Source organism: Roseivirga seohaensis (assembly GCF_001592945.1).
GTDB lineage: Bacteria > Bacteroidota > Bacteroidia > Cytophagales > Cyclobacteriaceae > Roseivirga > Roseivirga seohaensis.
The window spans coordinates 1-57,671 of the sequence record NZ_LRPB01000002.1; the positions used below are offsets into that span (position 1 = coordinate 1).

Here is a 57,671-nt window from a genome sequence, read left to right on the forward strand (position 1 = left end):
CTGATTCCTGATTCCTGATTCCCCTCATAACTAATAACTAATCAACCCTTAACCTTCACCGATAGATACGAGAGTACATTCCCAAAGTGATCAAGCTGTGCTAAGGTGTCGTCTAGAATTTCTTTTCCATTCATTCTGGCAATCAGTAAACCCAAAATGCCATTAAGGCAAGCTTGAATGGGGTCGTTGACTAAGCCGTTAGACTCAACAATAGAAGCACGAATAGCAGGACGCGCACGATTGAAAATTGCGCGGTAGTTTTCATCATCCACCTGAAGCTGTAAACTAAGGTCAGAAAGACGTTTTACTTCATCCTGAACAAAGCTCAGATGGCCTTCGCGCTCCAGTTTTTCTTCCTTCATTTGAGCAATGATGCCATTGTACCATTCAGTCAGTTCCGCTTTTCCTTCCGCATTTAAGCTTTCTTCAGGAATATTTTTCACCACATGGTTCTCAATCTTTTGAATATCGAACTCAAAATTCCGAACCAACATTTCGGTTTGGTACATGTAAACGATGTATTCCGATAGGTTCTGTCTCTTTTTCTTGTCTGCCAATAACATAGTGCAAAATTAATGGTTATGCCCACAAAGCAAATGCATCATAATTTTCTATTTTTGCACTTCTTTTAAAAATTATGGAGAGAATCAGGAATTTCTGCATTATCGCACACATCGACCACGGTAAGAGTACTTTGGCCGATCGTCTACTTCAGTTCACTGGAACCGTTGGCGATCGCGACATGCAGAATCAGTTGTTGGACAACATGGACTTGGAACGTGAACGTGGTATTACTATCAAGAGTCACGCTATCCAAATGAAATATATGCATAAGGGTGAGGAATATACCCTCAACCTTATCGACACCCCCGGACACGTGGATTTTTCATATGAAGTATCTCGATCAATTGCTGCCTGCGAAGGCGCATTGCTTATTGTAGATGCTTCTCAGGGTGTGGAGGCGCAAACTATTTCTAACCTTTATTTGGCTTTGAATCACGACCTGGAAATTATTCCAGTGCTCAATAAAATAGATTTACCAGGTGCTATGCCTGAAGAAATGACGGATCAGGTGGTAGAACTAATCGGCTGCGACCCCGAAGACGTTATCAGAGCCAGTGGAAAAGAAGGGTTGGGTATTGAAGATATTCTAACAGCCATTTGCGAAAAAATTCCAGCGCCAAAAGGTGATCCTACAGCACCTTTGAGAGCGATGATCTTCGATTCAGTGTTCAACTCTTTTAGAGGTATCGAAGTAATTTTCCGTGTGTTTGATGGAACCATCAAAAAAGGAGATAAGATTAAATTCGTAAATACGGATAGGGTTTATAATGCCGATGAAATTGGTATTCTGAAGCTGAAACAACAACCCGAAAAAGAAATTAGCGCAGGAAACGTGGGCTACCTCATTTCTGGAATTAAAGTGGCCAAAGAGGTGAAAGTGGGTGACACCATTACACACCCAGATCGTCCAACCACTAATATTATTAAAGGTTTTGAAGATGTAAAGCCAATGGTTTTTGCAGGTATTTACCCTGTAGAAACTTCTGAATTCGAAGAATTGAGGGCTTCTATGGAGAAACTTCAATTGAATGATGCTTCCTTAGTTTGGGAGCCTGAAACATCTGCCGCTTTGGGCTTTGGCTTCCGTTGTGGTTTCTTAGGTATGCTTCACCTAGAAATTATTCAGGAAAGGCTAGAGCGTGAATTTGACATGACGGTAATTACTACCGTTCCTTCGGTTCAGTTTCATGCGGTAAGAACAGATGGATCTATTCTTAAAATTAATGCTCCGTCTGAAATGCCTGACCCTTCTTCTATTTCGCATTTAGAAGAGCCATTTATTCGCGCTCAAATTATTTCTAAGTCGGAGTATGTAGGCGGAATTATTGGCCTGTGTATGGATAAGCGTGGAATCATTAAAAACCAAGTTTACCTCACAAGCGACAGAGTAGAACTAACTTTCGAAATGCCTTTGGCCGAAATCGTTTTCGATTTCTTTGATAAGCTAAAAACCATCTCTCGTGGTTATGCATCGCTCGATTATGAGTTGATTGGCTTCCGTCAGTCTACCATGGTGAAATTAGATATTCAATTGAATGGTGAAAAAGTAGATGCACTTTCGGCCATTGTTCACCGCGATAAAGCCTACGAATGGGGAAAGAGGCTATGCGAGAAATTGCAGGAGCTTATTCCACGTCAAATGTTTGAAATCGCAATTCAGGCTTCGATTGGGACGAAAATTATTGCCAGAGAAACCGTGAAAGCTTTGCGTAAAAACGTTTTGGCGAAATGTTATGGTGGTGATATTTCGAGAAAAAGAAAATTACTCGAAAAACAGAAAAAAGGTAAGAAAAGAATGCGTCAGGTAGGTAATGTGGAAATTCCACAAGAAGCATTTATGGCGGTTCTTAAGTTAGATTAAAGCATAAACAATGGCATATCAATTATTGGATGGAAAAGGCACAGCTCAATCCATAAAAGATGAGTTGAAAAATAAAGTAGCACAGATAAAAGCTGAAGGAGGAAAAACCCCTCATTTGGCTGCTGTTTTGGTGGGTAATGATGGCGCAAGTCAAACCTATGTGAACGCCAAAGTAAAAGCCTGCGAGCAAATCGGATTTGGCTCTACCTTGATTCATCTACCTGAAGAAACTTCTGAAGTTGAGGTGTTGGCCACTGTTCAGAAATTGAATGATGACCCTGAAATTGATGGCTTTATCGTTCAAGTGCCGCTTCCTAAACAAATTGACGAGCAAAAAGTAGTGGAGGCCATTCTTCCAAATAAAGATGTAGACGGATTCCACCCAGTGAATTTGGGTAAAATGCTTTTAGGATTGCCTACACTTTTACCTGCTACGCCAAAAGGAATGATGCTTTTGTTAGAGCGCAATGGTATTGAAACTTCTGGTAAACATTGCGTGGTTATTGGTCGAAGCAATACAGTGGGTACACCAATTAGTGTTTTAATGTCGAGAAACGGCAACCCAGGAAATGCAACGGTAACTCTTTGCCACAGCCGAACCAAAAACTTAGCTGAAATTACAAAGCAAGCCGATATTCTTATCGTTGCTATTGGTAAGGAAGGTTTCGTTTCTGCCGATATGGTAAAAGAAGGTGCAACTGTAATTGATGTTGGAATCCATAGAGTTCCGTCTGATCAAACCAAGTCGGGCTTTAAGTTAAAAGGCGATGTGAAGTTTGATGAAGTAGCACCAAAGTGTGAGTTCATTACGCCTGTACCGGGTGGTGTTGGTCCAATGACGATCGCTTCATTACTCTGGAATACTTTCCTTACTTCACAGAAATTAGTTTAACCGCTTTAAAGTCATCCTGTCCCGAGAATTCGGGATGTTTCAGGATCTGTCAAATAGAACCCGCAGTTTCAACACCCTGCTTTAAAAAATTGAGATGTCAAAAACGATGAAAACCACACAGCTTCCTGTAATGGAAGCTTTTTATACCATTCAAGGAGAAGGTCATTTCTCTGGAAATTCAGCATATTTTATTCGATTGGGCGGTTGCGATGTGGGCTGCGTTTGGTGCGATGTGAAAGATTCTTGGGATGCCAGTCAATGGCCAAAAGAATCTGTGGAGGAAATCGTTGCTAATGCTTCGGTACATCCGGGGCGTTTGGCCGTAGTGACAGGCGGTGAGCCTTTGATGTACGATATGACCGACCTAACGAACCAACTTCACGCAGCAGGGTTTCAAACGAATATTGAAACTTCTGGTGCGCATCCGCTTTCAGGCAATTGGGATTGGTTGTGTTTTTCGCCCAAGAAATTTAAAGCTCCAAAAGAAGAGTTTTATGCTGCTGCCGATGAGCTCAAAGTCATTATTTTCAATAAAAGCGACTTTAAATGGGCCGAAGCACATGCTGCAAAAATGAATGAAAACAGTTTGCTGTACATGCAGCCGGAATGGGATCAGTCGGAAAAAATGCTGCCCGAAATTATTGAGTATGTAAAAAATAACCCCAAGTGGAAAATATCCTTACAAACTCATAAGTTTATGAATATACCGTAGTTTAGCTATTTGAGGTTTTTCATTACCATATCCTTTCTCTTTTGTGTTCTTCTGGCCAACGGCCAAGAAGTAGATAAACTTCATACCCGAAATAAGAAGGCGATTGAGCTTTACAAAGAGGCACAATCGCTCGATCACGTTGGCAATTACTACAAGTCATATAACCTTTTGCTCGAAGCCTTAAAGCGTGATGATAGTTTTGATGAAGCCATTTTGCTGACACATCAGATTTTGATCAAGAGGGGAGAGCTTGAAAAAGCGCTTCAGCTTTACGATGAATATGTGGAAGAGGTGGATCAACAGTTCAAAAACAGAATGCTGGCCGATGCCGCTTATGCCTTATTTTCTGAAGGAAAATATGAGCAAGCCAAAAACCTGAAAGATCAAATCGAAGGGCGTGTTTTGGGCTTAGATGCTGCATTGTTTGAAATCGTTACTTCCTCCATTGATTATGCCCTTGAAGGAAGTGCTAACCCACGAAATATTGACTTTGAAAAACTTCCAGCCCCACTCAATAATCGATCGCAACAGTATTTCCCTTCCATTACGGCTTCGGGTCTTTTGGTTTACACCGTTCGTTATAATCAGGGCAGAGGTGATGAAAACCTATTCTTTAGCCAGAGGGATGGTGAAGCTTGGAGCCAACCGCTAGAGATTTCTGAAAAAATTAATACCGATAGAAACGAAGGAACGGCCTCTATTTCGGCTGACGGAAATACTTTGGTGTACACTGGTTGCAATGCGCCAGATGGCCTTGGAAGTTGCGATTTGTACATCAGCTATAGAGAAGGAAGTGATTGGTCGAAGCCCAGAAATTTAGGGGAGGCAGTGAACACAATTCATTGGGAATCTCAGCCTTCGCTTTCTCAAGATGGCCGTGAGCTTTACTTTGTCAGTGCCCGGCCTAATGGTGAAGGCGGACAAGACATTTATAAATCAACAAAACAGAATGGGAAATGGATGGAGGCCGTGAATTTAGGGCCAAGCATCAACACTCGTTTCGATGATTGCTCTCCGTACATTCATCCCAATGGGGTTAATTTATTCTTTGCCTCACGCGGCAGATTGGGCTTTGGAGGCTATGATTTATACGAAACAGAACAGCTTGGCCAAGGCGAATGGTCGGAGCCAAGAAACTTGGGTTATCCTATCAATAACCACAGAAATCAGGTGGGTTACACCATCAGCATTGACGGCTGGGCCTATTACAGCGACAACCATTTCGATGGCTCTTCGAGCTTGTATCGGTTTAAATTGCCAGACGATTTAATTCCGAAACAGTTGGTGGATTACAAGCAAGGCTTGGTGCTCAGTGCTGCCGATAGCACTCCGCTTTTTTCTGAAATCTATGTGGCCGATATCGCTAAAGACTCCATTCGTTCACGCACTTATTCTGACTTTGAAGGTGGCCGGTTTAATTTGGTGCTGCCCAAAGTAGAAGATGCCAACCTGTATGTAAAAAAGCGAGGTTATTTGCTGTATAAAGAAGAAGTTGATGTTTTGTGGGAAAACGGGAATGAAGCCACCATTTACCTTCAGCCCATTAAGAAAGGCGAAAAGTTGATTTTAAACGATATTCTTTTCGAATTGAATAGTGCCGAACTCAGCAAAAAGGCCACTAAGGAACTGGATATTGTGGTTGATTTTCTCAAAGATAATCCCGAACTACTCATTGAAATTGGCGGCCATACCGACACTTCTGGAGAGGAAGCCTATAACTTGAACCTCTCTACCGAAAGGGCAAAATCAGTGCTTAACTACTTTGTCAATAAAGGCTTACCAAAAGAGACTTTTGTTTATAAAGGCTATGGTGAAACTATGCCGATTGAAGAAGGCATTTCTCCAAAAAACAGAAGAATCGAAGTGTCTATTCTAGACATTAAGTAGTTCAGGCTGAGTAAGCGACTTTTCGTAAAATAAGTCCGCTATTTACTATTTTGAACCTTCAGCTTATTATTAACTTTGAACATGCAAGAATTGAAAATCGGAATCATTAAAGAAGGTAAAGTGCCGGTAGACAGGCGCGTACCGGTTACTCCAACTCAAGTTGAAACGCTGTTGAATACTTATGATAATGTGACTGTACATTGTCAGCGAAGCGATATTCGTTGTTTCGAAGATTCGGAATATCAACAAGCAGGAGCCATTTTGGTGGATGATGTATCTGATTGCGATATTATTTTGGGTGTAAAAGAAGTGCCCATTAATATGTTGGCCGATGGAAAAACCCATTTCTTTTTCTCGCATACCATAAAAAAACAAGAGTATAATCGAGGCTTGCTTCAAACCATTCTTGAAAAACAAATCCGATTGGTTGACTGGGAATGCCTGACCAATCTGCAACATCAAAGGTTAATCGCTTTTGGTCGTTACGCGGGTATTGTTGGGGCTTATAACGGAATTCTGACTTACGGAAAACGCTATAACCTTTTCCACTTGCGTCCTGCCAACAAATGCTTTGATATGGAGGATATGCAGAAGGAATACAGCAAGGTAAAACTGCCAGCCATTAAAATTGCGCTTACTGGTGGTGGCCGTGTTTCTAAAGGTGCTATGGAAGTGCTTACTGGTATGAAAATCAGAAAAGTGAGTCCTGTTGAATTCTTGACCGAATACTTCAATGAGCCTGTATATACCCAACTCAATACCAGAGATTATAACCAGCGCATTGGTGGCGGTTCTTTTAGCCGAGATGAATTCTATCAGAATCCAGCGAATTACGAATCGAGCTTTGGGCAGTATGCTAAAAAGGCTGATATACTGATTGCTGGGGCTTTTTGGGACCCAAAAGCACCTGTACTTTTTACCAAGGAAGATGCCAACAGAAGCGAATTTAAGATTCGTGTAATTGCAGATATTACCTGTGATATCGAAGGTTCAATTCCTTCTACCATTCGCCCAAGTACAATTGCAGACCCTGTTTACGATTATAACCCAAGCGATAATAAAGAAGAATCTGCCTTTGCTGATGAGGGAAATATTACCGTGATGGCGGTAGATAATTTGCCTTGCGAATTGCCTAGAAATGCTTCTGAAGATTTTGGGAAGGAATTTCTCAAACACATTTTGCCAAACCTTGTGGGCGAAGATAAAGATAGAATTATTGAAAGGGCTACCATTTGTCAGAATGGTAAACTGATGCCCGATTACGCTTACCTCCAAGATTTTGTAGATGAACATTAATCATTACCTAGAGCACACCAACCTTAAGCCAACCATTACCGCAAACGACATTGATCGATTGGTGGCTGAGGCCAAAGAACACCAGTTGTTTGGGATTTGTGTTCCTCCGTTTTGGGTGAAGAAGGCCGCTAGAGAAATTGGTACTGCCGACATTCAGTTGGTAACGGTGATTGGTTTTCCTTTAGGTTACCAAATGACAGAAACCAAAGTAACCGAGATTGAAAAAGCCATTGAAAACGGTGCCAATGAACTGGATATTGTCATGAACATTTCGGCTTTTAAAACAGGCTTGCCTTGGACGAAAATAGAACTCGCCAAGTGTGCTAAAATTATCCACGAGGCCGATTGCCTGATGAAGGTGATTATTGAAACATCTTATTTGACCAATGAAGAAATTGTATTGGCCTCTAAACTCTGTGCCGATGCTGGAACCGACTTTGTAAAAACCTCTACGGGTTTTTCTAATGCTGGCGCAAAAGTAGAACACATCAAACTGATGCGTAGAAGTTTACCCTCGAACGTAGGCTTAAAAGCTTCTGGAGGCATTAAAACCTTGGCAGATGCTCAAGCCCTTATTAATGCCGGAGCCGATAGATTAGGCGTTTCCTCCGCAGTTGCCATTATGGAAGAATACTATGCAAGCCAAAAGAATTAAGGTAACAGGTAAAGTTCAAGGTGTCTATTTTCGAGCTTCAACCCAAGAGCAAGCAAAGCAACTTGGCATCAAAGGTTGGTGTAAGAATGAATCAGACGGATCTGTTTTAATTATAGCCGAGGGTTCTGAAGAAAACTTAAATGCTTTGGTGAGCTGGTGCCATCATGGCCCCTCCAATGCCAGCGTTGAAAATGTACTCGTAGAAAGTATTGTAGTGAGTGGATTTGAGGGGTTCGAAATAAAGCGATAAACTTCCTCCGCGCACTAGTCGTGGCGCCTCATTGCGCCTCTTTGAAATTCAAACTCTTTTGTCTAGCGTTGAGGTAAGCACCAGTTACCGCAGTGGGAAGTGAGTGCTAGTGGGAAATAACTAAGTAAGCCGATTAGGCTTAGAGCCTGTTATGAGCAGATTATTTAACTCCTCTTTCAGTTTGCCTATATTCTTTCTCTTGCAAGTTCTTATTAGCGTTGATTTAGAACCAAAGTAATCAAATAAGAATTTTGATTTGTTGTAGCACTTATTGTCATTTGTTATAAAGGCATGGCACAAGGAACCGTAAGCCGAATGGTTAGCATCATTTTTTAGGTTCTCAAAATTGCCTTTCTCCTTCATCGAATCTGGATAAAAGGAAATCAGATCTAGGGCTGTGTATGCGGTATAGTAGTAATCTATATATGATAACTTATCATATCGACTACCACGTAGTTCCAATCCTTTCTTCAGGAAATTTTCTAGAGAGTCAGAGAGCTTTGCCTCCCTAATCATCTTGTCTAAATCAAGTACTTTATAGTTACATATTTTCGTCACATCTATGTTGAGGTGAGGTTGAATTACGCCATCTCTAATTTGTCCATATCTGTTCGTAACAAGTTTTCTTAACCACTCGAAGAATCCCAGAACGAATCCCGAGTTGTTTTTAAGGTTAGAATGGAAAAATTCGGTTGGATCACGATTATCCAAGATGACTTTTTCTGACCCCCAATAACTTACGATACAAATGTTATTAGTCATTCGAGACAAGTGCAGAAGATCTTTTTGCAATTCGATTCTTTTACCACTACTTGTTTCACTCAGATCATCCAAGTGAGAGGAAGAATAAACCAACTGAATTTTATCTGAGTTAGCTTGGAGAAATGAATTTAATATCAAATGCGGCTCCAACTTTGGTTGTTTAAGAATCGAGTAGAGATTCCAATCTAAATAAACCCTAATCATTCATTTAGCGGTTGAGGTGGCCCTGCATTACCTATCAAATTACCTCCATGTTTCACTAGTGAAAATAGTCGTTCAACCGTCCAGCTGAGCTCGTCTTGGTTGCAATGATATTCACTAATCACTCCGTAAACACTGTAAGTTGAAATGTTAAAGCCTTCTTCAATATCGTTGTACCAAATAATGTATTTACCACAAATAGCAACTACCCAAAATCCACTACCCTCAATTCCATAAATCGGTTCTTTCCACTTGGACGGACTTACTTTAATCAACTCCCAGAAGTTCGAAAGTTCACCGTTTAGATCAAGTTCGGTTTTCTGTATCTCATTATAAAGTTCAACTTCAGATATTGGTGTCCAATCTATATTCATTGCAGTATTTGCTCATAACGTTATGTAACGCGCACTTTTATGCACGATATATTTTCAATAGTTTATTGAAAGTGCGCGTTAGCAATTATCCTATGGACATGATAACGTGGACTCCTAAGTTACATATTCAGTTTTTATCTTGTTTATTGGTGACTGTATTTTTCAGGCGGGCGTCTCGTTGCGACTCTTTGAGATTCAAACTCTTTGTCTAGCGTTGAGGCAAACGTTAGTTAAGGTGGTGTGCAAGTTAATGCTAAGGGAAATTGTACATTGCTACTTGCGGTTATTTACTCTTAAATTTCACCAATTCTGGTCTTATTACAATTGTTTCTTTTTTTCGAGGAAATCTGCCGTGTTCAAAAATCAGTTCAACACTACTGTCGTACTTTTTCAATGATTTCACATCAACATCATAAAAGTCGGAAACCACAAATGTCTTATTTTTATAACCCAATTCTGTTGGTTGAATTAATATATGTATATCAGTTTTAGAGTTTTCTGTTTCCAGAGGCAAACGTTGTCCGTTATAAAAAGTCATTACTCTAACATAAAAGTTGTCACCATATTCTGATTCAACTTGATCAAAATCCCGAAGAATTGATTCAAATTCTGAATCTGTGGTTTGTGTGATTTCTGATGTATGTTGATAAACAAAAAAATTATCAGAGATATCTAAAGTGTCTGTAAAATCCTTTTTATCAATTAATTTTCGTTCTCCACTTTTTAATCTTTCAGCAACGTTGATCTCAGAACCTGAGCTTTCAACAAAAAGATAATAGTCTGATGATTGCTGATTTGTTGGGGTTGGTTTTAATTCTTTTTCTAGTTGTTTAACTTGGTTTTGCAATTCAACAACTTGCTTTTGTTTGTCAGCAAGTTCTTCGCTCATTTTCTCTAATTCCGATGAAGTTTGCTCTGAATTACAACTTGTGATTAAAATCAATGTTAATATGAGTAATGCAATGCTTTTCATGATTGTAGTAAACATTATGTATGCGTCATCTCGGTGGTGTATGTATCTCATGTAATTTATAAAAACTTCGATATAGAATGCATATAATAATGTTTATGAAGTTGGTTGGTGGTATATTTTCAATAATCTGCTGTCAATTGCAGAATTATAAACCGTTAAAACGGTTCTGAGCGAGCAGTCCAAAACATAGCCCACGGTTTAAACCGTGGGCTATGTGTGAGAATGTTTATCTGTAATGGTTTTAACCATTTTCCGCCAGAAGGAGGTATTAAATCCTCTATGAAATTCAAAGCCCTAAGGCTGCTAAAAGCTAATGTTAGCCACTGGTTCAGTACTTAGGAATAGTAATGGATTAAATTCAGCGAAATAAAGCGATAAGTCTTTACGCGCTTTTACTCTCGTATTTTTGAATGCCTTTGTATTTGTAAATTTTAAGGCCGAAGTGTTCGTAGATACAAACCTTCATTCTGTTTTGGGCCAGTTCCAATCTTCGCTCTGGCGAATGTAAAACGGTCAATTCTAAACCTGCTAAAATAAAGTTTTTCTTAAGGCATAGTTCAGTCAAATAAGCCTGAAAGCCTGCTTTCCAGTCATCCAAATATTTGTCGTAATGGCTTCTTCCGTCAAACAGTAACTCTAACTGATTTCCTTCAGCCTGATAGCGGTAAATACCAGCTAAGTTGGTGTATAATTCATCAAAAAAGGAAAGGTCGGAGGGTTCAAAATTCTCGACTTTTTCAGAGAGGTCGTCTATCAGCCTTAAGGGATTAAACAAGTTGAAATAACCTTGCTTAATCTGAGTCACAAGTTCTACCTGAAGGCTATGCTTCATGTCTTCTTGTACCTGTTTAAGGATGTAGTTTTTGTCGAGAAGAAAAAGTCTCTGGTTCAAAGGGAGTAATTTTGACAAAAATAATACTTTTTCTAAAATGATTGTCGGAAAACTTAAATAAGGTGGCTTTGTTGAGGCCACCTTATTTGAGTAGTATACTGGTTAATTATTTTGCCGCAGACGAGTTTACGATTCTACCAAAGAAAATAGCGTTCATCATCAGTTTGTTTGTGCCATACCAAAAAGCCCTGAAATTAGGGTTGTCTACCAATGAGACAATTCGCCCTTGACCAAAAGCGCCTACTCTAATGGTAGAAGTGCCTTTTAAAGCTTCAAGATTTGGCTTGTTAATCCAGCCACTACGTAGCGGGTCTTCCGTATATAACCCAGGGTTTGAAAATTTATCTTCAGACGCCTCAATCATTAGGTTGCCTCTTCGCATGGTGGGGAGTTCCTTATTGTAATAACCATAAGCCATTGGGTGCGATAATTCGAGTTCGCTCATGTAAACCCCTCCAGGGATAGATTGCCCACGTTGAAAGTTGGAGATTTGATCGTAAGTGATTTTTTCTCCTGTGTATTGTTCTACGTCTACAAATTTGAGTTGCGTCAGTTTGTTTCTGGCTGCCCATGCCGTGGCACTACTGTTGCTGGCTACTAATGTGCCTCCATTTCTGATCCATTGTTTGAGGTTTTCCATGCCTGATTCAGATAAATTAACCCCTCCTGTAATCACAATCGTATTGTAACGGCTAATGGCCGAAGAACCAAGTCTGTCGGCAGGTAATTTGGTAACCCTCATGTTCATTCGGGTATCTAATAAGTGCCAAATCTCACCGGCATCAGCACTGCTTCCTGACTCTACTACTAGCGCTACTTCTGGCTTATCTATATTTATAAAAGCATTGCTACCTAATGAAACACCTTCTGTGAGCCCGGTATTCATGGCATAAACGTCAATGCCGTCTGTATTGGCAATGGTTTGCATTTGGATATATAGCTCGCTTGCAGAAAGTTTTTGGTTGCTTACGGGCACTAAAATGGTTCCATAGTCAAAATTTAGATCTTTACCATCGCCAAATTTGCTGGTGGCTACTTTAATTCTAATCCCTTTTTCCAGTAAACGGTTGGCTGCTCGCGGAGCATAATAGCCATGCCATTCAAAAGCATAGGCATAATTGCTTTGTCCGCCAATAACGCTTCCCTTAGGGAACTGAGGCTTCATTACTTTATCGCCCAATTGGTTTCGGCCATAATCTCGGCTGCTCAGCTCGCTATACTCAAGGTCAAAAGCGAGCGGGTACGTCCACCCAGAAATATCATAAAAGAGGCTATCTTCAAAAGTGGTTCTTTTTTCAAACATGCCTTTAATTAGCTTGTAATTGCGCTGTTTTAAAGGAATGATGTAACTGTTTTCTGGCGTGTATTCTTCATTGTTGAATTTTAATTTTCTGGATGGTCTATAAAAATCAACTTCTTGCTGGTCTAATATATCCGCCAAATGGTACGACCGTGCAGGGTCTTTTTCTGCCTTGAAAATGTATGCTTTAATGTCATCATTATCGGCATCTCGCAACACACGTTTATAGAAATCTCTTTGATAATCAAGAAGCTCCACGCGCATGTCTACTGCGGCTTTCCAGGTGGAAAGTGCAGTGGTGAACTGGTTTTTTATGGTGAAAGGGAATTCCAAAATGCCATTGTCACTTTCTTGAGCATGGCCTCTAGAGCTTGCTTGCTCAAACAAAATACCTATTCCCCCATTGATGTCAGGAAAAGTTGAGCCTTTTCCGTAATAGAAGTCATCATAACCCTCTTTGGTAAAATAGAGGGAGCCAATATTATCTAAAGCCTCAGCATGAAACTGGCCAATTTTCTCAGTCAATTCTTGATTTCCTTTTGGAGTAAGCGGGTGTGTTCTGGCGGGAACACCCGGCTGGAAAAAAAATGTAGAATTGGTTCCCATTTCATGATGATCTGTGAATACGTTAGGTTTCCAAAGATGATATTTTGCGACTCTGTTTTGCGACTCGGGTTGTTGTACCGGAAGCCAGTCGCGGTTCAGGTCGAACCAATAGTGGTTGGTTCTAGCGCCTGGCCAAACCTCGTTGTATTCCCTGTCATTTGGGTCGGGATTAATGTTTTTTGATTTATGAATGTTAGCCCAAGTGGAAAATCGGTTTAGTCCATCGGGGTTAAGCGAAGGGTCCAGAAGAACTACGGTATTTCTAAGGGCATTTTCAATTTCTGGGCCTTGCGCTGCTGCCATATAATAGGCCACTAGCATAGCCGCATTAGAACCAGAAGACTCATTTCCATGAATACTGAAGCCCATAGAAATAACAGCGGGCATTTTTTTGATATCGAACTTGTCCGATTCGTTTGGGTAAGTAAGCCACACATGGTCCGTTCTTATCTTTTCTATCCCTGCCTGATTATTAGGATGGGTTATAGTAAGCATTAATTGCGGACGCCCCTCGTGTGTAAGGCCAATTTCTTCAATAGTAATTCGGTCTGAAGCTTCAGCGAGGGTACGCATGTATAACACCAGTTTATCATGGGTTATATGCCATTCACCTACCTCATGCCCAATTACAGATTTAGGCGTAGGAATGCTTTGGTTATAAATAACATTGGCAGGTAAATAATAACTTAAATCCTTTTGTGCATTAGCAGAAAAAGAAAGGCTCAGTAAGGCCAACAGGGAAAATAGAGGAGCAAAAACCTTCATAATTCACTTTGTAGTGTCATTTTAATCGAATATAGTGATCGGATTGTGGAAGAAAAAATAGACCAATCTTTTTTAGTTTCTTTCTGCTAGTACGCTTCATTTTTTTGAACGGTTATAAATAATTATGAAAGGAAAATTTACTTTACATTTTTTAACATTTAACTTTGTATCGCAAAACAATAAAGTATGGTTTTGGATCCTGATTTATCAAATGCAGATTTTGGTGTTTTGTATAGAATAAATGGTTGGTGTAAAAGCTTTTAACCTAATTTTGTTTGGTGAAACTGCTTAAAGGTAGAATCTAAAAATGAATATTAAGTTAACGTTAAGTATGGTTGTCATTCATAGCGAAACGTTAACATTTGTTAAAAAGCCGCAGCGTTTCTAATATGTTACTTTTGCCTTGAAAAACAAGTACGATTTCTAATATCTAATCTAATCTATATTTAAAATTTCGTTTATGAGACAATTTTTACTAAGTGTGGTGCTTATACTGGCATCTCAAGCAGCATTCGCTCAGATAACCGGAAAGGTTATTGACGCGGAATCTAAAGACCCATTACAGGGTGCTACAATAGTTATTAAGGGGACTCAAACAGGAACTATTTCTGGTTTTGATGGCTCTTTTAAATTACAAGGTGCTAAGGCAGGAGAAACCTTACAGATATCATTTATTGGCTTTGAGACCATGGAAATGGTAGCAGCAGAAGGAATGGTAGTAGCGCTTGTTCCTAAAGCTAACCTTTTAGGTGAAATTGTTATTACTTCTAACGTGATTGACGTTGCGAAAGAAAGAGAAACACCTGTAGCAATTACTACTATTGCTCCTTCTGAAATTACTTTGAAGGTAGGTAACATGGAGTTTCCTGAGATTATGAACAGAACTCCAGGTGTATATACTACAAAAGAAGGTGGAGGATACGGTGACTCAAGATTGTCTTTGAGAGGTTTTACTCAAAGCAATACTTCTTTCTTGATCAACGGTCAACCAGTAAACGACATGGAGAATGGTTGGGTTTATTGGAGTAACTGGCAAGGAATGACTGACGTTGCTTCAGGTATCCAAATCCAAAGAGGTCTTGGTGCTTCAAGATTAGCTGTCCCATCTGTAGGAGGAACGGTTTCTATCTTCACTAAAGCTGCTGAAGTTGAAGAAGGAGGAACGCTTACTCAAGGTATTGGTAATGATGGTTATGTGAAAACTTCAGTGTCTTACAACACTGGTAAAAATGATAACGGATGGGCAAGCTCATTCTTATTGAGCAGATGGTCTGGTAACGGTTATGTGAACGGAACTTCTGGTGAAGGTTGGAATTACTTTGCAGCTGTTGGTTATGCTCCAGAAGGATCTAATCATGCTCTTAACCTTTCAGTTTTAGGAGCTGGTCAGTGGCACAACCAAAGAAGCAGCTGGGTGTCTATCCGTGATTACATCAATTTTGGTGAGTCAGGTGTTGACAGAAAATGGAATACTGATGCTGGTGAGCTAGGTGGTGAAGAATTCAACATGAGAAGAAACTTCTACAACAAACCATTAGCAACTTTTAACTGGGATTGGGAGATTTCTAATGACGTAAAATTAGCAACATCACTTTATGGTTCTGCCGGTAGAGGTGGAGGAACAGGCCCAAGAGGTGGTAACTTCCGTAACTCAGATATCGACCTATACCCTTTCAATATTGATTTAACCAAACATTTACTCGAAGATGGCAAAGGTGCTGCTTCAAGAAACCCTGACGGTTCTATCGACTTTGATAACGTAATCGCAGTAAATAGAGGAACAACATCTCCATATACAGGTTCAATCTCTGGTTTCCAAGGTCAGTTAATTGGTTCTAATGGTTTTAGAAATGATGGAGTAAATAGAGCTGTACTAGTAAGAAGAGCTTCAATGAACTCACATAACTGGGTAGGTGGTATTTCTACTTTAGATATAACAAAAGACAAATGGAGATATTCTGTAGGTGTTGATTTAAGAAGTTACACTGGTTTCCATTACAGAGCTTTAGAAAACCTAATGGGGCTTGATGGATATTATTCAACTGGTAACGCCAACTCTGCTGGTCAAATCCAAAACGTAACTATCTCTGCTTCTCCGTTTAGAAACACTGGTTTAGAAAGAGAGAAAATAGATTACTTCAACACTGGTATTGTTGGATGGCAAGGTGTTAACGGTTTGATCGAGTATAACAATGAGTCTTCTGTTACTGCTGTATTACAAGCAGGTTACTCAAACCAATCATTCAAAAGAGAAGATTTCTTTGATCAACCAGCAAACCCAATTTCTGAAAAGAAAAACATTGGTGGTGGATATGTTAAAGGTGGTGCGAACTACAACCTTGATGAAAGATCTAACTTCTTCTTTAATGCAGGTTATATCTCTAGACAACCATTGTTCGATGCAGTGTTCCCTGGTTTTGCTAATGACGTAAATACTGATCTTCAAAATGAGGAGATTACTTCTCTTGAGTTGGGTTATGGTTTTGTGAATAATAACTTGAAAGTTAATGTTAACGCTTATTCTACTAACTGGGGTAACAGATTCATTTCACAAGGAGTGTCACTTCCAGGTGGTATTGACGGAACTGCTCAATTCAAAGATGTTGATGTTCGTCACATGGGTCTAGAATTAGAAGTAGACTACAGATATAACAGCCAATTGAAATTCAAAGGTATGGTGTCTGCAGGTGATTGGAAATACACAAAAGACTTTAACGCTACAGTATTCAACGATCAAAACCAGTCAGTTGGTAACGCTACACTTTATGTTAAAGATGCTAAAGTTGGTGATGCTGCTCAGTTTACTTCATACTTCGAGGCTGAATACAAAATTGGAAAATTGAACTTTGATTTAGCTTACCGTTTTGTTGATGGTCTTTATGCTGACTACTCAATTAACAATACTGACTTCTTACAGCCGAACAACAAAGGAGCACTTAAGTTGCCTTCTTACGGATTAGTAGATTTAGGTAGTACAGTAAGATTTGACTTGTTAGGTAACTCATCTTCTTTCAGAGTGAACGTTAACAACTTATTCAACACACTTTACATCTCTGAATCAAACACTAACATTCATAGAGCTAACGAATCTGCTCCTGCATGGAAAGGTATCGACTACGCAAACTCAGTATGGTTTGGTTTCGGAACAACTTGGAATGCTACTTTGAGAATTAACTTCTAAGAGTAAATTTCTAACAATATTAAAGAGGCCATCTTGGGGTAACCTAAGATGGCTTTTTTGTTTACTGAAAATGGGAGTGTTTGCTCACTTATTCGATAAAACTAACCGGCCTAAAGATGCTTTAAACTGGTTATTTTAGGTTTGAACCTTTAAGTTTTTCAAACGGTTAAACAAAAATTAAACCTTTAAGTTAGTTTTGCCTCTAACTGCGAAGCCTTGCTATATTATAAAACATATCGAAATAATCAATCTGATGAATGGGTAGCTTTTATCCATGGTGCCGGGGGAAGTTCTTCCATTTGGTTTCGTCAGATAAAAAGCTTTAAAAGCGAATTTAATGTACTCTTGATCGATTTAAGGGGGCATGGTAAATCTCAAGAAGCTTTTCAGCGCTACTTTACCAACGACCACAACTTTGAGAATATTAGTAAAGATATTATTGAAGTATTAGATCACCTCAAGATTAAAAGCGCCCACTTTGTGGGTATATCACTAGGTACAATAATTATTCGAACACTTTGCGAGATTGCTCCCGAGCGAGTGAAATCTCTTGTTTTAGGAGGGGCTGTTACTCGTTTAAATGTTAGGTCTAAATTTTTGGTGGGGGTAGGCAACGCACTAAAAAGGTTTGTGCCTTTTATTTGGCTCTACAAACTTTTTGCTTGGATTATAATGCCAAGAAAGCGAAATGCTGAATCGAGAGATTTGTTTATTGGTCAGGCCAAAAGACTGTGTCAGCATGAATTTATGAAATGGTTTAAGTTGACAAATAACATTAATCCATTACTAAAATATTTTAACGAGAAGGAAACAATAGCCCCAACCCTATATTTAATGGGTGATGAAGACTATATGTTCCTTCCACAAGTGCTCAAGTTAGTTTCACATCATAAAAATGCGTGGTTAAATATATTGAATAACTGCGGCCATGTATGCAACGTTGAGCAACCCGATGAATTTAACAAGCTTTCAATAGCATTTATAAGAACACATTCCTTATCCTAACTATTTATTACAATGAGTAAAACATCAAGAATAATTCTAGTCTTGATAATCATTTTGGCGGTTGCAGCATGGGCGGTATACCCTCGATTTGATGAAATTACTGGCAGTAGCGCAAATACCGAAGCCTCAGCGCAAAACACGTCAAGGGCTAAATCGGCACTTCCAGTGAGTGGTGTAGTGGTTACACCAAAGCTTTTAGAAAATAAAATTAAGGTTACAGGTTCAATTTTGCCTAACGAATCTATTGAACTTAAAAGTGAAGTTTCGGGCTTAGTCACCAAGGTTCATTTTAAGGAAGGGCAAAAGGTAAAAAAGGGCACCTTACTAGTGAGTCTGAAAGACGATGAACTTCAAGCGCAATTAGAAAAACTACGTTTTAGTAAAAAGTTGGCCGTAGACAGTGAAAATAGGCAAAAGCTGCTACTCGACAAAGAAGCCATTAGCCAAGAGGAATACGATATTTCATTAACCAATCTAAATACACTCGAAGCCGACATTAAGGTGATAGAAGCACAATTGGCGAAAACATCTATTGTTGCTCCTTTTGACGGAATATTAGGTTTAAGAGAAATCAGTGAGGGTGCCTATATTACTAATAGCACTATTATCACCAATTTTTACAGTATCGATCCTGTTAAGATTGACTTTGCCATACCTGGGAAATACGCCTCTATTGTAAGTGTGGGCGATGTAATCCAATTTGAAACCGAAACATCAACAGAAATTTTTAAAGGGACAGTTTACGCTTTCGAACCGCAAATCGATCAGAACACCCGAACCCTAAGAATGAGGGCTATTTCCAGTAATGAAGATGGAAAGCTTTTGCCAGGGCAGTTTGCTAAAATTGAATTGATTATGTCGTCTGTAAATGACGCTCTAATGGTTCCTGCAATTTCCGTAATTCCTGAATTGAATGGCCACATGCTATTTGTAGCTAAGGGAGGAAAAGCGCAGTCGGTGCCAGTGAAAATTGGCCTTAGAACTGAAAGTTCTGTTCAGATTCTAGAAGGACTTAGCCCACAGGATACGGTAATTACCTCTGGATTATTAGAGATAAGACAAGGCTCTTCGATTTCTATTTCATCTTTAACACAATAAAGTATGTCTAGTTTATCAACCATCAGTATCAAGCGCCCCGTACTTGCTATGGTGATGAATATCATCATCGTGATTTTTGGGGTAATTGGTTTTAGCTATTTGGGAGTACGTGAGTTTCCTAGTGTGGATCCTCCTGTAATTTCCGTTTCTACAAGTTATGCTGGCGCGAACGCTCAAATTATTGAAGCTCAAATTACCGAGCCAATTGAAGAAGCGCTCAACAGTATTGCGGGTATTAAAACCTTAACTTCAACAAGTCGTGATGGTGGAAGTTCAATTTCTGCGGAGTTCGATTTAGGTGTTGATTTAGAAGCGGCAACCAACGATGTAAGGGATAAAGTAGCTGGAGTAGTAAGGCGATTGCCCCCCGATGTAGAGCCGCCAACGGTACGAAAGGCAGATGCAGATGCCAGCCCAATTATCTTTTTGAATATATCGAGTAAAGAGCGAAACCTGCTCGACCTTACACTTCTGGCAGAAAACATTTTTAAAGAACGAGTTCAGACCATTCAGGGTATTAGTTCAGTTCAAGTTTGGGGCTCAAAGCGCTATTCAATGCGCTTATGGATGGATCCAGATAAATTGGCCGCCTACCAACTTACGCCATTAGATGTTCAAAATGCCGTAGGCCGTGATAACGTAGAGTTACCTTCAGGGGCGGTAGAAGGCAACAGCACCGAAATCGCAGTTCGAACCATTGGTAGAATTAACTCTCCTGAGGAATTTAACAACCTAATTGTAAAAGAAGATGGCGGAACCATTGTTCGCTTTAGAGATATTGGCCGGGCTGAACTTGCCCCAGAAAATGATAGAACAATTCTGAAGAGAAATGGTGTGCCAATGGTGGGGATTGCAGTAGTAACCCAGCCAGGCTCTAACAGTATCGAGATTGCAGATAACTTTTACGAAAGAATTGAATTAATTAAGAAGGACCTTCCTGCAGATATTGAACTAGGGATAGGTTTTGACAATACCGAATATATTCGAGAGTCGATTAGCGAAGTACAACAAACCATCATTGTTGCCTTTGCGCTGGTGGTGGTTATTATCTTCCTCTTTTTACGAGATTGGAGAACAACCCTGATTCCTGTATTGACCATCCCCATTTCATTGATTGGAGCCTTTTTCGTAATGTACATTTTTGGGTTCTCCATTAATGTTCTTACCCTTTTAGGAATCGTTTTGGCCATTGGATTAGTGGTAGATGATACTATTGTAGTGCTCGAAAATATTTACTCCAAAATTGAAGGAGGAATGGAGCCAGAAGAGGCTGGTATTAAAGGAACGAACGAGATTTTCTTTGCTGTAATTTCTACTACCGTGGCCTTGGTAGCGGTGTTTATGCCTGTGATTTTCCTTCAGGGCCTCACTGGTCGACTCTTTAGAGAATTCGGACTGGTAGTAGCAGGGGCAGTGGTGATTTCATCATTTGTGGCGCTCACGCTTACTCCAATGATGAGTTCTAAGCTTCTGAGAAAATCAGAGAAAAAGAATTGGTTCTACCGTAAAACCGAGCCATTCTTTATAAGCCTCAATCGAGCTTACAATAATTCACTGGATGGCTTTATGAATATGAGGTGGATGGCATTCGTAATTATTTTGCTCTCTGCAGGAATGATTGTTTTCTTTTTGTCTGGAAATAGAATACCGGAAGAGATTGCACCTTTAGAAGATAGAAGCTCGTTAAGTGCCAATGCAACAGGACCAGAAGGAGCCACTTTTGAGTACATGGATAGATATGTTGATAGCATTATCAGTGCTGTAGACAAACATATTCCAGAAAAGGAAGCCTTAATTACGATTACTTCGCCTGGTTTTGGAAACAGCTCTATGAACTCTGCTAGAATTACCATTATGCTGAAAGATCCTTCGGAACGAGAAAGGAGTCAGCAGGAAATTTTAGATGACTTTACCCCAATTTTAGCTCAGTATACCGAAGCCCGAACTTCACTTTCTCAGCCAGCGACTATTGGTGGTAGAAGAAGTAGCGGATTCCCCGTGCAGTACGTAATACAAGCTCCAAATTTGGAAAAGCTGAAGGAAGTACTGCCAGAATTTATGGCTAAGGCGCAAGATTCTCCTGAGTTTACTTTTGTGAACTTGAATTTGAAATTTACTAAACCAGAAATCACTATCGAAATTGATAGAGAAAAGGCTCGAACGCTAGGGATTTCAGTAAGAGATGTAGCTCAAACTTTACAATTAGGTTTGGCAGGCCAAAGGTTTGGTTTCTTTATTTTAGACGGAAAGCAATATCAAATTATTGGGCAAGTAGATAGAGACAACCGAAACGATCCTTTAGATTTAAAGGCCTTGTACGTTAGGTCATCTGATGGAAGATTGATTCAGTTGGATAACCTTGTAAGCCTTGAAGAAAATAGTTCGCCACCGCAACTATATCGTTTCAATAGATTTGCTGCAGCAACAATCTCGGCCAGTTTGGCGCCAAAGGTAACCACAGGGCAAGGAATTGATGTAATGGATGCCATTGCTAAGGAGGTATTAGATGAATCTTTTACTACGGATTTGGCAGGAACATCTCGTGAATTTAGAGATAGCGCCAACAGCCTTTACTTTGCATTCGGATTTGCCTTGATTTTGATTTACTTGGTATTGTCTGCTCAGTTCGAAAGCTTTGTGGACCCTCTGATCATCATGTTTACGGTGCCTCTCGCTTTAGCTGGAGCCTTGCTTGTAATCTGGAGGTACGAAGAGTCACTAAACATCTTTAGCCAAATTGGTATCATTATGTTGGTGGGGCTCGTGTCAAAAAACGGAATCCTGATTGTAGAATTTGCCAATCAAAGAAAAGCCGATGGATTAAGTGTTCGTGATGCTGTTTTGGATGCCGCAAAATCACGTTTCCGACCTATTTTGATGACTTCTCTTTCTACCATTTTAGGAATTTTACCAATAGCTCTAGCGCTTGGCGCTGGTGCCGAAAGTAGGGTTTCTATGGGCGTGGCCATTGTTGGTGGGTTGATTTTCTCTACGGTATTAACACTCTATGTGATTCCAGCGATCTATACCTATTTCACCAGTAAAAAAAGTAGACTTTCAAGAACGACTGCCTAATTATGAAATTGAAAATAGCTTTAGCACTACTCTTTTTCGCTTTAGTAAAAGTAAGTGCGCAAGAACCGCTAACCATTACCGAGGCCGTACATTTGGGGCTTGAACATAACTTATCGATTAAAATTTCAAAGAAATCGGCAGAAACAAGTGCCAACAACTCCGATATGAGCTATGGTGCATTGTTGCCTACTTTCGGAATTTCTGCGAATAAATCGTATAGTAATACAGATGTAACCCAGCAATTGGCGAACAGTAACGAAACCAGAGAGATTAAGGACGCCAAGACCAATAACTTGAATATTTCTCCGACCCTAAACTGGACAGTTTTTGATGGTTTAGGAATGTTTCATACCCGAGATAGATTGAAAGCACAAGCCCAATTAGGGGAAGATGATTTACAAATTCAGATAGAAAATAACATTGCGCTTATCTCTAACGCATATTACAGAGTAGTGTTAGAACAAGAAAGAGCGCGTGTTTTTCAAGATGCCTTAGATTTAAGTAAACAGCGTTTAGAGTTGGCTAATACCCGATACGAAGTGGGTAAGGCTTCAAAACTAGTTTATCTTCAGGCACAAGTAGATTATAATTCCGACTCATCTAGCTTTCTGATTCAGCAAGAATTAATTAATAATGTGAAATTAGAACTGAACAGATTATTGGGGCAAGATTTAGAAAGCGAGTTTGAAATCACTTCTGGCTTTTCTTTTGATAGCTCTATTCAGTTAGAAGATGTACTGGCTGAGGCCAACCTTAATAGCCCTGCTGTGGTAAGAGCACAGAGAAATCGTGAGGTAAATTATTTACAGATTAAAGAACTGAATGCTGAAAAATACCCTACGATTAGCCTCAATTTTGGGTATACTTATAACGATAGAAACTCCGATGCCGGAGCTGTTTTAAGTAACCTTTCCACCGGTTTTAATTATGGTGCTGGCCTCAACTTCAATATTTTCAATGGCTTTGATTTAAAGCGTAGAGAACAGAATGCCAAGATTCAGTTGGAGGTAGCTGAACTTCAAATCCGAGATCTAACGCAGTCATTAGAATCTGATGTGCGTAAAGTTTATGGAAACTACAGAAACAACATTCGCTTGTATCAGCTTGAGGAATTGAACTTAGAAGTAGCCAAAGAGAACTATGATATTGCCCTTGAAAGATTCAAAGTAGGAAACTCAACTGCAATTGAATTACGCGAAGCCCAGATTAATTTAGTTCAGGCAGAAATCAGAAAAATTACCACTCAGTACAACGTTAAGCTATCAGAAATTGAGCTTAAAAGGCTTTCTGGCGGAAATGTAAATAGACAATAAGGTTCCGCTTATTTTGATCTGTAAGATTTGTTGACTATTTTATCTAATTGAATTTGAACGATTTGCCCCTTTGGCTAGTTTAAGTTCTTGCTCACCATCAGGAGAGAATATGATAAAAAGAAAGTCGTTTGTGATTTTTATAGCCCTGTGTTCAGGGCTCCTTCTATTTTCATCGTGCCGAAAAAGCGCTACCACAAGCAATAGTCAACAAACTAAGCCTGAGTTACGCGCTGAACCAGTTAAGATTGGATTTGACGATATTAAAGAGCGCGGCACACTAACCGCGGTAGTCGACAATAGCTCTACCGGATATTTTATTTACAGAGGTCAGCCTATGGGCTATGAATATGACCTATTGTCGCGAATGGCCTCAAATTTAGGGCTGTCTCTTAAAATTAAGCTTACATCAGATATTGAAGAAGCATTCTTTATGCTCAATACGGGAGCAGCCGATGTAATGGCCTACCATTTAACAGTAACCAAAGAACGAACAGAAAGGGTAGCGTTTACAGAGAGTCATACCGAGGTAAGACAAGTGTTGGTGCAGCGCAAACCCGAAGGCTGGAGAAACATGAAGCTTCATGATATAGAAGAAAGTATGATCAGAAACCCGCTGGAATTAGGAGGGAAAGAGGTGCATACGCGAAAGGGCTCTTCTTTCTCCGAAAGACTCAAAAACTTATCGAATGAAATTGGTGAAGACATAATAATCCTTGAGGATGTTGGTGTCATGGATACCGAAGCGTTGATTAAAAAGGTGGCAGAAGGAGAAATTGAATATACAATTGCCGATGAAGATATCGCGATGATTAATGCTACTTACTATCCAGATTTGGATGTGGAAACGGCCATTAGTTTTCCTCAGAAAATTGCTTGGGCAGTGCGTAAAAATGCGCCTATTTTAAAAGATACAATCGATCATTGGCTGGGTGAAGTAAAAGCAACACCAGATTTTAACATGATCTACGACCGATATTTTAAATATAGAAAGTCGCAGAACTTAAGAGCACAAAGTGATTTTAGTTCGGTAGGAGGTACAATGATTTCGCCTTATGACGACTTGTTTAAATTGGCAGCTAAAAACCTTTCTGTCGACTGGGTAATGTTGGCTTCTTTGGCCTATCAAGAATCAAAGTTTGATCCGGAAGTGGAGTCGTGGGCCGGAGCAAAAGGTCTCTTACAGCTTACAGATATTTCTATTGAACGGTTCAACGTGAAGGATCCTTTTGACCCCGAGGAAAGCATAGAGGCAGGAACCGAGTTTTTAGAATGGCTGGAAGGTTATTGGGCTGATAAAGTGTCAGATCCTAAGGAGCGATTGAAGTTCGTTCTAGGTTCATATAATGTAGGGCAAGGCCATGTAATGGATGCTGTAAAGTTGACCAAAAAGTATGGGGGTAACCCCGAAGTTTGGGACGGTAATGTAGCGGATTATTTGATCTCTAAATCAACCGAAAAATATTACACCGACCCAGTAGTACAATTTGGTTATTGTAGAGGTGATGAACCCGTGAACTACGTCAAGAAAATTTTTGAGCGATACGACCAATACAAAACTTTGTTTGCCAAGAACCTAGAAGCACAGTCAGACTCTACTTTGGTTACCTCGCGTTAACTACTCAAAATTATCGGCTACAATCTTTGCCGATAATAGGCATAACGGAATTCCACCACCAGGATGAACGCTTCCACCACAGAAATACAAGCCCTTTATTCTGCTTGAAAAATTTGGGTGCCTTAAAAAAGCAGCATACTTGTTATTTGAACTGTTTCCATAAAGAGCACCTTGGGTAGATGAGGTTCTAACCTCAATTTTAATAGGGTCTAAAATGTCTTCTACCTCAATCAACGGCTCAATAGCTTCACCCAATTGCTTGGAGAGTTTTGCTAAAATATTTTTTCTAGCTTCTTTAATTATCACATCCCAATCTTGCCCCTGGTTGTTAGGCACATTAATCATAGTAAACCAGTTTTGGCATCCTTCTGGGGCATCGTCTGGTTTTTGAGTAGAAGTAATGTTGATATAAACCGTTGGGTCTTCGTAAATGCTTCCTTTTTTGAAAATGTGTTTAAACTCCGTTTCATAGTCATTAGAAAAGAAAATGTTATGAAGGTCGAGTTGCTGAAAATCTTTCTTTATTCCCCAATAAAAAATGAGGGCAGAACTTGATTTCGGTTGATTAATGAGTTTAGTGGGCTTCCGTTCACCTTTCAGTAGCCTTTCATAAGTTCCAACAATATCCATGTTGCTAACTATTCTATCCGTTTTGTGAAAGCCGTATTTGGTTACTATCCCCTTGGCTCTGCCTTCGTGTAATGTGATTTTGCTCACCGAGGTATTGAAGTGAAACTTGACACCTACTTTCAACGCAAGTTGATACAAACTTTGGGTGATGTCATGCATTCCTTTGGTAGGAAAATAGGCACCTATTCCAAACTCTAAATGTGGAATGATATTCATTGTACCCGGTGCTTGATATGGGTCTGAGCCATTATAGGTAGCGTACCTGTCGAAAAGTTGCACAACTTTTTCGTTTTCAAATCGTGCCTGATTGACCTGATGCATGCTTCGATTAAAATTGAACTTGGATAGTTTTCCGTACGATCGGAAGGCATTTATACTCACCCATGTACTTAACTTATGCAGTGATTTGTGCATAAATAATGGTGAGAGGAACTCGTATAGGAACGAACTTTTTCTTAAAGCCTTTTCAATATTCTTTTTTGGTTCTCCTGTTTTTTGATGGACTTCTTCTTTAAACGCTTCTATATCAGCTGCCGCATTAATTTCAGTGCCATCGGGGTAAAAATATTTACAGGTAGAATCAAGTTTTTTGTAATCAAAATAAGCTTTTGCATCTAAACCATGTAACTCATAAAGTGCTTCAACCTCTTCTGGTAAAGTAAATAATGAGGGGCCGGCATCAAAGCGGTAGTCGCCCAATTTAATTTCTGTTAGTTTTCCTCCAGGGTAGGAGTTTGCTTCAAATACGGTTACAATATGCCCTTTCTTGGCCAAGCGAATAGCACAAGCCAAACCAGCCACACCAGAGCCAATAATTGCTACGGTTTTTCCCATAGGTTTCTCTTTAAAAATGGAATACTATGATGGCTACTAAATGTTTTGAGGAGGTGATTTGTTGTACTTAAATAAATGCGGGGTGAAACAATAGACTTTTCATCATAATTCCAAATATATTCATTTGAAAGGCTATTTTTTTAGTGATATATTCTTATTTCAGTGATGGTTATTTAGTGTTCAACCAGTTGATTATCAGTGCTCAATCTGTGTTATGGGTTTCTATCCTGAACTCCTTAACATCGGAGTGAAGGGCTATAATAAGAATTTAGCCCTTCGTAAACTCAAGGATGAAACTATTCATAGATGCCTGATTTCTAAAAAAATCTCCATGGTCAATTTTTAGGAAATTCGGGCCATCTACTTAAGAAACACATCTTCTTTTAGTGGTTTGTATTAGGCAAAGCGCTCAACTTCCAGAAGTGGAGAAACAATAGAGGGTTTATGATTCAAAATTTCTTCGGAAAGCATTTGGCCCGTAATTGGCCCTAAAGTAAAACCAAGCATGGCGTGGCCTGTGCCTACCAGTAGGTTTTTGTACTTTTTTGTTCGGCCAATATAGGGAAGACCATCTGGTGTGCATGGACGCAATCCAGCCCAAGTTTCAATTTGAGAGAAATCTTGTGCTTCAAACTGAGGCATAAACTCTTTTACGGATTTGATGATGCCTTGCACCCTCCGCTCATTAATGTTCAATCCCGTACCTGCAATTTCCATCGTGCCAGCTATTCTTAGCCCGTGCATCATTGGGGTGGTGGCTACTCTTCCTTCCACCAAAATAGAAGGGAGTTTTGGCATAGCAACGGGGGTTGGGAGGGTGAAACTATATCCTTTTCCAGCTTGTAAAGGAATGTCTACCTTTAGTTGCTTCATCAATATTGGCGACCATGAGCCAGCAGCTAATACATATTCATCGGCAGAAAACTCTCCTTGTGAAGTGATTATTTTATCGATCTGGCCAGCTTTGTGAATAATTCGGTCGAGTTGTGTATTGTACTGAAATTTGACCCCAATTTGCTCTAGCTTTTGCTTGAATTCACGCATAAACACGTTGGGTGTCATCCATGCATCGCAACCAAAATACACCGAACCTGCCATATTGTATTGCACATTTGGCTCCATGGTTTCGGTTTCAGTACGACTCAAAACCTCGGCTTCTAGCCCAAAAGATTTGGCCAGTTCTACCAGTTCAATTTCGTGGTGAAGGGCACTTTCGGTTTTGCAGATCATTAAAAGCCCAGGCTTTTTATAACCTGCCTCGATACCTTCTTCCCCCATGATTTTTTCATAGAGCGATTGGCTTTGAACAGTAAGGTCGTAAAGCACTTTTGCAGCGGCATCTACTTTGCTAGGAGTAGCTGATTTCTTAAAAAGAAGTCCCCATTTTATCAGGTCACGATTGAGACGAGGTTTAATATAAAAAGGACTTTCTGAATTGAGCATCCATTTGAGGCCTTGGCTAATAATGCCCGGTGAAGCAAGCGGAATGAGGTGACTGGGAGAAACGTATCCAGCATTTCCGGTAGAGCAGTTGCTACTACCATCGGTATTGTCGATTACGGTGACTTCCACCCCTTGTTTACGAAGGAAATAAGCAGTGCTCAGGCCCACAATGCCAGCACCAATCACAATTACTTTTTTTGTTTCCATTGTCTAAATCATCTGAAAACCATAGGCGTATGGATCTTCGTCATCAATTACTATTGTATTGTATCCCGTAATTCTAGCCCAGCCTTCAATGCTCGGAATAATACCCGAATACGCGCCTAATTTAACTACATCTTCGACTTTTCCAGTAAACTGACTGCCAATAATACTTTCGTGAACGAACTGATCGCCTTTTTGAAGTTTTCCTTTGGCCGCCCATTGCGCCATTCGTGCCGAAGTGCCTGTGCCACAAGGAGATCGGTCGATAGCTTTGTCTCCATAAAATACTGCGTTTCTCGCTGTAGAGTTCGGTTGAAGCGTTGCTCCCGTCCAAAGTACATGGCTTAGGCCGCCTATGGTGTCATTTTCTGGGTGACTGAAGCTGTGTTCAGCGTTGATGCGTTCTCTAATCTTCAAACTCCAACCAATCAATTGCATGGCGGTATAATCGGCCATGTCTCGGTAATTTTCTTGGGGGTCGACAATGGCGTAATAATTTCCACCATAGGCCACATCTACCTTGAGTATTCCTAGATCAGGGCATTCAACTTCGATGTTTTCTTTCGCCAAATAAGCGGGTACGTTGGTCAGCTTTACCGAAGTTACCCTTTTCCCTTCTTGCTGATATTCAATTTTCACCAGACCTGCTGGAGTTTCTAACCTCAAGTGCCCAGGTATTTTAGGTTGAACCAAACCCTCTTCAATCATAATCGTCACCGTACCTATAGTGCCATGACCGCACATGGGCAAGCAACCACTGGTTTCGATGAACAGTACTCCTATGTCATTTGAAGGGTCAGATGGCGGATAAAGAATACTCCCGGACATCATATCGTGTCCGCGTGGCTCAAACATTAAGCCTTTGCGAATCCAGTCGAATTCTCTGAGGAAATGCTGTCGCTTTTCACTCATATTGGCACCGTCTAGAATTGGGCCGCCCCCAGCTACCAGTCTAACTGGATTACCGCAAGTATGGGCATCGATGCAGAAAAAACGCTTGTTCATATTAGTTTAATGAAATAAGGAATGAATGGATTAGTGAAAGAATAGTAAGGTTGGTTTTATTTAAATTTTGGAAGTTCATATCTAAAAATGGAATTCTCTTTCTCTGGGTGAGAGAAGTATAGATAACTCGAATTTGGGGTTACGGCAAATTGTCGCATCCAGTCATCGAGTTTAAGTTTAGCCAAGGCATTTCCTTGAAAATCAAATACGTGAATTTCATTTCCCGAATGATTAATATGCTGAGGCTCGTTATTTTCACTATAAGAAATTTCCTTTTTATGATAGCCAGCAAATATATATTCATTACTAATTTCCATATCGTAGTAATAAATAATCCCATTGGTTTTTATCGGACGGCCTTCTGAATCCACAATTAAATCTGCTATTGGGGCTTCTTCAGTTTTCATAAGTACTTCGGTACTTTGATATTCTTTTAGATCAATGACCCTAATAAGCGGAATCTTTTCGTAAGCAATCGCTATTTTGGAATGATCTCTGGATATTTTCATATAAGAGTTCAACCAATGTGCCATTTCAAAAGGAGTAGCTTCAATATTGATGGGTGGAAATTGATGAGCGTAATCAATTTTTTTATTTACGAAATCAAACGTGATAAACTGGCTGTCTTCAGAGGTTTGATTTAAGCCAATTACCGTAGAGTCATTAAGAAGAGAGCCTTCATTTAACGGCATCATCACGCCAGCCAACTGATGACGCTGAGTTTCATCCAATGTAGATGTTGCTACCCTTTTGTTATTACTGTCCTTTTGAATCGAAACTTGGATGGTTCTGATGCTTTTTCTGTCCACCATAGACAGAACATTGCCTTCGTAAACTCGAAATCCATTTTGATAGGGGTAGAAAAACTCATTTGGGCCCTCTCCTTCACTTCCAAACCCACCTAAATATTCTAAAGTCTGGTTGTCGAATATTTTCACCACCTCATCTCCCTTATATAAAAGAGTAAATAAAAGACTGTCGGTAGCAGCCATTTCAGTAACAATAAATAGATCGACTTCAATAGGGATTTCCTCTAAGTCATTGGCTACAATGAACTCATTTGGGAAGGTTTGGTATTCCGCAATATCTTCTCTTTTGTTACACGAAAATGTAGTTAACAAGATTATTGCAATGAAGAATTTTTCTAGTATGCTCCTAATTGCTGAATGGCTTATCAAGCTACGAATTGTCCCTTTCATATGGTCATGAATAAATCAGCTCATTATCTCCTTAATTCTTTATCTACCTTTCTCCAAATCCCCATCGGATTCCCTACTTTCAATTCGGCAGGCAACATTTGATCTGGCCAGTTTTGGTAACAAATAGATCGGGTAAAACGGTAAATGGCATCCGTACCCACCGAAGTATACTTTCCATTGGTGCTGGCAGGGAATGGGCCTCCGTGATGCATGGCTGGACAAACTTCAACCCCAGTTGGCATTCCATTAAAGAGGATTCTGCCTACTTTTTGAGCAAGCATGTCTATGGTTTCAGCATTTTCCGTCATGTCACTTTTGGTGGCCAATAATGTGCCCGTCAATTGCCCTTGAAGTGATTGAGCTACTTGCTTCATTTCACTTTCATTTTCGCAGACGACTAGTAATGTAAATGGCCCAAAAATCTCTTCGTGTAGTTTTGTGTTTTTTAGAAATTCAGAAGCAGGAACACTCGCAGTTAAACCTTGCCCACGATTGTCTTCAGTTTCTATAGCATTACCGCTTAATGTCACTCCTTTTTGTTCCAACAGCGCTTTTCTATTCGCATAATAGCTTTTTGCGATACCCTCATTCAACATTGTGGAAGGCGCGGTTTCGGCCAATGCTTGTGAAAGTGCAGATGAAAAAGCTTCTAATTCTGGCGATTGAATTCCCACCAATAAACCAGGATTGGTACAGAACTGGCCTACGCCCATGGTTACCGACCCAGCCACCATTTTCCCCAAATCGGCTGGACTTTCTTTTAGTTTGTTCGGGAAAATAAATGTTGGGTTGATGCTCCCCATTTCTGCATAAACTGGAATCGGTTCGTCTCTGCGGTTGGCCAAATCGAAAAGGGCTTTTCCTCCTCTAAACGAACCCGTAAAACCTACCGCCTTGATTTGCGGATGTTTTACCAATTGTTGCCCCACAGGAATTCCACCATTTACCATAGAGAAAACTCCCTCGGGCATTCCTGTTTTTTGCGCAGCTTTCAAAATCGCTTGCGACACCATTTCGTTGGTGCCCAAATGTGATTCGTGTGCTTTTACAATTACTGGGTTTCCAGCGGCCAAAGCAGAAGCGGTATCTCCACCAGCCGTTGAAAAGGCCAACGGAAAATTACTCGCGCCAAAAATGGCGACAGGGCCAATGGCGACTTCCATTTTTCGCAAATCAGGCTTTGGCACTGGTGCTCTGTCTGGAATTGCAGTATCGATGGTGGCATTTACCCATGAGCCTTCGCGCACCAAATTGGCAAACATCTTCAACTGATTACAGGTACGACCTCTTTCTCCTTGAATTCTACCTTCTGGCAAACCTGATTCTCCGCAAGCGCGCTCTACTAAAGCATCGCCTAAAGCCATGATTTCATCCGCTATTGCATCAAGGAAATCGGCTTTTTTGCTCGGTGCTATGCTTTTGTAAACTTGAAAAGCTTGTGTTGCTTTGGCTACCGCGTCATCAATTTCGGAGCTGGTAGCCACCGAAAACGATTCAGGGAAAGCCTCGCCATTGGCAGGGTTGTGTGCAAAGAGTTGTTCTGTGCCTTCTTTCGAAGAGGTTGATCCTATAAAATTTGTTCCTTTAATCATGTTGTGTTTTTTGCTGCGCGAATAATTGACTTCAATTTACAAATTCAAATAGTCAGGCAATTCAGGACGGGTTTTAATTCCTGTTTCGATAATCTGTAGTACGTGCTTTCTTTCTGCGCCTGAAAGGGCAAGTCTTGGCGCACGAACATTTTCGGTACCAATACCAGTGGCTACTTCTGCCAGCTTAATGTTTTGCACCAATTTAGCATTAATGTCGAGCTCTAATAGCGGCAAGAACCAACGGTAGATTTTCAAAGCTTCTTCATGCCTTCCAGCTTTCTGAAGTCTGTAAATGGCCACGGTTTCTTTTGGGAAAGCGCAAACCAAGCCTGCTACCCATCCATTGGCACCCATAAATATGCTTTCTAATGCTAAGGTGTCCACGCCAGAAAGAATTTTGAAACGATCGCCAAAACGATTGATCATTCTGGTGATGTTTGAAATATCGCGGGTGGATTCTTTTACGGCTTGAATGTTTTCGCACTCGGCCAGTTGCTCGAACATGTCTAAAGTCACCTCGATTTTATAATCTATCGGGTTGTTATACACCATAATAGGCAAATCGGTAGATTTGGCGACTGCTTTATAATAAGTAACCGTTTCGTGATCGTCAGCTTTGTAGCGCATCGGAGGCAGCATCATTAAGCCGCTAGCTCCGTTCTGTTGGGCTTTTTCCGCAGCAATAATGGCGGCTTTCGTGGTTTGTTCCGCAATGTTCATAATCACAGGGACTTTGCCTGCTACCATGTCCACAGTGGAGCTTACCAAAGTATCCTTTTCGTCTTCCATGAGTGAACTGGCTTCGCCCAATGTGCCACCTAAAATAATGCCGTCAACACCAGCGGCCAATTGCGCTTGGATGTTGGTTTCAAACATTTTTAAATCAAGTTTATCGTCATCTGTAAACTTTGTGGTTACCGCTGGGTAAACGCCTTGCCATGCTACTTTCATCGTGTTGTTTTTTTTGGCTAAGGTAAGGGCTTGGCTTATGGTCAACTTTGCGGAAATTCACCAATACTAATATTATATTTGCTAGATAATGAATAGTAGTTTTTTATTCGGCTTAAATCATACAGGTGAAAGTACTTCCTTTTAAAATTCCTAAAACCGAAGCGTCATCCATCTACTTACAAATTGATGAAGAACAGTATTTCTATGATATGCTGCACCAGCATCCTGAAATACAGATTACATGGATTATTTCAGGGGAAGGAACGCTGATTCATGGCGATCATTTGGGGAGTTTTAAAGCGGGGCAAGTCTTTGTGATGGGCTCCAATGTGCCTCACGTTTTTCGTTGCGACAAAAAGTATTACGAACAGGAAATGCGGGTTTTGTCGAAGTCTATTTTCTTTCGTGCCGAACATTTGAGAGAAACTTCAAAGCTATTTCCAGAAATCAGAGAATTGCTCCAGTTTATTCAGAATGCGGAAAGAGGCATTCGGGTGAAGGATGATTTTTCAACCCAGATGATAAACGCTTTTGAAAAGGTATTTGAAACGAATGGCTTAAAGCGATTGAATTCATTTTTTGAACTGCTCCATTTGTTTGGGAACGAAGAAAGCATTGCCTACCTGAACGAGTTGCCTCAAAAATCAGTGAAAGAGGCAGAAGGAAGGCGACTGGATGATATCTTCCGCTTTACCCTAGAAAACTTTGGTAGACGCATTACTCTGGAAGAAGTAGCTGAAGTGGCCAATATGAACAAGGCCTCTTTTTGCCGCTATTTCAAGCAGCACACCCGTAAAACCTATATTGATTTTCTAAATGATTACCGGATTGGTCAAGCCTGCAAACTCCTGCTTAATAAGGACAATACCGTTTCTCAAGTCTGCTACGAATCAGGCTTTAGCAACCTCTCCAACTTCAATCGAAAATTTAAAGAAGTAATAGGGAAAACGCCAAGGGAGCATAGGGGGAGTTGATTTCTACTTATGTGATTAACATAATAGATTTCTCTTCGAAACGGATAAGACTCTTGTTTTCTGCTTTTAATTCATTTTCTGTGTCGTTAATAAACTTCTCAATGATTGATGTTGAAACTGTTTGTTCATTAAATAATACGGCTTCGTGAATCTGACTCTCATTAACATTAAGACGAAACGTTTTTTCATTTTGATGAATGCAATTGCCAGAGGCAGAAATTAAAACCCCGAGCTTAGTTAAACCAATCGTTACCCCCAAGAATATTACTATTGTGTACTCCTTATCCTTAGGGATTATTTGTTCTGAGGTAAAATCAAAAACAAACAGTGCATGATTCGTACTTTGAAGATTAGGGATTTTCAAAACTTGATTTCTATGACTATAAATAGATTTAAGAGAAAAAGTATGGCTTGTAGGTAAATGTGTACGATCAAAAATCTCGGTAAGAGATTGTGTTGCATTTACAAATTCATTAACATCTTCTCCCCAGACAATGCTGGGGCTAGGAATAACCAGATTAAAAGGTTTTTTGCCTTCAATTGTAAATAGTACATCATTAGTTGTACCGAGTATTGTGATTAGATTAGCGAGATTTTGAATCTGAAATAATGGCAATAGGTCTTCATTGTTTAATAAGGGCTCGAATTTTAGTGTATAGTCTTTCAGATAGATGTACAAATCAAACAATGCACAACTAACTTTCATTTTACCAGAATCATTGATATCAGAAAATACTGATGTCATAACTTCAATATCAAACCAGATCTTTTGTTTGCCAGATTTAAAACAAGCTTGATACTTTTTTTTCGGCAGGTGCTTGAACTTTAGTACAGTTTGATCTTTATTTCTTTCATACTTTAATATTGGGATGCCAAAGCGTTCATCCCAAACTTTCATTTTGAAAAAATCTACTTCATATTCTTTGGAAAGAGATATGTCTTCTAGTTTTTTAATGGCCTTTTTTTCAATTGTTATGTCCATACGGTGGCCATATTTCTCATACCCGAGAGTATTTATTAATCCATCTTTCCATTTTCTATATTCCTTCATCCCCTTAGGGATATACTTATGAATGGCTACATTTAAACCAACTGAATTAGCCGGTTCTATAATTTCTTTGATACTGTATCTCACAGAAATTTTAGTTTTATGCAGTTTGACCAGAGGTTTTAGCGAGAGTTTTCTTAATTTTTTTAAAGTTTTCTCGATTAAGGGTCTACCAAAATGGACTACATATATTTCTTGGACGTTTTCTTTTCCGTTATAATGCATAAAAACGAAAAAGGCTGGATCTGGAAATTCAAGGAATCTCTTTAGGTTAGAAACTTTTACTTGACAGTTTTTTTCGTTTAGGTCGGTAGATTTGACTTGAACAAGACACCTGGTTGTAATTGGGGCTTGATCATGAGGAGCTTCATATTGAGTGTTGAAAGGGAATTCCAATAAGAAATCCCATCCAGTTTTATCATATTTGGCTTTGTTAGGGCTAACTCCTAAATGATGGCATAGTCTTTCTAGCTCCGATTCGCCTAGTTGTCCTAAGTCTCTATCAGTTTTCATTGGTTGAATTTTTCATAAAAACTTCAACCTCCCCACAATCTCCTCAAAATCCAGTTTTTCCCAAACCTCTTCAATATTCAGTTGGGCTAAAACTTGGTCCATAATGGCTTGTTGCTTTTTGCCTAGGGCATGAGCTTCTGAATAACGGAAATCGCTAAAAGTAACCATGGTATAGAGCGGTATCCATTTTTCTGGATAAAGTTCGTTCAGGCGCTTTTCAATTTTCTTTTGCAGCACAAACATTGGGTCGGCTACTTTGTCGCGCATTTCTATAAAGTTATAGAGCGCCAAATCGGCAATGGCGTTCCCGTCAGGAATTCGTAAAGCCTCATATTCCGCGAGTAGAGTAGCATTGATTGCTCCGTGCTTCTCTAGTAATTCATTAAAAACAAAGCAATCTTCAAAACCAGCATTCATGCCTTGGCCATAAAATGGCACTAGCGCATGGGCGGCATCGCCAATCAAAGCCGTATTTCCTTTTACCCAAGGTTTGCACCTCACGGTAATCAAGCTGGAAGTAGGGTTTTCGAAAAACTCGGTTTTCAATTCAGGAAGAAATGGAAGCGCATCTTTGAATTTACTTTCGAAGAATTGCTGAACATCCTCTTCTGTTTTTAGGGCTTCAAAAGATACTTTTCCTTCAAAAGGAAAGAAAAGGGTACAGGTAAAACTCTTGTCCAAATTTGGCAATGCAATGAGCATATATTCGCCTCGCGGCCAAATATGAAGTGCATTCGGGTCTAAAGCGAAATCGCCATTATTGGGCGGCATGGTCAGTTCTTTGTAACCAGCCGAAATATATTCTTGGGAGTAATTGAATCGATCCGTTTTTTGCATGGCCGAACGTAAAGCGGAAAATGCGCCATCAGCCCCGAAGAGAAAATCGGCACTTACCTTTTCGCCATTTTCAAAATGAGCGGTGGCAGTATCAAAATCTACTTCCTCACATTTATGATTGAAGCGAATTTCAACCCCATGCGCTTCAGCTTCGCTCATCAATAACTCATTCAAACCACCTCTGGAAACCGAATTAATAAACTGGCCTTCTTTTCCGTAAGGTTGAAAACTGAGGTTTCCTTCCAAATCATGAATCATTCTTCCGGGCATCGGAATGCAGCTTTCCTGTACTCTTTCTTTCAATCCAACGGCTTCCAGAGCTTTTAATCCACGTCTGCTTAAGGCGAGGTTGATGGAGCGTCCGCCTATGGTGCCCGCTTTGCGCATATCGCTTCTGCGTTCAAAAATGGTAACAGAATAGCCCTTCTTCGCTAAGAAAATGGAAAGCAATGAGCCTACAAGGCCGGCTCCCAAAATTGATACTTTTTGATTCTGGCTATTCATGTTTACATCATTTAGAGGTTTTTCTTTAGAATATGAGCAAACTGATACACGTCTTCATAACGGTTGTAAAGCGGAACTGGTGCAATGCGGATTACATTGGGTTCGCGCCAATCTGCAATCACTCCAGCGGCAGCAAGTGCATCAAAAAGCCTGCGGCCATCTTTGTGGAAGAAAATAGAGAGCTGACATCCGCGTTGCTCGGGGTCTGAAGGCGTGATGATTTCGAAAATACCAGAATCACCCGCAATGTCTTTGATCAAAAATTCAAGATAGCCCGTGAGTTTCAGGCTTTTCTTCCTTAGTTTTTCTATGCCTACTTCATCAAACAATTCTAAGGCGGCCAAATGAGATGCGGTAGAAATTACGTTTACATTGCTCAGTTGCCAACCGTCTGCACCAGGCATGGGCTGGAAACCCTTCTTCATTTTAAATCTTTCCTTTTCATTGTGACCCCACCAGCCCGCAAATCGGTCGAGTGAACTGTCGTTGGCGTATCGTTCGTGGACGAAAATTCCTGAAACGTTTCCTGGGCCAGAGTTTAAGTATTTGTAGGAACACCAAGTGGCGAAATCTACATTCCAGTCGTGCAATTGCAAAGGCACATTCCCAAAAGCATGCGCCAAGTCAAACCCAACTTTAGCACCCACTTTTTGACCTGCTTCAGTAATTGCCTTCATGTCGAATAACTGACCCGTGTAATATTGAATGCCACCAATAAGCACCAAGGCCAATTCATCACCCACTTCAGCTATTTTGCTTAAAATGTCTTCATTGCGCAGCGTATGCTCACCCATTCTCGGTTTGAGCTCAATCAGCGCTTCATCAGGGTTGAGTCCATGAAATTTAAGCTGTGTTTCAAACATGTATTGATCGGAAGGAAAAGCACCTGCTTCGCAAATGACCTTGTAGCGCGTTTTGGTAGGCTTGAAAAACGAAACCATCAGCAAATGGAGATTCACCGAAAGGTTATTCATAGAAACTACTTCGATGGGGTTTGCCCCAACAATTCTGGCCAAAGCATCTTTGCTGAATTTATGGTATTCCATCCAAGGCCTTTTGCTCGATGCAAAATGCCCTTCTACGCCCAAGGTTTCCCAACCTTTCATTTCTTCTTCAATATAAGTTCTGGCGGTTTTGGGCTGAAGGCCAAGTGAGTTTCCTGTAAAGTAATAGCTGTCTTTGCCATTCACTTTTGGAATATGAAAACGATTGCGGTAATCTCTTAACGGATCGTTTTTGTCTAAATACTGAGCGTATGCTAAAGTGTTTTCGAAATTCATTAAAATAAACTGGTTTGTGCCATTCCGGGCATGCTTTTTTCGTGTTTTAATAGCCAAGCTTTTTTGTCGAGGCCGCCTGCGTAGCCCGTCAAACTTCCATCTGAACCGATGACTCTGTGGCAAGGAATAATAATAGCAATTGGGTTTTTTCCATTGGCGGTTCCTACGGCCCTGATCTTTTTAATATCACCCAATTTAACAGCTTGCTTTGCATAAGTGCTCGTTACTCCAAAAGGAATGTCTTGCAAATTTTGCCAAACTTGTTGTTGGAAATCGGTGCCTTCTGGCGCTACAGGAATGTTGAATTGCTTGCGCTGCCCAACGAAATATTCGTGAAGCTGCTTTTTGCATTTACGCACGACCAATGGAATAATCCCTTCATTCTCTTCTCCTATTTCACCCACAAAAACCACCATCTTAATGGCGTTTGCGTCTCCCACTATTTTGATGGCGCCCAAGGGCGAATCCATGTACGTGATTGCTGTATTTTTCAATGCTTAGTTTAAAAATTGTTCTTTAGATAAATTTAACCACTCCAAAGTGGCGTTGCAGAAGATGTCTTCCACCACTTCATTTGACAGCCCCATTTCTTCAATAAAGGCACCAATTTCAAGGTCGCCTAAAGGGAAAGGGTAATCAGAACCAAGGGTGATTTTTTTAGAGCCCTGCATCTCTAAAATGTATTTCATCATTAATGGGTCGTGGGTGATGGAATCGACCCAAAACTTCCCAATGTATTCCCGAGGGTTTACGGTATTGTCAATCGCTACTAAATCTGGGCGGCAGTTAAAACCGTGCTCAATTCGTCCGATGGTTGGCAAGAATGAACCGCCTGCATGGGAAAAATTGAATCTGAGGTTAGGAAGTCGCTCCATTACGCCTCCAAAAATAAGTGAGCAAGCGGCTCTTGAGGTTTCAGCAGGCATACCCACCAACCAAGGCAGCCAGTAACGTTCAATGCTATGAAAGCCCATCATGTTCCAAGGGTGAATCATTACGGCCATGTCCAATTCTTCACAAGCTTTGAAGATTTGGAAGAAGCGTTCGCTGCTTAAGTTTTTGTCATTAATGTTCGACCCAATCTGAATGCCCGGCAGGTTCAATTCATGCTTACAACGGTGTAATTCCTGAATGGCCAAATCTTCATCCTGCATCGGGATAGTGGCCAGTCCGATGTAATTCTTAGGATATTCTCGACAGATATTGGCAATATGGTCATTCAAAAACCGACTGATTTCCAGACCGTCATGCGGCTGGGCATCATAAGAAAACATAACGGGAATAGTAGAAATGACCTGCACTTGTGTTCCAAACTGCGCGTATTCTTCCATTCTGATTTTTGGGTCCCAACAATTGGATTGGATTTCACGGAAGAATTTACTGCCTTTCATCATCATGGCGGCCCCCTCTTTGTGGTGGTGCAGATGAATGAAATCACCATAGCCAAACTTCTCTGTCCATTTGGGCAGATGTTCCGGAATGATGTGGGTGTGCATGTCTATCTTCAACATAAAGTGTATTGGTTATTAGTAATTAGTTATCAGGAGCCTGATCACTCTTAACTCATTTCCTCTTAACTATTTACGAACCTAGGATCCGTTTCCATTACATGGCCACAATTGTTGCAAGTTCTAAGCTCTTCAGAACCGTAGAACTCGCGGAAGCGCGGAAGAAAGTCTTTTTCAATATTGGTAAGTTTAAAATAGGTGTCGTGAAGTTTGTTGTTGCAGTTATCACAAAACCACATCAGTCCATCAGTATGCTCTGATTTTCTCACCCGTTCGATGACCAAGCCAATAGAACCTTCTGAACGCATAGGAGAATGAGGTACTTTGGCTGGATGTAAATACATGTCGCCAGCTTTCAAAGGAATGTCTACCGCTTTTCCATCTTCTTGAATTCTCACCGTAATTTCGCCTTCCAGCTGATAAAAAAGCTCTTCAGTTTCGTTGTAGTGGTAATCTTTTCGGGCATTTGGGCCGCCAACAATCATCACAATATAGTCGGTGCCTTCGGGGTAAAGGTTTTTATTTCCAACGGGTGGCTTTAGCAAGTCACGGTTTTCATCAATCCATTTTTGCAAGTTGAAAGGTCGTTTTACTCCCATGGTCAGTTCAATTTAGTTCTTGGCGAATTTAACGAAATTCGGGAAAGGCTAATTCCAATTTTGTAACTTTACTCAATACACAATTGCTATGAATTTAAATTTAAAAGGAAAACGAGCATTGGTTTGCGGAAGCACCCAAGGAATAGGTAAGGCCGTGGCCATAGAATTGGCAAATTTGGGCGCTAACGTTACCTTGCTAGCTAGAAATACTGAAAAACTCAATGAGGTAAAAGAGTCCCTCTTTTCCTCTGGTGGGCAGAATCATCAAACCCTTACTGCTGATTTTACTCAAGTTGATGCACTCAAAAAGATTATTGACGCCCATATAGCAGAGGGGAATGTATATCATATTCTGATCAATAACACGGGCGGCCCTGCTGGTGGCCCAGCTTTGAATGCTGATGTAGATGAATTTAGAAATGCCTTTGAGCAGCATTTGGTGTGTAATCACATATTGACCCAAGCTTTGGTGGATGGAATGAAACATCAGACTTACGGACGAATTATCAATATTATTTCTACCTCTGTAAAAATGCCGATTCCTGGTTTAGGTGTGTCGAATACCATTCGAGGTGCTGTGGCCAATTGGTCTAAAACTTTGGCGGGTGAGTTGGGTAAATATGGCATTACCGTAAATAATGTTTTACCAGGCGCCACTGCCACACAACGGCTTTCCTCTATTATTGAAAATAAAGCTAAAAAACTCGGAAAGAGTACTGAGGAAGTGGAAGAAGAAATGAAACGAGAAATCCCTGCACATCGTTTTGCAGATGCTTCAGAAATAGCGGCAGCAGTGGCCTTTTTAGCTACTCCAGCAGCAGGTTATATCAATGGAATTAATGTGCCAGTAGATGGTGGAAGAACAGGCTGCCTTTAAGTAGAAGCAATGGAAAGAATTCTGAATTATATCAATGGCGAATTGGTAGAGCCAATTTCTAAAAACTATTTAGATAACATCGATCCCTCCCGAGGAAAGGTGTATGGTGAAATTCCGGACTCCGATGAGCGTGATGTGCAATTGGCGACTCAAGCGGCTAAGGATGTCTTTCCAACATGGGCAGCAACTCCGCGAGAAGAGCGCTCACGTTTGATGCTCAAAGTAGCTGATTTGATTGATGCTAATTTAGAAAAGTTGGCCAAGGCAGAATCAAAAGACAATGGGAAGCCAGTGAAATTGGCTACTCGAGTAGATATTCCACGCGCTTCATCGAATTTTAGGTTTTTCGCCACTGCTATTCTTCATGAAAGTACTGAGGCCCATCAAACAGATGGACTTGCCTTTAATTATACAGAAAGGTCACCTTTAGGGGTTGCGGGCTGTATTTCGCCTTGGAACTTGCCTTTGTATTTGTTTACCTGGAAGATTGCTCCGGCCTTGGCTGCTGGTAATACGGTGGTGGCAAAGCCTTCGGAAATTACACCCATGACTGCCTTTTTGCTTTCAGAATTATGCATTGAAGCAGGCTTGCCTAAAGGGGTTTTAAATATTGTTCATGGTTTAGGGCCAAAAGTAGGGCAAGCCATTTCAGAACATCCCGATATTCCTTTGATTTCGTTTACCGGTGGAACAGCCACGGGAAAGCAAATTGCCGCCACAGCAGCTCCAATGTTTAAAAAACTATCGCTGGAACTAGGAGGGAAGAATCCTAATATCATCTTTGCCGATTGCAACTTTGAAGAAGCGCTTAAAACTACGGTTCATTCGAGCTTTGCCAACCAAGGTCAAATTTGCCTTTGCGGTTCTAGGGTCTTTATAGAACGGCCTATTTATGAAAAATTTAAACAGGCTTTAATTGCAAAAACGAACGCATTAAAAGTAGGCGATCCTGCTGATGAGTCTACTAACCTTGGGGCAGTAGTTTCAGAAGGCCATATGAAGAAAGTGCTTTCCTATATTGAATTGGCCAAGTCGGAAGGTGGAACTGTTTTAGCAGGAGGTAAACAAGTGGTTCTCGAAGGTGAACTTGCAGAAGGTTATTATATTCAACCTACTATTATCGAAGGGTTAAGTTTTGATTGTAGAACCAATCAAGAGGAAATTTTTGGTCCTGTAATTACCCTTACTCCTTTCGATACCGAAGAAGAAGTTTTAGCCATGGCCAATAGTACTCAGTATGGTTTGGCAGCTACCCTGTGGACAAGCAATTTGAACCGAGCGCATTCGGTATCTTCTCAACTCAATTCTGGTATTGTTTGGGTCAACTGTTGGCTGCTTCGCGACCTCAGAACACCCTTTGGAGGAGTCAAAAATAGTGGTGTTGGCAGAGAGGGCGGATGGGATGCATTGCAATTCTTCTCACAAAAGAAAAATGTATGTATTAAACTTCCGTAATAATGTATAGTGCAAAAGCTTGTATTTGAACAGCATTTCGCGATTGTTGATAAAATGTGCATAAGTTTTTGCCTTTATGTATAAGTTAAATTTTAATTAACAAAAAATCCTATTATGTTTGTTTAACTGTTGAGCAATTATAAGTGCTCAAAGTTTTGGTCGAGGAGAGGTTCAATCTTCTGTGGTTCGAATAAAATTCAAGAAGATATTAAGAAGAAACTATGTCTGCCTAAAGGTAGATTAAAGATAAGTCTGGGTATAGGAATCGTGAGATTCGCTATGAGTAGTTAGTTACCCAGGTGTTTAGGTGAAAGGGAGTCGCTCCAACGGGGGTGACTCTTTTTTTTGTGCCTATTCAAATAGTTTCGCGCTAGAATAGATGATGTTTTTCTGCAGTTTGACTGGCAGTATCAAAAATCAACAGACCTACATTTATATTATCCAGTTCACCTATTATGCCCCCTTCTTTGTTCCATACAGCGGTTTTGCCTGCGCATTCTGCTCCATCCGCCATTCCAATACAATTCGCCATTAATACACTCATGGAATAGCGCCTAGCTATATTGGCTAATTCAGTTTTAGCTTTGTTAATTCCGCTCTTGAATTTAGCTACGCTGGCTATGTAAATCTCAGATCCATTTTGAAAAGCCTTTTCAGCATGCTCAGGAATTGAAATTTCATAACAAATGGCCAATGCGATTTTTTGGCTATTAATCTGGAGTATCAATGAGTTATCGCCAGAAACGAAATAAGGCATTTCGTCTACATGCAAAAATCCTTTAGAGTAAACTTGAACGGATTGATTCGGTTGGAATAGAATCATACTAATAGTGATGCCTTGGCTAGTTTTAATCGGTGCGCCAACTCCAATGGTAATGTTTTTTTCGCTGCTGGCTTCTTGAAAGACAGTCAGTCGAGCATCGTCTTTTGAAATTGCTAGAGTATTGGCTAGGGTGGGTTCGTAACCTGTGAGTGAAAGCTCGGGAAATATGATAAGTTCTACGCCTTGTTCAATGGCCAATTGAATCAATTCAAGGTGCTGCTCAATATTCTTTACTATACTGCCTGTGAAGGGCTTTGTTTGGGCTAAACAAATTTTCATTTGGAGGAGTGAGTTTTTAAACCTGCTTCAATATAATGTTTCAGATCGTTCTTTCAGTACTTGGCCAGGGAACAAATCTTCAGAAAGAGGGGTTTTGAACATGGCAAAGGAAGCAATGTTATGAAAGGGAAGTTTGAAAGTTTAGTATCACAAGAAACTCCAGTATTGGTAGATTTTTATGCAGATTGGTGTGGGCCTTGTCAAGCTATGGCGCCAGTTTTGAAAGAGGTAGCAAAGGCTCACGAGGGGAAAGTTAAAATCATTAAAATTGATGTAGACAAAAACCAGCCTTTAGCACAAAAATTTGGAGTTAGGAGTATTCCCACTTTTATTCTTTTTAAAAACGGGGAAATGATCTGGCGAAAAGGGGGTATGATGACAAGTAGAGAGCTTTCCAACCTTATTTTGAAGGAAACTTAAACCTGAATCTTCTATCAATTTAGGTGTTTTAAACAATAAAGTAGTTTTGCTTAATTGTAAACGAAATCTAGTATAAACGCGATTATCTTAGTTTTAAATAAATATGTCGTTTTTAAGTGTATTTATTTTGAGCTGTATCCAATATTAATAATAGGGCTATTAGTCAGTTTTCATAAACGTGAACATGTTTTAATGTCTGTCATATGGTAGCTGACTGGTGAAAAATTCGTAGCTTAGGCGATAACCGTTGCTTCGGGAACTTAACTAACTATATTGTCCGACAACTCTCCCGTCCAGCCTAGAGATTAGAATTAGCCTATGAATCCAAATGCCTCAGAGCACAATACTGCCCATTCAAAAAAAAAGTTCCAGAAAGTAATCTTTGATAAATTTACCCAAGACGGTTTTCAAAAGGATGTCATTCAGAGAGTAGATCAGTATTTTACCTCAAACAATATATCTAAAACAGCTAATAGCCAAATGGTTTTTAAAACCATTTGGATTTTAATAGGCTGGATAGCTACCTATGCTTTAGTGATTTCAGGCTTGATAAGCCCAATTGGTATGTTCTTTTTGGCATTGGCACATGGCTTCTTTTCGGCCATGATCGGCTTAAACATAGCTCACGATGCAATTCATGGGTCTTATACCAAAAACCAAAAACTGAATGAGCGTTTGGGGCTAACATTTAACTTTATGGGAGCTAACGATTATGTATGGAAAATTAGCCACAACCTAGTGCACCATACATACACTAACATTCCCGATCACGATGGAGACATAGATCAACCGCCTATTTTGAGGCTTCAACCCAACCAAGATTTATGGTGGGTACACCGTTTTCAACATATTTATGCTTATTTCTTATACAGTCTGGCTACAGTATCGTGGGTGTTTGTAAAGGACTATGTCAAATTTTTTCAGCACCAATTAGGCGGACATTACCGAAAGACGTTCCCGAGAAAAGAGATTTTCCGTTTGTTTTTTTACAAAGCATTGTATTACACTGTGTTTTTGGTAATCCCTATTATCGTAATTGATTTGCCTTGGTACTGGGTTGTTTTTGGCTTTATCGCTGGTCATTTGTTAGAAGGCTTTACCGTGGCGGTAATTTTTATGTTGGCGCATATTATTGAAGGAACTTCTTTTCCAGAACCGAAGAAGGATGGGAAAATTGGAATGCCGTGGGCAGATTTGCAAATGCATACAACGGCAAATTTTGCCATTAAGAACAAAGTTGTAAACTACCTTTTCGGAGGTTTGAACTTCCAAATTGAACATCACCTCTTCCCCAAAATCTGTCACGTGCATTATCCTAAAATTGCTCAGATAGTGAAAGAGACAGCAAAGGAACATGACCTTCCTTATGTAGAGCACGAGACCTTCTTTGGTGCTGTAGCTTCTCATACGCGTTTTTTAAAGCAATTTGGCACCACCCCAAAGGGTGTTTTAGTGCCTAGAGTAGTGAATGCCTAAGCTTTAGATTAAAGAATTTTTGAACCCCGTTAGTCATTTTGGCTATCGGGTTTTTTTGTTTTCAATCAATGATTATCGATTCATTGAAAATTGATTTTGCTGGTCTACATTTGCTAAAATTATAATCCAATTAGCTCATTTTATTGTGGCCGAAGAATCCCCTAAACCAACTGCAGAAATCATTGATATTTCTGATGCCCCAGAGTTATTTTTTGAAATGCTTCCCGATGATTGGAAGTTAGAATTAGAATCGAACTGGGAAGAGTTTAGGCTATCGGTGAAGCTGTATGGAATTAAATTGAACGAAGAGCTAATTGGTGGGGGCTTGGTTTTTTCTGCCAATACCTCAGAAACAGATAGCTACCGTCCAATAGCTGAATACTATTTCGATAATGGATATTTATACATTGGTTACCTTTGGATAGCTGAGAATTTCAGAGGGAGAAACCTAGGTGATCTGTGGTTGAAATCCATTTTCGAAATGTATCCTAACAATCCATTTTGGCTCTCGATTGAAGATGCTGGGCTGGCTAAATTCTATTTGAAAAACGGATTCACGCTTGAAAGAGAAGTGATCTTTTCAGGAGGAAAGGATTGGATCTACATAAGGAAATCTGCTTCTGAAGTGATTTAATATCTTGTCCAAAAGCAGGAATCTCCAGCCTTTGTTGGAGTTGTGAGGCTGACCGAGAATGATTTTGATTCATAGAAAACTCAAACTGCTTCTCATACCTTAGGTATTCGGTGGATTTGTTTTGGGGTAGGAAAGAGATAAATTGGAGATTAAATGGTGCTATGATTTACTTATTGAATTACCATAGATATAAACCGGTAATGATTGTTGATGCGTCTAATAATTTTTTGGAACTAATTGACGACAGGAATTGGATTGATGATAATTATTTGTCGAATGAAAATAGGGGATGGTTTGGTTACTATTTTGGTAGAAGAGTTAGTTTCTATCGGGTAGATAGGAAGCTTTTTTTCTGTGCTAAGAATAAGATATTTGAATTAAATGACAGGTGTTTCTTCCTTCTGAAAGAGAGTAAAATCATTCCTAGATTGGTTAGACTTACCATTGGGGTTGAGGGCGAGTCGGATTTTCATTTCAACTTTTTGCCTAAGCGAAACCCATTTAAGTCGTTTGATAATACTATGGCTCAAGAACCTGAAGACTTAGATATTATACATCTTGTGAGATACATTTTATCAGACCAAGCTCGGAGGCATAGGTTTTCAAAAACAGGTTATTATTAGCGAATCACTTTTCAAGGTGCTCTATTGGCTAATATGAGTAAAGCAGTAATTATAGTTTTGAGTCGAATGTTATGGATAAGGCGAAAACATTTATAATTGTTTTTCTAATGATCTTTTTGATTGGGACTACTTTAACTTCAATTGATAAGAGAAAATTTAGAAGGGAGTTTTATAGAGCTGAATTCAGCGGGATAGTTTCATCTATTGAAATGGGTGATAGAGGGTCAGTTTTATTCCTTGAGAGACACTGTTGTGGGCTTGAATAAGGTTTCTTTTAATGAAACTGTGGATATTCAAGTAAATGACTCAATAGTCAAGTTGAAAGAAAAAATGACCGTGATAGTTTTTAAAAAGAAGTTGGGGCAATATTTTCTAAATCAAGAACTGGAGTTTAGTTACTAAGCTCTTTAGACCTTTTTAGGTAGGTAAATTAAAGGCTCAAAAATTATAGTACAGAAAGTCAACAATGGAAGCTTTAATACCAGAATTGGTGAAATATTTGGGAGCATTTGTGAAGTGGTTGATTTTGAAGGTTTTGTATTTTTTTAAGAGAGATAGTAGGTCGACTCCTACTATTAAAGAGCTGGTTAAGGATGCTAAGATGAAGAATGTATCTCCAAAATGGCTTGTGAATAGTTCTAATGTTTGGGTAGGGGTTTTAGTTATTGCACTCTTTATAATGATGGGTTTGACAATGGGTTAGTGTGGTCTTTCTTGCCTTTGTTCCAATAGGCAGTTGAAGTAAAAAGTTAGTACTTAAAAAGCCGAATGCTTTGTTGACAAAAACCTGATGTGGGTATTAGATGGAAGGCGGCTGATACATGAGAGAGTAGTCTATGGAACAATTATAATCTATGAGACGAATAAGGCTGTATATTTTCGCAATATTAATGGTATCCTCTGTACTGGTGATATGGCTTAACTCCCCGAATGATAGAGATCAAAGGGATGAGTTCTTTGAGTCGACTTTCCAAGGAGTAGTAATGGGGTTAGATGTAATGGGAAGAGGAGATTTGAAATGCTATTTTGAAGACACCTCCATTGTGGTCAATAGTATGTATTTTAATTCATATTTGGATATTCAGGCTGGAGATTCAATGGTTAAAAAATAGTAAAAGCCTTGTTTTATATGTGTATAGATTTGATGACTCAAGTTATGTTCTGATTCAAGAGCATATCTATGCGTGGTGATAGTTATCCGTACTTGTTGGAGTTGTCTCCAACAAGCTGAATAAGCTTAATGACAGCCTTTTCTTATCAACAGATAGCGTCCTTTAGTGTCAAAAGGGCAATGTCCTTGTGGTTTGTGGGTGAAAACACCCACAAAGGCAGTAAGACAAGACGGATGCGTGACGCATTAGTTTTTCTCGCCTTTGTTTTTCCACTTATTTGTTATCTCAACATCTAAATAAATTAGAGCAACATATAATTCAGAACAGATATTTAAGACTCTTTTAACTTCTTTCTCTTCTATAATATACTCTTTAGCATTAACCTTTTTGCTTCTATTAAACCCGTGCCATTGAAGCTTCGAAAAGTCTCTATTGTTAATATCATACCTTTTGTGGGCGACTCTATTACGAATAGAAATCACCTCTTCTAATTGCGTGAAGAAGTTAGGAAACTGTTCTAAAATTTGAGGATAGTATGAGTTCAGTATATATGATAAATATAATTGCTTTGTATGAAGCATTCCTTGAGAAACATCGAACATTTTTATGACATCTATAACCTTGTCTATTTCTTTTGTTGAGAAGAAACGACCAATACAAACATCAATTCTTAATTCAACTTCAATTACTTCTTGGATTATCTTACCTCTGAAATAAGCAGATATTTCATCAGGTTCTTTTAAGGTTATCTCTTTCATGTGTTGTTTGTTTAACCATGAAAGATAGAAACTTAGATCATATTAATATAATCTCACTTTATGAATTGAGTAGACCCCAAACTCGACCACAGATTCTTTCTTTCTTGTCTATGTCCAGTAGCTAGGAAAGTCAGGGTCTTCCGCCCTTGTTGGAGTTGTTTCCAACAAGCAGATGAGGCTTAATGACAGCCTTTTCTTACCCACAAATAGCGTCCTGGCTAGTGCTAAACGTTCACTATCCTAGGTGGTTTGCGGGTGACAACACCCACAAAGGCGAAAATAAAAGTAGCAACTCACTCGTGGGTTTGTTTTAGGTCAGGAATGAGATAAATTAGGAGTGTTTAACATGCGCTGAATATGACTTCAAAACCGACATGGGCTTTAATTATATCGGTTATCGTACTCTATGTTTTTGTCTACCTCACAGCCGATAGAAGTTCTCGGTTTTATCTAAATAATGTACTCTTTAGTGAGGATACAGTTCATGTTCAACTTTATGCGAATGGAGAGATGATTTTGGATGAGAACATTAAGCAAAACCATATTTCACACCGATTTAGCTATTCCTTCAAACAGTATTTGAATAAGACTAATGGGATTTCCTTAGAGGTTGTGCTACCAAAGTTAAACCAAAGGCAAAAATTTGAATTTAAGTCAGAGGAAAGTGATTTTGTGTTTATCACCTTTTCGGATGTAATCGAACCTTACAATGTTGATATGATTGTAGCACAAGGCCTTTCAAGTGAATCAGTAAAAAAGAGTATGATACCGGGGCTTTGAATGCCTCAGATTATTATGTCTAACCTTCCCCTTTAAAAAGATTTACCGTTACTGTCGCCAAGTTGGAGTTCGGGAATTTCCTGAATTTAGTAGGGTCTTGGTGTAAGCCCGCTTCGGCTAGTATTTTAACAAACACATCAACCTCAACGATGTATTGGTCAGAAAAACCATGTGTAGCATCATAGGCCGTGGCAGAAGTTCGGCCCAAGTTTTTCGCTACCAAATCAGGCGCAACCGTATGTAATTCGATCAATAACAAACCAAATTTTTCTACATAAGGTGTCCATTTGGTGAAGTGCTCTAATAGTGAGTCTTCCACCAAATTATTGTTGATGCGTTTTCCTACAAAAGCAAAAGCTCCTGTCGAATTACTGACCCTGTTTTTGTTAATGTGGGTTGGCATTTCCCAAATTCTGTTGTGGTCTAAGAAGGTTCTTACATTCAAAAGTTCACTAAGCTCAACTCCGTAATTTTCTTTTAGGTCTTTGGCCAATAATGCCGGTTGACCAATATCTCCCCAAATTACTTTTGCCCAGATATCCGCTTGAATTAGGTTGGCTTTGGTGATTTTTAATGCCGCTTCATTATAATCTACCCCAACCAAAATCAGTGGGTGTTCATCAAGCATTTTACCCCTTAGGGTTTGTTGCTCAATTACATCAAATAAGTGCTGAAGGAAGGCGCCATTTCCACAGCCCATGTCTAGAATTCCCTTTGGTTGCTGCTCAATAGGCTTGTTAAAAAGCTCGACAATGATTTCGTCAACCACTTTGAAATAACCCGAATGCGCGCCACCACTTCCCCATACATTCATGGCGCGGTCTACATGGTTTTCAGGCTCGCCTGGTTTGATTTCTTTGAGTATTTTTGGGTTACCGAAAATCAGGTCTTCTAACTTTCTGAACGTAGGAATGTAGGATACGGTAACGCCATAGGCACTTGCCCTTTTGGCATAAAAGAGACCTGTTTCGGTGAATTCGTAATTACCATTGACTTCTGTAAACCAGCCTAAATAGGTGAAAATATCTAGAAGTTTCTTAAAGTTTTTAGTGTCTTTATGAAATTCTTCAGGTCTGAATTTGGCCTCCATAAAGTACTTATGGAACATGCCGTTCATGCTCATGTGAACAATACTTGGCCCGATCAAAATACCTTCAATATGAACAAGTATTTGTTCTTGAACAGCTTTTTCTGTTGCGTTCTCAGAAAAGCTGATGTCGTAATTCTGCTTAAAATTGTCGAAAATCTTCTCCAGCAATCGGAATGGTTCTACCTCAAATTTTCTAGGATGAAAGTTCTCTGAAAACTTCAAAAGCTCAACCACTTCTTTGTATAGGTCGATATATGGAAATGCTAAAACTCCTTTTTCGGTAATGGAGTAGCTGATTTCATCTTTGGCATTATTCACCGTTTGGGTTAACCAGCCTTGCGAAGCTAAAAGCCGAAGCCCAACATTCAAATAGCCTTCGTTTGCTTTGAACTCTTGGGTGAGTTTTTCCAGCGATGCTTCTTTATGCTCCAGTAGATATTGAAGAACTCCTTTTTGCTTTAAAGCATAAGCCGTTGGAGCAGTGCCAATACCATCTAAATGTTGAAATAATCTGCTGCGTAGTTGATTCTGAGATTCTTTAGAGAGCATAGTTGAAGCGTTTTTTGCGTAAGCCAAGATACATTTCTATCTGTATTTTGTGTGCTTTGATAAAACTTTATTTCTATCGTTCAGGTCTGACAGGTTTCCGAAACTTGCCAGCAGTTTTAAATCTTTCCAAAAGTTCTAAACTTTTGGAAAGTTAGGTTCAGTAGAGATCTACCTTACTTATTCACCATATGCTGAGCGGCACCGTACACATATTCCCAGAAAGCGTCTTTTTCAGGTTCGGGGAAGGTGGCTTTTTCCAAGGCCGCATGCATGTGCTTGAGCCAGTGTGTTGCTTCCTCGGTGCCAATTTCCCACTGAAAATGTCTGCGCCTCAGCATCGGATGTCCGCGTTCATCAGTATAGGTTTGTCTGCCGCCCAGGGCTTGAATAAAAAACAACTTGAGTCGGTTTTTGGCAGGCAATAGATCTTCAGGATACATCTTTCTGATGAGTTCATCCTGCTCCAACATAGCATAGAAATCATCCACGAGTTTAAGAATGTTTTCTTCGCCAATGCGTTCGTAAAGCGTTTGACCTTTTTCTGACATTATACTTTTTCAAAAGCTTGTGCGAAATCTTTTAAAAGGTCGTCTGGGTTTTCAATCCCTGTCGAAATTCTAACCATACTTGGCGTAATGCCCACGGCCTCACGGTCGGCTAAACTCATATTAGAACTGCTCATTGTGAATGGATGAGAGGTTAGTGTTTCTGTGCTGCCCAAACTCACGGCCAACTTGGCTAATTTTACGGCATTCAAAAAACGGAAAGCTTCAGCTTCGCCACCGACTACATCGAAGGCCAGCATGGCACCACCAGAAGTCATTTGTTTTTTTGCCAGTTCATATTGTTTATGCCCCTCGGCAACATGCCCTACATAATATACCTTGTCCACTTTAGGGTGGTCGCGTAAGAAATCCGCCAATTTCGCTGCGTTCGAAGCTTGTTTTTCCATGCGTAAAGAAATCGTTTCTAAGCTTCGGCTGATGAGCCAAGAGGTCCAAGGAGAAGCCATACAGCCCAAACCGCTGCGCACTTTTTTGATTCTTGAAACCAGTGCACTGCTTCCAGAAATGGCACCAGCAATCAAGTCGCTATGGCCGCCAATGTATTTTGTAGCCGAATACATGATTAGATCGGCTCCATGATTGATTGGTTTTTGCCAAAGCGGCCCCATATAAGTATTGTCTACCGCTACAATGGTTTTCTTGTCTTGATTTGAAAAACGAGCCGCAATGCGCACTGTCATTTCAATATCAATTAAGGTATTGGTGGGGTTGGCAGGTGTTTCTACATAAATACAAGCCAGTCTGTTTTTTCTTGGGTGGGCCTCGATTAAGCCTACGATTTCTTCTTCCGTCATGTCCGGACTAAAAGCTAGCGACTGGATATCGAATTTTGGAAGGAAGTTTTTGATGAAAGCATCGGTGCCACCGTAAATAGGGAAAGACATCAGTACCAAATCACCCGCTTTACAAATTTCTAAAAGCGAAGTAGTAATAGCGGCCATTCCGCTTTCAAAAAATGCCGATTCTTCTGCTTCATCCAATAAAGAAAGTCGTTTTTCAGCGGTGACTAAATTAGGGTGATTAAGCCGAGTGTAAATCAAACTTTTGCTCGATTCGTCTGCGCCAGCACCACCATATACTTTTTCGAAATAGGCTTTTCCTTCTTCGGCAGTGGCAAACTCAAAAGTTGAGGTTTGAAATATTGGGTTTTTGATTGAATTTCTAACCAATGAAGGTTCATGTCCGAAGCTCATCATTAAACTTTCGGGACTAAATTCAGCGTGATTGTCGCTCATACTTTTTTCGATCTAACTTTTAAGGAGGTTCCTTCTTGGCTAATTACCGTTATTTTTTCGCCCTTTTCAACATATTCTCCACGAGTGTAGGCATCATATATTTCACCATCGATTTCTACCCTACCGCTAGGTCTTAAAGTGGAGAAGACAACTCCTTCTTTCCCCATTAAATCCGCAGTGTAAAAAGACGAAGTATAGCCATCTGATTTGCGCTGTTCACCCATCAAGGCCACTTTGCTAAACATTTTGGATTCTGTAAATCGGTAGCCGAGACTGAATATCAGCACCATGGCTCCGAGCATTCCTGCAAAAACCACCACCGCTGCGGTGCCTAGTTCACCAGAAGGTACATAATCAAAGTTGAAGAAGTCGTTATCGATCATCACGAAAATGAGCGCCATGACTACACAGGAGATACCAGCGATACCCGCCACACCAAAACCGGGAATCACAAAGACTTCTAATGCTATTAAAACAATCCCGATAAATAGCACTGCAATTTCCCAATTGGCCGCAAGCCCATTAAGGTAGTAAGGGGTAAGGTAGAAAACTAAAGCGATACCCGCTGCTGCCAATGGAAAACCCACGCCCGGTGTTTGAAGCTCAAAATACAGCCCGCCTACTATTACCAAGATTAAAATTCCACTCACAAATGGGTTGAGGAAAAAAGCAATGATCTTTTCAGAAGCGGCCAATTCGTAATTGATAAGTTCATAATTATCAATGTTGTTTTTGGCAAGTATGTCTTCAATGCTGGTGACCTGCATTTCGCAAAAACCATTTTTAATGGCTTCGGAAGTAGTAAACGTAATGGTTTTGCCTGCTTCGGTAACGCCTTCAATTTCGATTCGGTCGTCCACCATGCCTTCTGCAATATTAGGGTCACGATTCGTTTGTTCGGCTGTAGAACGCATAATCGATCGCATGTAAGATTGATATTTGTCTGGCGCTTGGCTTCCATCTTCTCCATTGACCACCGTAGCTGCTCCAATGTTGGCGCCTGGTACCATGTAAATGCTGTCGCAGGCAATTGAAATCAGCGCACCAGCCGAGGCTGCATCGTTATTGATAAATACCCAAACCGGCTTTTCGTATTCTAAAATTCGGGTGCGAATATCGTTAGCATCGTTTACCGCTCCGCCATAAGTGTCCATATCAATAATCACGATATCCGCATTTTCTTCAGTAGCTTGGTCAAGTGCCAAATCCACATAACGGTTCATCCGCGGATCAATATCATTACGGATTTCCATCACGAAAATCCTTTTCTTGGTGGGGTCTTGGAAAGGATTCCATTCCGCAAAAAGCCCTGCGCAAAACAAAATGGCGAGGAAAATCAACCCTATTCTTCTTACAAATTTCAACATCGCTTTGATAGGCCTTTGAATAGGCTATTTTTGTGTCAAAATACAAAGAAACGCATTGCCAAAGCAACTTCACTTACAGTTTTCGGAAGTATTCCCTACAGATATTTGGGAAACCGCCCTTTCCAGCGATCGGTTGCTGATTAGTTGCCGAAATGGAGATGCCATGGAAGCTACTTTTTCACTCTTCAACCTAAATAACCATCAGTTTGAATTGAAGGCTTTGGGTTTTGATGAAAATTGGTGGGTAACGGTCTATGCTTTTGTGGGTGAAATAATCGTTTTTCAGATTTTTAATGACTCCCAAAACATAGATGAACGCTCTGTTTTTGGCTTTGATGTTAATGCCCAAGAAGCTGTTTGGTCGGTAGATAATATTAATGTTCGGGGTTTGAATGGTTATGCGCTTTCTTTAAAAGTAAATGAAGAAGAAGCTGAAGTTTTTACGATTGATATTCGCTCAGGTAACGAAATTTTAGAAACGGAAGAAGATTTTTCCGTCAAATCTATGTCGGGAAACCTAATTCTTCCGTTCCATTACACGGGCGACAGTAATTACTTTACTACGGTGGTTCGTTTTTTAAAGGAATTTGCAGAGGTAGATTTGGTGGGGGCTTGCGATTATTTAGAGTACGAAGGCCTGATTTTTATTTCAGCACACGAAAAGCTGGAACAGAATTTGACCAATAGGCTTTATGTTTTTAATGCAAATGGCGAACTTGTTTTGACGGAAGTTTTAGCGCAACATAGTAAAGGACTGGCCTCAGATACTTTTTATATCGTTAATGAACAGCTTATATTTGTCAAAGAAAAGCGTGAGGTCAAATGCTATTTAATCAAGGATTTATGAGAAAGTTTTTGTTGAGTTTGATGGTGTTAGTATTGGCGGCAACGTCAAGCTTTAGTCAAGCAGACTCGCTAGGAATAAAAAAAGAAGGTGATAAATACTTTGTAATCCATAAAGTGATGTCTGGTCAAACACTTTATTCATTGGCGCGCAGGTATGGAACCACCGTAACCGAAATAAAGGCAAAGAATGCCGAACTGGTGAATGATTTGAAAGTAGGGCAAACCATTAATATTCCTTACGGAAAACCTATGGGGCAAGCAGAAATTCCAACCAAAAATTCTGCTCAAGCTGCTAAAAATCATACGGTTGCAGCTGGTGAAACACTTTTTGCCATTTCACAGAAATATGGTGTGGATGTAAACGAAATAAAAAAACTGAATGGTCTAACTTCTAATGCCTTGGCGGTAGGTCAAACGCTAAAAATATCTGTAGCTGCCAAAACTACCCAAGAAGTAACATCGCCAACAACCACTACTACGGAAAAGCCTGTTGCAAAGCCAATTGAGAAACCAAAAGTGACGGACACCACTCAGAAAGTTACCAACCCTGTAAGTACTGGTGTGGAAGAAATAGCCAATGAGTCGTACAATGGTAGTCCTTTCAATGAAATTGTTGAAGAAGGTCAGGCTGAGCTAATCATTGAAGATGAATCGTCTACTAAATTTTTAGCGCTACATAAAACGGCTAAAGTAGGTACTGTAATTAAGGTGAAAAACCGCATGAATAACCTTACGGTGTATGTGCGTGTGGTGGGTGAAATTCCTGATACAGCCGACAATCAAAATATTTTGATCAAACTCAATAAGCGTGCTTACGATCAGCTAAAAGCTTTAGATAACCGTTTTCTAGTAGAACTGAGTTATTTCCAATAGTATATGAGGAAATTTTATGCCAAAATGATCTTTATCTTTTTGGCTTTTCTTATCCTGAAAAGTCAGGCTTTTGCTTTTCAAATTCCTACAAACGATACCCGCCAAACTGCTTTTCAACTTCCTTTAGGCCCGAATGGAAACTACTTTTCTAAAGAAGGTCAGTTTAGTGCCAATGGCGCATCGGGTGACGGAACTTACTATAGCCGCTGGGGAAGTAGGGCCAGCAGAAGCGTTTGGTTTAAGTTTAAAGCACCCGCTTCCGATAAAATTATTGTTACCGTTGAAGGACAAGAATCCTACATTCAGCTGGCTTTGGTCAACGCTAAAGATGAAGAATTGGCGAGTACTGCTTTTGGTTACCCTGTCAAGTCAGACCAACTGTTGTTCACTGGTTTGCGAGAAGGTGAGGAGTATTTCATTGTAGTCGACAATCCTATTGAGGGAAAGCCAATAGGACAATTCACTCTTAAGTTTCAAAATTATTTAATGACTACCTGTACGCAGCCCTATGTTTTGGCACTGGATGCGAATGGAAAAGGAAGGGTGAAAATTGATGATTTATTAAGTGAGGATTGTTATTGGCCTTGCGCTGGAGTGGAATGTTCACGAGAATTGACAAAGTCAAATTTCAGTTGTAATGACTTGGGTGAAAATTATGTAACGATCAAAGGGGTGGGAGCAAACGGAACCACTTATTATGGAACCACCTTAGTGAAGGTAGTAGATAACATACCTCCGACCATCGCAGTCCGAAATATTCGGGCAAATATTACCAATGGGGAATTTGTTAAAGTTGATCCCAAAAACGTAATTCTTTGGCGGTGTGGAAAGATTGATTCCAGTCCGAGCCCGAACCCTGTGCCTGGAGCGGGTGAAACACAGTTTTTTCAAGAACGCCCTTGTGCAAAAGATAATTGTGGCATTGAACTTTTCGAATTAAGTAAAACCACCTTTACCTGCAATGACTTGGGTGAGAATGAAGTGATAGCTCGGGTGGTAGATAAAAGCGGTAACGAAGCAACTACAAAAGTAATTATTACAATTTATGATTTGACAGCTCCAGTAGCCAAGGCGAAAGATGCTACGGTGTATTTAGCGGCAAACGGTTTGGCAAAGGCAGACGCAAATCTGATGGATGATGGCTCTACAGCTGGCTGTGCTGGCTATAACGCATCCCTCAATAAATCTATATTTGATTACAACGATTTGGGGAAAAACGAAGTGGCCTTTATTGTGAAGGATGACCGTGGTAATTTAGCTTCTACAATGGTGAATATCGCGGTTGAAGATACTTTAAAGCCAGTAATTGTAAGTCAGCCGGCTAAAATGTATTTAAATGAAAATGGCAAGTTAGAAGTTCGCGATGCTAAGGCATTGGCCAAACTTTGTAGCGATGCCGTGATTGTTGTGAGAGAAAACTGGATGGGTTTTGAACCAGACGGAAGCCGTGAAGATGAGTTTTTCCAGATGTTCTCAAAGCAAGAAGGCTGCACAAAGGATAATGCTCAAA

At 40.0% G+C, this 57,671-nt stretch carries 50 protein-coding genes (1 of these 50 running past the window's edge); 26 read left to right on the forward strand and 24 right to left on the reverse strand.

The annotated features are described in order from the left end of the window. Positions 1 to 41: 41 nt before the first annotated feature. A complete protein-coding gene (locus tag AWW67_RS01045) occupies positions 42 to 563 on the reverse strand; it encodes a DUF4924 family protein (RefSeq protein WP_062299612.1) in 522 nt (173 codons plus the stop codon). Positions 564 to 637: 74 nt separating this feature from the next. Here AWW67_RS01045 and lepA point away from each other — a divergent pair, with 74 nt between their 5' ends. From lepA to AWW67_RS01080, 7 genes are all read left to right on the forward strand, one after another. Further along, a complete protein-coding gene (gene lepA, locus AWW67_RS01050) occupies positions 638 to 2,425 on the forward strand; it encodes a translation elongation factor 4 (RefSeq protein WP_062299614.1) in 1,788 nt (595 codons plus the stop codon). Positions 2,426 to 2,435: 10 nt separating this feature from the next. Then, entirely contained in the window at positions 2,436 to 3,317 is an 882-nt protein-coding gene (gene folD, locus AWW67_RS01055) for a bifunctional methylenetetrahydrofolate dehydrogenase/methenyltetrahydrofolate cyclohydrolase FolD (RefSeq protein WP_062299616.1), read from the forward strand. Positions 3,318 to 3,411: 94 nt separating this feature from the next. Next, a complete protein-coding gene (locus AWW67_RS01060; protein WP_062299618.1) occupies positions 3,412 to 4,029 on the forward strand; it encodes a 7-carboxy-7-deazaguanine synthase QueE in 618 nt (205 codons plus the stop codon). Between the two features lie 9 nt (positions 4,030 to 4,038). Next, a complete protein-coding gene (locus AWW67_RS01065; protein ID WP_062299620.1) occupies positions 4,039 to 5,916 on the forward strand; it encodes an OmpA family protein in 1,878 nt (625 codons plus the stop codon). An 81-nt stretch (positions 5,917 to 5,997) separates the two neighbouring features. Continuing rightward, the gene (locus tag AWW67_RS01070; RefSeq protein WP_062299621.1) at positions 5,998 to 7,212 is read left to right on the forward strand and encodes an NAD(P)-dependent oxidoreductase; all 1,215 of its coding nucleotides are present in this window, start codon (positions 5,998 to 6,000) and stop codon (positions 7,210 to 7,212) included. Next, entirely contained in the window at positions 7,202 to 7,867 is a 666-nt protein-coding gene (gene deoC, locus AWW67_RS01075; RefSeq protein WP_062299623.1) for a deoxyribose-phosphate aldolase, read from the forward strand. Before AWW67_RS01070 ends, deoC begins: the two co-directional genes overlap by 11 nt. After that, entirely contained in the window at positions 7,848 to 8,117 is a 270-nt protein-coding gene (locus AWW67_RS01080) for an acylphosphatase (RefSeq protein ID WP_062299624.1), read from the forward strand. The genes deoC and AWW67_RS01080 overlap by 20 nt, the downstream gene beginning before the upstream one ends. Positions 8,118 to 8,237: 120 nt before the next feature. Here the strand turns inward: AWW67_RS01080 and AWW67_RS01085 are convergent, their stop codons facing one another. The 5 genes from AWW67_RS01085 to AWW67_RS01105 form a co-directional block, all read right to left on the reverse strand. Then, positions 8,238 to 9,083: a hypothetical protein gene (locus tag AWW67_RS01085; RefSeq protein WP_062299626.1), complete on the reverse strand. Its 846-nt coding sequence runs from the start codon at positions 9,081 to 9,083 to the stop codon at positions 8,238 to 8,240. Beyond that, complete coding sequence (locus tag AWW67_RS01090) at positions 9,080 to 9,454, reverse strand: hypothetical protein (RefSeq protein ID WP_062299628.1); 375 nt, start codon at positions 9,452 to 9,454, stop codon at positions 9,080 to 9,082. Before AWW67_RS01090 ends, AWW67_RS01085 begins: the two co-directional genes overlap by 4 nt. 283 nt (positions 9,455 to 9,737) lie before the next feature. Next, positions 9,738 to 10,427, reverse strand: coding sequence for a hypothetical protein (locus tag AWW67_RS01095; protein ID WP_062299629.1), 690 nt, complete (start codon positions 10,425 to 10,427; stop codon positions 9,738 to 9,740). Between the two features lie 382 nt (positions 10,428 to 10,809). Continuing rightward, a complete protein-coding gene (locus AWW67_RS01100; protein WP_071387027.1) occupies positions 10,810 to 11,319 on the reverse strand; it encodes a hypothetical protein in 510 nt (169 codons plus the stop codon). Positions 11,320 to 11,425: 106 nt separating this feature from the next. Further along, on the reverse strand, positions 11,426 to 13,990 hold the full coding sequence (locus tag AWW67_RS01105) for a M14 family metallopeptidase (protein WP_062299633.1): 2,565 nt from the start codon (positions 13,988 to 13,990) through the stop codon (positions 11,426 to 11,428). Between the two features lie 460 nt (positions 13,991 to 14,450). Between AWW67_RS01105 and AWW67_RS01110 the strand changes: the two genes are divergently transcribed. The 6 genes from AWW67_RS01110 to AWW67_RS01135 all read left to right on the forward strand — a co-directional run bounded on the left by AWW67_RS01110 (position 14,451) and on the right by AWW67_RS01135 (position 25,277). Next, complete coding sequence (locus AWW67_RS01110) at positions 14,451 to 17,171, forward strand: TonB-dependent receptor (RefSeq protein ID WP_062299634.1); 2,721 nt, start codon at positions 14,451 to 14,453, stop codon at positions 17,169 to 17,171. A gap of 216 nt (positions 17,172 to 17,387) precedes the next feature. Further along, positions 17,388 to 18,176 (forward strand): alpha/beta fold hydrolase, encoded by a 789-nt coding sequence (locus AWW67_RS01115; protein WP_053224851.1) that lies wholly within the window; start codon positions 17,388 to 17,390, stop codon positions 18,174 to 18,176. Between the two features lie 12 nt (positions 18,177 to 18,188). Then, entirely contained in the window at positions 18,189 to 19,274 is a 1,086-nt protein-coding gene (locus AWW67_RS01120; protein WP_062299636.1) for an efflux RND transporter periplasmic adaptor subunit, read from the forward strand. Positions 19,275 to 19,277: 3 nt separating this feature from the next. Beyond that, positions 19,278 to 22,349, forward strand: coding sequence for an efflux RND transporter permease subunit (locus AWW67_RS01125; protein WP_062299637.1), 3,072 nt, complete (start codon positions 19,278 to 19,280; stop codon positions 22,347 to 22,349). Positions 22,350 to 22,351: 2 nt separating this feature from the next. After that, positions 22,352 to 23,662, forward strand: coding sequence for a TolC family protein (locus AWW67_RS01130; RefSeq protein ID WP_062299639.1), 1,311 nt, complete (start codon positions 22,352 to 22,354; stop codon positions 23,660 to 23,662). A 109-nt stretch (positions 23,663 to 23,771) separates the two neighbouring features. After that, a complete protein-coding gene (locus AWW67_RS01135; protein ID WP_062299640.1) occupies positions 23,772 to 25,277 on the forward strand; it encodes an MltF family protein in 1,506 nt (501 codons plus the stop codon). Here AWW67_RS01135 and crtD read toward each other — a convergent pair whose 3' ends face one another. The 6 genes from crtD to AWW67_RS01165 form a co-directional block, all read right to left on the reverse strand. Beyond that, a complete protein-coding gene (gene crtD, locus AWW67_RS01140) occupies positions 25,278 to 26,741 on the reverse strand; it encodes a 1-hydroxycarotenoid 3,4-desaturase CrtD (protein ID WP_062299642.1) in 1,464 nt (487 codons plus the stop codon). Between the two features lie 396 nt (positions 26,742 to 27,137). Then, positions 27,138 to 28,391, reverse strand: a complete 1,254-nt coding sequence (locus tag AWW67_RS01145; RefSeq protein ID WP_062299643.1) for an NAD(P)/FAD-dependent oxidoreductase — start codon at positions 28,389 to 28,391, stop codon at positions 27,138 to 27,140. A gap of 3 nt (positions 28,392 to 28,394) precedes the next feature. Beyond that, on the reverse strand, positions 28,395 to 29,393 hold the full coding sequence (locus AWW67_RS01150) for a 4-hydroxyproline epimerase (RefSeq protein WP_062299645.1): 999 nt from the start codon (positions 29,391 to 29,393) through the stop codon (positions 28,395 to 28,397). Positions 29,394 to 29,449: 56 nt separating this feature from the next. After that, entirely contained in the window at positions 29,450 to 30,514 is a 1,065-nt protein-coding gene (locus AWW67_RS01155; protein ID WP_176699976.1) for a BF3164 family lipoprotein, read from the reverse strand. A gap of 101 nt (positions 30,515 to 30,615) precedes the next feature. Next, positions 30,616 to 32,184, reverse strand: coding sequence for an aldehyde dehydrogenase (NADP(+)) (locus AWW67_RS01160; protein ID WP_062299648.1), 1,569 nt, complete (start codon positions 32,182 to 32,184; stop codon positions 30,616 to 30,618). A 36-nt stretch (positions 32,185 to 32,220) separates the two neighbouring features. Next, the gene (locus AWW67_RS01165; protein ID WP_062299827.1) at positions 32,221 to 33,135 is read right to left on the reverse strand and encodes a dihydrodipicolinate synthase family protein; all 915 of its coding nucleotides are present in this window, start codon (positions 33,133 to 33,135) and stop codon (positions 32,221 to 32,223) included. A 125-nt stretch (positions 33,136 to 33,260) separates the two neighbouring features. Between AWW67_RS01165 and AWW67_RS01170 the strand changes: the two genes are divergently transcribed. After that, the gene (locus tag AWW67_RS01170; RefSeq protein ID WP_062299649.1) at positions 33,261 to 34,109 is read left to right on the forward strand and encodes a helix-turn-helix domain-containing protein; all 849 of its coding nucleotides are present in this window, start codon (positions 33,261 to 33,263) and stop codon (positions 34,107 to 34,109) included. 7 nt (positions 34,110 to 34,116) lie between these two features. On the opposite strand, the gene AWW67_RS01175 is transcribed toward AWW67_RS01170, so the two are convergent. The 6 genes from AWW67_RS01175 to AWW67_RS01200 all read right to left on the reverse strand — a co-directional run bounded on the left by AWW67_RS01175 (position 34,117) and on the right by AWW67_RS01200 (position 40,398). Beyond that, complete coding sequence (locus AWW67_RS01175; protein WP_062299651.1) at positions 34,117 to 35,670, reverse strand: hypothetical protein; 1,554 nt, start codon at positions 35,668 to 35,670, stop codon at positions 34,117 to 34,119. A 12-nt stretch (positions 35,671 to 35,682) separates the two neighbouring features. Beyond that, a complete protein-coding gene (locus AWW67_RS01180) occupies positions 35,683 to 37,011 on the reverse strand; it encodes an FAD-dependent oxidoreductase (protein WP_062299652.1) in 1,329 nt (442 codons plus the stop codon). Positions 37,012 to 37,022: 11 nt separating this feature from the next. Beyond that, positions 37,023 to 38,291 (reverse strand): kynureninase, encoded by a 1,269-nt coding sequence (gene kynU / locus AWW67_RS01185; protein ID WP_062299654.1) that lies wholly within the window; start codon positions 38,289 to 38,291, stop codon positions 37,023 to 37,025. Then, positions 38,291 to 38,785 (reverse strand): methylated-DNA--[protein]-cysteine S-methyltransferase, encoded by a 495-nt coding sequence (locus AWW67_RS01190; protein WP_260311207.1) that lies wholly within the window; start codon positions 38,783 to 38,785, stop codon positions 38,291 to 38,293. Before AWW67_RS01190 ends, kynU begins: the two co-directional genes overlap by 1 nt. Before the next feature lie 3 nt (positions 38,786 to 38,788). Continuing rightward, on the reverse strand, positions 38,789 to 39,802 hold the full coding sequence (locus AWW67_RS01195; protein WP_260311208.1) for an amidohydrolase family protein: 1,014 nt from the start codon (positions 39,800 to 39,802) through the stop codon (positions 38,789 to 38,791). A gap of 62 nt (positions 39,803 to 39,864) precedes the next feature. Further along, complete coding sequence (locus tag AWW67_RS01200; protein ID WP_062299657.1) at positions 39,865 to 40,398, reverse strand: 3-hydroxyanthranilate 3,4-dioxygenase; 534 nt, start codon at positions 40,396 to 40,398, stop codon at positions 39,865 to 39,867. A gap of 88 nt (positions 40,399 to 40,486) precedes the next feature. Here AWW67_RS01200 and AWW67_RS01205 point away from each other — a divergent pair, with 88 nt between their 5' ends. Both AWW67_RS01205 and AWW67_RS01210 read left to right on the forward strand, forming a co-directional pair. Continuing rightward, complete coding sequence (locus AWW67_RS01205; protein WP_062299659.1) at positions 40,487 to 41,275, forward strand: SDR family oxidoreductase; 789 nt, start codon at positions 40,487 to 40,489, stop codon at positions 41,273 to 41,275. Positions 41,276 to 41,284: 9 nt separating this feature from the next. Further along, on the forward strand, positions 41,285 to 42,730 hold the full coding sequence (locus tag AWW67_RS01210) for an aldehyde dehydrogenase (RefSeq protein WP_062299661.1): 1,446 nt from the start codon (positions 41,285 to 41,287) through the stop codon (positions 42,728 to 42,730). A 370-nt stretch (positions 42,731 to 43,100) separates the two neighbouring features. Here the strand turns inward: AWW67_RS01210 and AWW67_RS01215 are convergent, their stop codons facing one another. Next, on the reverse strand, positions 43,101 to 43,832 hold the full coding sequence (locus tag AWW67_RS01215; RefSeq protein WP_062299663.1) for a carbon-nitrogen hydrolase family protein: 732 nt from the start codon (positions 43,830 to 43,832) through the stop codon (positions 43,101 to 43,103). A gap of 120 nt (positions 43,833 to 43,952) precedes the next feature. Here AWW67_RS01215 and trxA point away from each other — a divergent pair, with 120 nt between their 5' ends. The 6 genes from trxA (at position 43,953) to AWW67_RS01250 (ending at position 48,097) form a co-directional block, all read left to right on the forward strand. Continuing rightward, on the forward strand, positions 43,953 to 44,252 hold the full coding sequence (gene trxA, locus AWW67_RS01220; protein WP_053224999.1) for a thioredoxin: 300 nt from the start codon (positions 43,953 to 43,955) through the stop codon (positions 44,250 to 44,252). A gap of 318 nt (positions 44,253 to 44,570) precedes the next feature. Beyond that, the gene (locus AWW67_RS01225) at positions 44,571 to 45,728 is read left to right on the forward strand and encodes a fatty acid desaturase family protein (RefSeq protein ID WP_082793947.1); all 1,158 of its coding nucleotides are present in this window, start codon (positions 44,571 to 44,573) and stop codon (positions 45,726 to 45,728) included. Between the two features lie 145 nt (positions 45,729 to 45,873). Further along, positions 45,874 to 46,362, forward strand: a complete 489-nt coding sequence (locus AWW67_RS01230) for a GNAT family N-acetyltransferase (protein ID WP_062299665.1) — start codon at positions 45,874 to 45,876, stop codon at positions 46,360 to 46,362. 161 nt (positions 46,363 to 46,523) lie between these two features. Further along, positions 46,524 to 46,985, forward strand: a complete 462-nt coding sequence (locus AWW67_RS01235; protein WP_141655348.1) for a hypothetical protein — start codon at positions 46,524 to 46,526, stop codon at positions 46,983 to 46,985. Positions 46,986 to 47,451: 466 nt separating this feature from the next. Continuing rightward, positions 47,452 to 47,688, forward strand: a complete 237-nt coding sequence (locus AWW67_RS01245) for a hypothetical protein (protein WP_062299670.1) — start codon at positions 47,452 to 47,454, stop codon at positions 47,686 to 47,688. 151 nt (positions 47,689 to 47,839) lie between these two features. Further along, complete coding sequence (locus AWW67_RS01250; RefSeq protein ID WP_141655349.1) at positions 47,840 to 48,097, forward strand: hypothetical protein; 258 nt, start codon at positions 47,840 to 47,842, stop codon at positions 48,095 to 48,097. A 245-nt stretch (positions 48,098 to 48,342) separates the two neighbouring features. On the opposite strand, the gene AWW67_RS01255 is transcribed toward AWW67_RS01250, so the two are convergent. Next, positions 48,343 to 48,855 carry a hypothetical protein gene (locus AWW67_RS01255; protein WP_062299674.1) on the reverse strand — a complete coding sequence of 171 codons (513 nt, stop codon included), beginning with the start codon at positions 48,853 to 48,855 and terminating at the stop codon, positions 48,343 to 48,345. A 357-nt stretch (positions 48,856 to 49,212) separates the two neighbouring features. Between AWW67_RS01255 and AWW67_RS01260 the strand changes: the two genes are divergently transcribed. Beyond that, positions 49,213 to 49,635 carry a hypothetical protein gene (locus AWW67_RS01260; protein ID WP_062299676.1) on the forward strand — a complete coding sequence of 141 codons (423 nt, stop codon included), beginning with the start codon at positions 49,213 to 49,215 and terminating at the stop codon, positions 49,633 to 49,635. A gap of 19 nt (positions 49,636 to 49,654) precedes the next feature. On the opposite strand, the gene AWW67_RS01265 is transcribed toward AWW67_RS01260, so the two are convergent. The 4 genes from AWW67_RS01265 to AWW67_RS01280 form a co-directional block, all read right to left on the reverse strand. Beyond that, the gene (locus tag AWW67_RS01265; RefSeq protein ID WP_062299678.1) at positions 49,655 to 51,274 is read right to left on the reverse strand and encodes a class I SAM-dependent methyltransferase; all 1,620 of its coding nucleotides are present in this window, start codon (positions 51,272 to 51,274) and stop codon (positions 49,655 to 49,657) included. Between the two features lie 173 nt (positions 51,275 to 51,447). Further along, positions 51,448 to 51,822, reverse strand: coding sequence for a globin domain-containing protein (locus AWW67_RS01270; protein ID WP_062299680.1), 375 nt, complete (start codon positions 51,820 to 51,822; stop codon positions 51,448 to 51,450). Continuing rightward, positions 51,822 to 53,075: an aminotransferase class I/II-fold pyridoxal phosphate-dependent enzyme gene (locus tag AWW67_RS01275; RefSeq protein WP_062299681.1), complete on the reverse strand. Its 1,254-nt coding sequence runs from the start codon at positions 53,073 to 53,075 to the stop codon at positions 51,822 to 51,824. Before AWW67_RS01275 ends, AWW67_RS01270 begins: the two co-directional genes overlap by 1 nt. Further along, positions 53,072 to 54,442, reverse strand: a complete 1,371-nt coding sequence (locus AWW67_RS01280) for an NfeD family protein (RefSeq protein ID WP_176699977.1) — start codon at positions 54,440 to 54,442, stop codon at positions 53,072 to 53,074. Before AWW67_RS01280 ends, AWW67_RS01275 begins: the two co-directional genes overlap by 4 nt. Positions 54,443 to 54,497: 55 nt before the next feature. Here AWW67_RS01280 and AWW67_RS01285 point away from each other — a divergent pair, with 55 nt between their 5' ends. The 3 genes in view from AWW67_RS01285 to AWW67_RS01295 are tightly spaced (at most 3 nt apart) and all read left to right on the forward strand, a layout consistent with a single transcriptional unit that may run on beyond the window. Continuing rightward, complete coding sequence (locus AWW67_RS01285; protein ID WP_062299683.1) at positions 54,498 to 55,289, forward strand: DUF4905 domain-containing protein; 792 nt, start codon at positions 54,498 to 54,500, stop codon at positions 55,287 to 55,289. Continuing rightward, positions 55,286 to 56,161, forward strand: a complete 876-nt coding sequence (locus tag AWW67_RS01290) for a LysM peptidoglycan-binding domain-containing protein (protein ID WP_176699978.1) — start codon at positions 55,286 to 55,288, stop codon at positions 56,159 to 56,161. Before AWW67_RS01285 ends, AWW67_RS01290 begins: the two co-directional genes overlap by 4 nt. A 3-nt stretch (positions 56,162 to 56,164) precedes the next feature. Further along, on the forward strand, positions 56,165 to 57,671 hold the 5' portion of the coding sequence (locus AWW67_RS01295) for a hypothetical protein (protein WP_062299686.1). It continues 452 nt past the right edge of the window; the window shows 1,507 of its 1,959 coding nt (coding positions 1–1,507); the start codon lies at positions 56,165 to 56,167; its stop codon lies beyond the right edge, outside the window.

Excerpts from the sequence above, each read along its gene's own strand:
- AWW67_RS01250 (WP_141655349.1), top strand. The coding sequence starts at position 47,840 with ATGAGACGAATAAGGCTGTATATTTTCGCAATATTAATGGTATCCTCT.
- lepA (WP_062299614.1), top strand. The coding sequence starts at position 638 with ATGGAGAGAATCAGGAATTTCTGCATTATCGCACACATCGACCACGGT.
- AWW67_RS01265 (WP_062299678.1), bottom strand. The coding sequence starts at position 51,274 with ATGCTCTCTAAAGAATCTCAGAATCAACTACGCAGCAGATTATTTCAA.
- AWW67_RS01095 (WP_062299629.1), bottom strand. The coding sequence starts at position 10,427 with ATGAAAAGCATTGCATTACTCATATTAACATTGATTTTAATCACAAGT.
- kynU (WP_062299654.1), bottom strand. The coding sequence starts at position 38,291 with ATGAATTTCGAAAACACTTTAGCATACGCTCAGTATTTAGACAAAAAC.
- AWW67_RS01060 (WP_062299618.1), top strand. The coding sequence starts at position 3,412 with ATGTCAAAAACGATGAAAACCACACAGCTTCCTGTAATGGAAGCTTTT.
- AWW67_RS01135 (WP_062299640.1), top strand. The coding sequence starts at position 23,772 with ATGATAAAAAGAAAGTCGTTTGTGATTTTTATAGCCCTGTGTTCAGGG.
- AWW67_RS01110 (WP_062299634.1), top strand. The coding sequence starts at position 14,451 with ATGAGACAATTTTTACTAAGTGTGGTGCTTATACTGGCATCTCAAGCA.
- AWW67_RS01150 (WP_062299645.1), bottom strand. The coding sequence starts at position 29,393 with ATGAACAAGCGTTTTTTCTGCATCGATGCCCATACTTGCGGTAATCCA.
- AWW67_RS01105 (WP_062299633.1), bottom strand. The coding sequence starts at position 13,990 with ATGAAGGTTTTTGCTCCTCTATTTTCCCTGTTGGCCTTACTGAGCCTT.
- AWW67_RS01085 (WP_062299626.1), bottom strand. The coding sequence starts at position 9,083 with ATGATTAGGGTTTATTTAGATTGGAATCTCTACTCGATTCTTAAACAA.
- AWW67_RS01255 (WP_062299674.1), bottom strand. The coding sequence starts at position 48,855 with ATGAAAGAGATAACCTTAAAAGAACCTGATGAAATATCTGCTTATTTC.
- AWW67_RS01210 (WP_062299661.1), top strand. The coding sequence starts at position 41,285 with ATGGAAAGAATTCTGAATTATATCAATGGCGAATTGGTAGAGCCAATT.
- deoC (WP_062299623.1), top strand. The coding sequence starts at position 7,202 with ATGAACATTAATCATTACCTAGAGCACACCAACCTTAAGCCAACCATT.
- AWW67_RS01145 (WP_062299643.1), bottom strand. The coding sequence starts at position 28,391 with ATGGAAACAAAAAAAGTAATTGTGATTGGTGCTGGCATTGTGGGCCTG.
- AWW67_RS01215 (WP_062299663.1), bottom strand. The coding sequence starts at position 43,832 with ATGAAAATTTGTTTAGCCCAAACAAAGCCCTTCACAGGCAGTATAGTA.
- AWW67_RS01200 (WP_062299657.1), bottom strand. The coding sequence starts at position 40,398 with ATGGGAGTAAAACGACCTTTCAACTTGCAAAAATGGATTGATGAAAAC.
- AWW67_RS01275 (WP_062299681.1), bottom strand. The coding sequence starts at position 53,075 with ATGAGCGACAATCACGCTGAATTTAGTCCCGAAAGTTTAATGATGAGC.
- AWW67_RS01180 (WP_062299652.1), bottom strand. The coding sequence starts at position 37,011 with ATGAATAGCCAGAATCAAAAAGTATCAATTTTGGGAGCCGGCCTTGTA.
- AWW67_RS01175 (WP_062299651.1), bottom strand. The coding sequence starts at position 35,670 with ATGAAAACTGATAGAGACTTAGGACAACTAGGCGAATCGGAGCTAGAA.
- AWW67_RS01260 (WP_062299676.1), top strand. The coding sequence starts at position 49,213 with ATGACTTCAAAACCGACATGGGCTTTAATTATATCGGTTATCGTACTC.
- AWW67_RS01195 (WP_260311208.1), bottom strand. The coding sequence starts at position 39,802 with ATGTTGAAGATAGACATGCACACCCACATCATTCCGGAACATCTGCCC.
- AWW67_RS01290 (WP_176699978.1), top strand. The coding sequence starts at position 55,286 with ATGAGAAAGTTTTTGTTGAGTTTGATGGTGTTAGTATTGGCGGCAACG.
- AWW67_RS01070 (WP_062299621.1), top strand. The coding sequence starts at position 5,998 with ATGCAAGAATTGAAAATCGGAATCATTAAAGAAGGTAAAGTGCCGGTA.
- trxA (WP_053224999.1), top strand. The coding sequence starts at position 43,953 with ATGAAAGGGAAGTTTGAAAGTTTAGTATCACAAGAAACTCCAGTATTG.
- AWW67_RS01235 (WP_141655348.1), top strand. The coding sequence starts at position 46,524 with ATGATTTACTTATTGAATTACCATAGATATAAACCGGTAATGATTGTT.
- AWW67_RS01160 (WP_062299648.1), bottom strand. The coding sequence starts at position 32,184 with ATGATTAAAGGAACAAATTTTATAGGATCAACCTCTTCGAAAGAAGGC.
- AWW67_RS01045 (WP_062299612.1), bottom strand. The coding sequence starts at position 563 with ATGTTATTGGCAGACAAGAAAAAGAGACAGAACCTATCGGAATACATC.
- AWW67_RS01120 (WP_062299636.1), top strand. The coding sequence starts at position 18,189 with ATGAGTAAAACATCAAGAATAATTCTAGTCTTGATAATCATTTTGGCG.
- AWW67_RS01280 (WP_176699977.1), bottom strand. The coding sequence starts at position 54,442 with ATGTTGAAATTTGTAAGAAGAATAGGGTTGATTTTCCTCGCCATTTTG.
- AWW67_RS01165 (WP_062299827.1), bottom strand. The coding sequence starts at position 33,135 with ATGAAAGTAGCATGGCAAGGCGTTTACCCAGCGGTAACCACAAAGTTT.
- AWW67_RS01225 (WP_082793947.1), top strand. The coding sequence starts at position 44,571 with ATGAATCCAAATGCCTCAGAGCACAATACTGCCCATTCAAAAAAAAAG.
- AWW67_RS01130 (WP_062299639.1), top strand. The coding sequence starts at position 22,352 with ATGAAATTGAAAATAGCTTTAGCACTACTCTTTTTCGCTTTAGTAAAA.
- AWW67_RS01205 (WP_062299659.1), top strand. The coding sequence starts at position 40,487 with ATGAATTTAAATTTAAAAGGAAAACGAGCATTGGTTTGCGGAAGCACC.
- folD (WP_062299616.1), top strand. The coding sequence starts at position 2,436 with ATGGCATATCAATTATTGGATGGAAAAGGCACAGCTCAATCCATAAAA.
- AWW67_RS01080 (WP_062299624.1), top strand. The coding sequence starts at position 7,848 with ATGCAAGCCAAAAGAATTAAGGTAACAGGTAAAGTTCAAGGTGTCTAT.
- AWW67_RS01125 (WP_062299637.1), top strand. The coding sequence starts at position 19,278 with ATGTCTAGTTTATCAACCATCAGTATCAAGCGCCCCGTACTTGCTATG.
- AWW67_RS01270 (WP_062299680.1), bottom strand. The coding sequence starts at position 51,822 with ATGTCAGAAAAAGGTCAAACGCTTTACGAACGCATTGGCGAAGAAAAC.
- crtD (WP_062299642.1), bottom strand. The coding sequence starts at position 26,741 with ATGGGAAAAACCGTAGCAATTATTGGCTCTGGTGTGGCTGGTTTGGCT.
- AWW67_RS01090 (WP_062299628.1), bottom strand. The coding sequence starts at position 9,454 with ATGAATATAGATTGGACACCAATATCTGAAGTTGAACTTTATAATGAG.
- AWW67_RS01245 (WP_062299670.1), top strand. The coding sequence starts at position 47,452 with ATGGAAGCTTTAATACCAGAATTGGTGAAATATTTGGGAGCATTTGTG.